The sequence below is a fragment of the Micromonospora sp. NPDC048947 genome (assembly GCF_040649495.1).
Taxonomy (GTDB): domain Bacteria; phylum Actinomycetota; class Actinomycetes; order Mycobacteriales; family Micromonosporaceae; genus Micromonospora; species Micromonospora alfalfae.
Map to the genome: position 1 here is coordinate 1 of NZ_JBEZFO010000008.1, position 57,303 is coordinate 57,303.

49 protein-coding genes and 1 tRNA gene (1 of these 50 only partly in view) are annotated in these 57,303 nt (G+C 70.4%); 20 read left to right on the forward strand and 30 right to left on the reverse strand.

All coding sequences use genetic code 11. The features are described from left to right. Positions 1-410: 410 nt before the first annotated feature. Entirely contained in the window at positions 411-1,922 is a 1,512-nt protein-coding gene (rpsA, locus tag AB0B98_RS13545) for a 30S ribosomal protein S1 (RefSeq protein WP_112582670.1), read from the reverse strand. 396 nt (positions 1,923-2,318) lie between these two features. On the opposite strand from rpsA, the gene AB0B98_RS13550 reads away from it, so the two are divergent. Genes AB0B98_RS13550 through AB0B98_RS13565 form a run of 4 tightly spaced genes read left to right on the forward strand, consistent with a single transcriptional unit; the run spans position 2,319 to position 4,374 of the window. Further along, positions 2,319-3,125, forward strand: a complete 807-nt coding sequence (locus AB0B98_RS13550) for a class I SAM-dependent methyltransferase (protein WP_238671652.1) — start codon at positions 2,319-2,321, stop codon at positions 3,123-3,125. A 57-nt stretch (positions 3,126-3,182) separates the two neighbouring features. Beyond that, a complete protein-coding gene (locus tag AB0B98_RS13555) occupies positions 3,183-3,785 on the forward strand; it encodes a Uma2 family endonuclease (RefSeq protein ID WP_357362768.1) in 603 nt (200 codons plus the stop codon). A 36-nt stretch (positions 3,786-3,821) separates the two neighbouring features. After that, positions 3,822-4,040 (forward strand): DUF2945 domain-containing protein, encoded by a 219-nt coding sequence (locus AB0B98_RS13560; RefSeq protein ID WP_357362769.1) that lies wholly within the window; start codon positions 3,822-3,824, stop codon positions 4,038-4,040. Further along, entirely contained in the window at positions 4,027-4,374 is a 348-nt protein-coding gene (locus AB0B98_RS13565; protein ID WP_308193575.1) for a DUF3140 domain-containing protein, read from the forward strand. The genes AB0B98_RS13560 and AB0B98_RS13565 overlap by 14 nt, the downstream gene beginning before the upstream one ends. Positions 4,375-4,491: 117 nt before the next feature. Here AB0B98_RS13565 and polA read toward each other — a convergent pair whose 3' ends face one another. Further along, positions 4,492-7,191: a DNA polymerase I gene (gene polA / locus AB0B98_RS13570; RefSeq protein ID WP_357362771.1), complete on the reverse strand. Its 2,700-nt coding sequence runs from the start codon at positions 7,189-7,191 to the stop codon at positions 4,492-4,494. Between the two features lie 335 nt (positions 7,192-7,526). Further along, a complete protein-coding gene (locus tag AB0B98_RS13575) occupies positions 7,527-10,400 on the reverse strand; it encodes a BTAD domain-containing putative transcriptional regulator (RefSeq protein WP_357362773.1) in 2,874 nt (957 codons plus the stop codon). A 493-nt stretch (positions 10,401-10,893) separates the two neighbouring features. Here AB0B98_RS13575 and AB0B98_RS13580 point away from each other — a divergent pair, with 493 nt between their 5' ends. The 4 genes from AB0B98_RS13580 (at position 10,894) to AB0B98_RS13595 (ending at position 14,472) form a co-directional block, all read left to right on the forward strand. After that, positions 10,894-11,436: a TlpA disulfide reductase family protein gene (locus AB0B98_RS13580; RefSeq protein WP_357362775.1), complete on the forward strand. Its 543-nt coding sequence runs from the start codon at positions 10,894-10,896 to the stop codon at positions 11,434-11,436. Positions 11,437-11,516: 80 nt separating this feature from the next. Further along, a complete protein-coding gene (locus AB0B98_RS13585) occupies positions 11,517-13,271 on the forward strand; it encodes an ABC transporter ATP-binding protein (RefSeq protein WP_357362777.1) in 1,755 nt (584 codons plus the stop codon). 12 nt (positions 13,272-13,283) lie between these two features. After that, positions 13,284-13,805 (forward strand): signal peptidase I, encoded by a 522-nt coding sequence (gene lepB / locus AB0B98_RS13590; protein ID WP_357362779.1) that lies wholly within the window; start codon positions 13,284-13,286, stop codon positions 13,803-13,805. 121 nt (positions 13,806-13,926) lie between these two features. Beyond that, positions 13,927-14,472 carry a MauE/DoxX family redox-associated membrane protein gene (locus AB0B98_RS13595; protein WP_357362781.1) on the forward strand — a complete coding sequence of 182 codons (546 nt, stop codon included), beginning with the start codon at positions 13,927-13,929 and terminating at the stop codon, positions 14,470-14,472. Between the two features lie 191 nt (positions 14,473-14,663). Here the strand turns inward: AB0B98_RS13595 and AB0B98_RS13600 are convergent, their stop codons facing one another. The 10 genes from AB0B98_RS13600 to AB0B98_RS13645 all read right to left on the reverse strand — a co-directional run bounded on the left by AB0B98_RS13600 (position 14,664) and on the right by AB0B98_RS13645 (position 24,326). Further along, positions 14,664-15,470, reverse strand: a complete 807-nt coding sequence (locus tag AB0B98_RS13600) for an amino acid ABC transporter ATP-binding protein (RefSeq protein WP_357362783.1) — start codon at positions 15,468-15,470, stop codon at positions 14,664-14,666. After that, a complete protein-coding gene (locus AB0B98_RS13605; protein WP_238671656.1) occupies positions 15,470-16,447 on the reverse strand; it encodes an amino acid ABC transporter permease in 978 nt (325 codons plus the stop codon). The genes AB0B98_RS13600 and AB0B98_RS13605 overlap by 1 nt, the downstream gene beginning before the upstream one ends. 3 nt (positions 16,448-16,450) lie before the next feature. Next, positions 16,451-17,362, reverse strand: coding sequence for an ABC transporter substrate-binding protein (locus AB0B98_RS13610; protein WP_357362786.1), 912 nt, complete (start codon positions 17,360-17,362; stop codon positions 16,451-16,453). A 37-nt stretch (positions 17,363-17,399) separates the two neighbouring features. Beyond that, positions 17,400-18,110 carry an ABC transporter ATP-binding protein gene (locus AB0B98_RS13615; protein WP_238671658.1) on the reverse strand — a complete coding sequence of 237 codons (711 nt, stop codon included), beginning with the start codon at positions 18,108-18,110 and terminating at the stop codon, positions 17,400-17,402. Next, complete coding sequence (locus AB0B98_RS13620; RefSeq protein WP_357363018.1) at positions 18,100-18,891, reverse strand: ABC transporter ATP-binding protein; 792 nt, start codon at positions 18,889-18,891, stop codon at positions 18,100-18,102. Before AB0B98_RS13620 ends, AB0B98_RS13615 begins: the two co-directional genes overlap by 11 nt. 46 nt (positions 18,892-18,937) lie before the next feature. Beyond that, on the reverse strand, positions 18,938-20,047 hold the full coding sequence (locus AB0B98_RS13625) for a branched-chain amino acid ABC transporter permease (protein WP_091407909.1): 1,110 nt from the start codon (positions 20,045-20,047) through the stop codon (positions 18,938-18,940). Next, complete coding sequence (locus AB0B98_RS13630) at positions 20,044-20,994, reverse strand: branched-chain amino acid ABC transporter permease (RefSeq protein WP_124853572.1); 951 nt, start codon at positions 20,992-20,994, stop codon at positions 20,044-20,046. The genes AB0B98_RS13625 and AB0B98_RS13630 overlap by 4 nt, the downstream gene beginning before the upstream one ends. Positions 20,995-21,103: 109 nt before the next feature. Further along, positions 21,104-22,264, reverse strand: a complete 1,161-nt coding sequence (locus tag AB0B98_RS13635; protein WP_238671659.1) for a branched-chain amino acid ABC transporter substrate-binding protein — start codon at positions 22,262-22,264, stop codon at positions 21,104-21,106. Between the two features lie 258 nt (positions 22,265-22,522). Next, positions 22,523-23,692, reverse strand: a complete 1,170-nt coding sequence (locus AB0B98_RS13640) for a hypothetical protein (protein ID WP_357362788.1) — start codon at positions 23,690-23,692, stop codon at positions 22,523-22,525. 13 nt (positions 23,693-23,705) lie between these two features. After that, a complete protein-coding gene (locus AB0B98_RS13645) occupies positions 23,706-24,326 on the reverse strand; it encodes a response regulator (RefSeq protein ID WP_091408093.1) in 621 nt (206 codons plus the stop codon). 105 nt (positions 24,327-24,431) lie between these two features. Here AB0B98_RS13645 and AB0B98_RS13650 point away from each other — a divergent pair. From AB0B98_RS13650 to AB0B98_RS13660, 3 genes are all read left to right on the forward strand, one after another. Further along, positions 24,432-24,508: transfer RNA gene (locus AB0B98_RS13650), tRNA-Leu, on the forward strand. Between the two features lie 359 nt (positions 24,509-24,867). Next, on the forward strand, positions 24,868-25,290 hold the full coding sequence (locus AB0B98_RS13655; protein WP_357362790.1) for a hypothetical protein: 423 nt from the start codon (positions 24,868-24,870) through the stop codon (positions 25,288-25,290). Positions 25,291-25,372: 82 nt separating this feature from the next. After that, a complete protein-coding gene (locus tag AB0B98_RS13660; protein WP_357362792.1) occupies positions 25,373-26,023 on the forward strand; it encodes an NAD-dependent epimerase/dehydratase family protein in 651 nt (216 codons plus the stop codon). Between the two features lie 3 nt (positions 26,024-26,026). Here the strand turns inward: AB0B98_RS13660 and AB0B98_RS13665 are convergent, their stop codons facing one another. Further along, positions 26,027-27,205 carry an aminotransferase class I/II-fold pyridoxal phosphate-dependent enzyme gene (locus AB0B98_RS13665; RefSeq protein WP_238671663.1) on the reverse strand — a complete coding sequence of 393 codons (1,179 nt, stop codon included), beginning with the start codon at positions 27,203-27,205 and terminating at the stop codon, positions 26,027-26,029. Between the two features lie 83 nt (positions 27,206-27,288). Between AB0B98_RS13665 and AB0B98_RS13670 the strand changes: the two genes are divergently transcribed. Both AB0B98_RS13670 and AB0B98_RS13675 read left to right on the forward strand, forming a co-directional pair. After that, entirely contained in the window at positions 27,289-27,768 is a 480-nt protein-coding gene (locus tag AB0B98_RS13670) for an Lrp/AsnC family transcriptional regulator (RefSeq protein WP_238671664.1), read from the forward strand. A gap of 72 nt (positions 27,769-27,840) precedes the next feature. After that, a complete protein-coding gene (locus AB0B98_RS13675) occupies positions 27,841-28,851 on the forward strand; it encodes an LLM class flavin-dependent oxidoreductase (RefSeq protein ID WP_238671665.1) in 1,011 nt (336 codons plus the stop codon). A 200-nt stretch (positions 28,852-29,051) separates the two neighbouring features. Here the strand turns inward: AB0B98_RS13675 and AB0B98_RS13680 are convergent, their stop codons facing one another. Then, positions 29,052-31,313, reverse strand: a complete 2,262-nt coding sequence (locus AB0B98_RS13680; RefSeq protein ID WP_357362794.1) for a cellulose binding domain-containing protein — start codon at positions 31,311-31,313, stop codon at positions 29,052-29,054. 247 nt (positions 31,314-31,560) lie between these two features. Between AB0B98_RS13680 and AB0B98_RS13685 the strand changes: the two genes are divergently transcribed. Then, entirely contained in the window at positions 31,561-33,000 is a 1,440-nt protein-coding gene (locus tag AB0B98_RS13685; RefSeq protein WP_357362796.1) for a pyridoxal-dependent decarboxylase, read from the forward strand. Positions 33,001-33,560: 560 nt separating this feature from the next. On the opposite strand, the gene AB0B98_RS13690 is transcribed toward AB0B98_RS13685, so the two are convergent. Together AB0B98_RS13690 and AB0B98_RS13695 are read right to left on the reverse strand one after the other, a co-directional pair. Further along, a complete protein-coding gene (locus AB0B98_RS13690; protein ID WP_357363020.1) occupies positions 33,561-34,547 on the reverse strand; it encodes a sulfite exporter TauE/SafE family protein in 987 nt (328 codons plus the stop codon). A 291-nt stretch (positions 34,548-34,838) separates the two neighbouring features. Beyond that, a complete protein-coding gene (locus AB0B98_RS13695; protein WP_091407884.1) occupies positions 34,839-35,303 on the reverse strand; it encodes an Rrf2 family transcriptional regulator in 465 nt (154 codons plus the stop codon). Between the two features lie 279 nt (positions 35,304-35,582). Here AB0B98_RS13695 and AB0B98_RS13700 point away from each other — a divergent pair, with 279 nt between their 5' ends. Then, positions 35,583-36,251: a YceI family protein gene (locus AB0B98_RS13700; RefSeq protein ID WP_357362798.1), complete on the forward strand. Its 669-nt coding sequence runs from the start codon at positions 35,583-35,585 to the stop codon at positions 36,249-36,251. Between the two features lie 69 nt (positions 36,252-36,320). On the opposite strand, the gene AB0B98_RS13705 is transcribed toward AB0B98_RS13700, so the two are convergent. From AB0B98_RS13705 to AB0B98_RS13720, 4 genes are all read right to left on the reverse strand, one after another. Further along, the gene (locus AB0B98_RS13705) at positions 36,321-37,205 is read right to left on the reverse strand and encodes an acyl-CoA thioesterase II (protein ID WP_112582692.1); all 885 of its coding nucleotides are present in this window, start codon (positions 37,203-37,205) and stop codon (positions 36,321-36,323) included. Further along, a complete protein-coding gene (gene pyk, locus AB0B98_RS13710) occupies positions 37,202-38,650 on the reverse strand; it encodes a pyruvate kinase (protein WP_112582693.1) in 1,449 nt (482 codons plus the stop codon). Before pyk ends, AB0B98_RS13705 begins: the two co-directional genes overlap by 4 nt. 269 nt (positions 38,651-38,919) lie before the next feature. Continuing rightward, positions 38,920-40,302: an FAD-binding oxidoreductase gene (locus AB0B98_RS13715; RefSeq protein ID WP_357362800.1), complete on the reverse strand. Its 1,383-nt coding sequence runs from the start codon at positions 40,300-40,302 to the stop codon at positions 38,920-38,922. A 132-nt stretch (positions 40,303-40,434) separates the two neighbouring features. Next, positions 40,435-40,797, reverse strand: a complete 363-nt coding sequence (locus AB0B98_RS13720; RefSeq protein ID WP_091407872.1) for a YciI family protein — start codon at positions 40,795-40,797, stop codon at positions 40,435-40,437. A 241-nt stretch (positions 40,798-41,038) separates the two neighbouring features. Between AB0B98_RS13720 and AB0B98_RS13725 the strand changes: the two genes are divergently transcribed. Further along, positions 41,039-41,911: an aldo/keto reductase gene (locus AB0B98_RS13725; protein WP_238667325.1), complete on the forward strand. Its 873-nt coding sequence runs from the start codon at positions 41,039-41,041 to the stop codon at positions 41,909-41,911. A 24-nt stretch (positions 41,912-41,935) separates the two neighbouring features. Here the strand turns inward: AB0B98_RS13725 and AB0B98_RS13730 are convergent, their stop codons facing one another. The 3 genes from AB0B98_RS13730 to AB0B98_RS13740 all read right to left on the reverse strand — a co-directional run bounded on the left by AB0B98_RS13730 (position 41,936) and on the right by AB0B98_RS13740 (position 45,507). Next, the gene (locus AB0B98_RS13730) at positions 41,936-42,328 is read right to left on the reverse strand and encodes a hypothetical protein (RefSeq protein ID WP_357277674.1); all 393 of its coding nucleotides are present in this window, start codon (positions 42,326-42,328) and stop codon (positions 41,936-41,938) included. Positions 42,329-42,342: 14 nt separating this feature from the next. Then, positions 42,343-44,547 carry a M48 family metalloprotease gene (locus AB0B98_RS13735; protein ID WP_357362802.1) on the reverse strand — a complete coding sequence of 735 codons (2,205 nt, stop codon included), beginning with the start codon at positions 44,545-44,547 and terminating at the stop codon, positions 42,343-42,345. A gap of 174 nt (positions 44,548-44,721) precedes the next feature. Beyond that, complete coding sequence (locus tag AB0B98_RS13740; RefSeq protein WP_357362804.1) at positions 44,722-45,507, reverse strand: alpha/beta fold hydrolase; 786 nt, start codon at positions 45,505-45,507, stop codon at positions 44,722-44,724. Between the two features lie 204 nt (positions 45,508-45,711). Here AB0B98_RS13740 and AB0B98_RS13745 point away from each other — a divergent pair, with 204 nt between their 5' ends. Next, positions 45,712-47,070, forward strand: a complete 1,359-nt coding sequence (locus AB0B98_RS13745; RefSeq protein WP_357362805.1) for a pentapeptide repeat-containing protein — start codon at positions 45,712-45,714, stop codon at positions 47,068-47,070. 41 nt (positions 47,071-47,111) lie between these two features. Here the strand turns inward: AB0B98_RS13745 and AB0B98_RS13750 are convergent, their stop codons facing one another. Next, positions 47,112-47,693 (reverse strand): helix-turn-helix domain-containing protein, encoded by a 582-nt coding sequence (locus tag AB0B98_RS13750; RefSeq protein WP_357277697.1) that lies wholly within the window; start codon positions 47,691-47,693, stop codon positions 47,112-47,114. Positions 47,694-47,913: 220 nt separating this feature from the next. Between AB0B98_RS13750 and AB0B98_RS13755 the strand changes: the two genes are divergently transcribed. From AB0B98_RS13755 to AB0B98_RS13765, 3 genes are all read left to right on the forward strand, one after another. Beyond that, positions 47,914-49,380, forward strand: coding sequence for an MFS transporter (locus tag AB0B98_RS13755; RefSeq protein WP_238667331.1), 1,467 nt, complete (start codon positions 47,914-47,916; stop codon positions 49,378-49,380). Positions 49,381-49,485: 105 nt separating this feature from the next. Continuing rightward, positions 49,486-50,472: an SEC-C metal-binding domain-containing protein gene (locus AB0B98_RS13760; RefSeq protein ID WP_357362808.1), complete on the forward strand. Its 987-nt coding sequence runs from the start codon at positions 49,486-49,488 to the stop codon at positions 50,470-50,472. 220 nt (positions 50,473-50,692) lie between these two features. Beyond that, positions 50,693-51,148, forward strand: a complete 456-nt coding sequence (locus AB0B98_RS13765; RefSeq protein ID WP_357362810.1) for a nitroreductase family deazaflavin-dependent oxidoreductase — start codon at positions 50,693-50,695, stop codon at positions 51,146-51,148. A 130-nt stretch (positions 51,149-51,278) separates the two neighbouring features. Here the strand turns inward: AB0B98_RS13765 and AB0B98_RS13770 are convergent, their stop codons facing one another. From AB0B98_RS13770 to AB0B98_RS13790, 5 genes are all read right to left on the reverse strand, one after another. Continuing rightward, complete coding sequence (locus AB0B98_RS13770; protein ID WP_357362812.1) at positions 51,279-51,542, reverse strand: DUF6244 family protein; 264 nt, start codon at positions 51,540-51,542, stop codon at positions 51,279-51,281. Positions 51,543-51,809: 267 nt separating this feature from the next. Then, positions 51,810-52,451 carry a hypothetical protein gene (locus AB0B98_RS13775; RefSeq protein ID WP_357362814.1) on the reverse strand — a complete coding sequence of 214 codons (642 nt, stop codon included), beginning with the start codon at positions 52,449-52,451 and terminating at the stop codon, positions 51,810-51,812. 255 nt (positions 52,452-52,706) lie between these two features. Beyond that, on the reverse strand, positions 52,707-53,597 hold the full coding sequence (locus AB0B98_RS13780; RefSeq protein WP_357362816.1) for a hypothetical protein: 891 nt from the start codon (positions 53,595-53,597) through the stop codon (positions 52,707-52,709). A gap of 2 nt (positions 53,598-53,599) precedes the next feature. Further along, the gene (locus AB0B98_RS13785; protein ID WP_357362818.1) at positions 53,600-56,131 is read right to left on the reverse strand and encodes an FtsK/SpoIIIE domain-containing protein; all 2,532 of its coding nucleotides are present in this window, start codon (positions 56,129-56,131) and stop codon (positions 53,600-53,602) included. Positions 56,132-56,228: 97 nt separating this feature from the next. Beyond that, positions 56,229-57,303 carry the final stretch of a hypothetical protein gene (locus tag AB0B98_RS13790; protein WP_357362820.1) on the reverse strand. Its footprint extends 1,622 nt past the window's final position, so the window shows 1,075 of its 2,697 coding nt (coding positions 1,623-2,697); its start codon lies beyond the right edge, outside the window; its stop codon occupies positions 56,229-56,231.

Here is a 57,303-nt window from a genome sequence, read left to right on the forward strand (position 1 = left end):
CGCCCCGCGCCCCGCGCCCCGCGCCCCGCGCCCCGCGCCCCGCGCCCCGCGCCCCGCGCCCCGCGCCCCGCGCCCCGCGCCCCGCGCCCCGCGCCAAGATCGTGCTCGAACCAGGATGTAGTGGTGTGCGGTGCCCGGGAGGCCCCTACATCATGGATTGAGCACGATCTTGACGGTCCGCACCAGCGGACGGGCACACGCGCCCACCACAGCGCCCCCCGGCAGCCAGCGCGCCGCGCCCGCGACTCGCCTGGGACACGCCGCCGCCCCCACCACCCGCCCCGGTGGCACGCTCGGCCTGCGGCCAGCCCGGAGGCACGGCGGGAACGGCAGGCACGGCAGGCACGGCGAAGGCCCCGCCCCCAGCGATCCGGAGATCGCGGGGACGGGGCCCGTCGTCGTTCAGCGGGTCACTTACCGCCGGCGAGCTTCTCCCGCAGTGCGGCGAGCGCCTCGTCGGTGGCCAGCGTGCCGGCCGGCTCCTCGGCCTGCCGGCTCGGGGCCGGGCTGGACGAGGAGGTGGTGCCACCGCCACCGCCGCCGCCAGCGGCCGGAACGGCCGGAGTCGGGTTGGCGGCAGCCTCGGCGTCGGCGGCCCGAGAGGTCTGCACCTGCTTGGTGTGGGCCTCCCAGCGCAGACGAGCCTCGGCGTACTGGTTCTCCCAGGTCTCGCGCTGCTTGTCGTACCCCTCGAGCCACTCGCCCGTCTCCGGGTCGAAGCCCTCGGGGTAGATGTAGTTGCCCTCGGTGTCGTACGTCGCGGCCATGCCGTAGAGGGTCGGGTCGAAGTGCTCCTCGCCCTCGACGAAGCCCTCGTTGGCCTGCTTGAGCGACAGCGAGATCCGGCGACGCTCAAGGTCGATGTCGATGACCTTGACCATGACCTCGGAGCCAACCTGGACGACCTGCTCCGGGATCTCCACGTGGCGCTCGGCCAGCTCGGAGATGTGGACCAGGCCCTCGATGCCGTCGTCCACGCGGACGAACGCACCGAACGGAACCAGCTTGGTGACCTTGCCCGGCACGATCTGCTGGATCGCGTGGGTGCGGGCGAACTGCCGCCACGGGTCTTCCTGGGTCGCCTTCAGCGACAGCGAGACCCGCTCGCGGTCCAGGTCGACGTCCAGGACCTCGACCTCGACCTCCTGGCCCACCTCGACGACCTCGGACGGGTGGTCGATGTGCTTCCAGGACAGCTCGGAGACGTGCACCAGACCGTCGACGCCGCCCAGGTCCACGAAGGCGCCGAAGTTGACGATCGAGGACACGACGCCCTTGCGGACCTGGCCCTTCTGCAGCTTGTTGAGGAACTCGGTGCGCACCTCGGACTGCGTCTGCTCCAGCCAGGCCCGGCGGGACAGGACCACGTTGTTGCGGTTCTTGTCCAGCTCGATGATCTTGGCTTCGAGCTCCCGCCCGACGTACGGCTGCAGGTCGCGCACACGACGCATCTCGACCAGGGACGCGGGCAGGAAGCCACGCAGCCCGATGTCGAGGATGAGGCCGCCCTTGACCACCTCGATGACCGAACCGCGGACGACGCCGTCCTCGTCCTTGATCTTCTCGATCGTGCCCCAGGCCCGCTCGTACTGTGCCCGCTTCTTGGAGAGGATCAGACGACCCTCCTTGTCCTCCTTCTGGAGGACCAGGGCCTCGATGTGGTCGCCAACCGTCACAACCTCGGCGGGGTCCACGTCGTGCTTGATCGACAACTCCCGAGAGGGGATGACACCCTCGGTCTTGTAGCCGATGTCGAGCAGGACCTCGTCCCGATCGACCTTGACGACGGTGCCTTCGACAATGTCGCCGTCGTTGAAGTACTTGATGGTCTCGTCGATCGCGGCGAGGAATGCCTCCTCGGAACCGAGATCGTCGTGGGTGACCCGGGTGGCGCTCGAGGGGGCCTCGATGCTGCTCGTCATGTGGGCGGTTGCTCCGGTCGGTGGGTTGTCACAGCAGGCTGGTGTGTCGCAGTGACCTGTTCGCGCCAGCGGATCCGTCGCCGGGCACACCGAACGATCGCCTAGTGAGATCATGATGTGGCTCCGTCGACCGCGCACCTGCTCCCTGCCGAGGCAACGCGATCCGCGAGCGCATCGTCTAGCCTACCGTGCGCATTACCACAGCGTGCAAGCCCTCCCGGCTTCTCTTCGTGCGATGACCTGCGAAAGCCGAACAATCGCCCGGAAAGGACCCCTGCTGTCTCCTGCGTCACAACGGCCCCTCCGGCCCCTCCGGCCGCGCCCGCCCGCGAGGAGTCGCGTGGATCGTGGACGCGCCGCCGTACCCGATGGGGTGGCAGGGCCTAGCGTGAGCGCGTGGATGACGACAGCCGGGTTACCCGGCGCCGGGTGGGTGACGCCGAGGCCCGGCGCGCCAACCGCGGCTGGTGGGACACCGACGCCGACGACTACCAGGCCGAACACGGCGCGTTCCTCGGCGACGTGGACTTCGTGTGGTGCCCCGAGGGCCTGCGCGAGGCCGACGCCCGGCTACTCGGCGACGTGTCGGGGCGGCGGGTGCTGGAGGTGGGCGCCGGCGCCGCGGCCGCCGCCCGCTGGCTCGCCACCCAGGGTGCCCGGCCGGTCGCCTTCGACCTGTCCGCCGGCATGTTGCGGCACGCCGCCGAGGCCGCCGACCGCACCGGGGTACGCGTACCGCTGGTGCAGGCCGACGCGCTCGCCCTGCCGTTCGCCGACCGGTCGTTCGACGTCGCCTGCACCGCGTTCGGCGCGATCCCGTTCGTGGACGACTCGGCGGCGCTGCTCGCCGAGGTGCACCGGGTGCTACGCCCCGGCGGCCGATGGGTGTTCTCGGTGACCCACCCGATGCGGTGGATCTTCCTCGACGACCCCGGCGAGGGCGGCCTGACGGCAGTGCACTCGTACTTCGACCGCTCCCCGTACGTCGAGCAGGACGAGAGCGGCGTGGCCACCTACGTCGAGCAGCACCGTACCCTCGGCGACCGGATCCGCGAGCTGGTCGGCGCCGGGTTCCGGCTGCTGGACCTGGTAGAGCCGGAGTGGCCGCAGGGACACGAGGGGATCTGGGGGCAGTGGAGCCCGCTTCGCGGACGACTGTTCCCCGGCACCGCCATCTTCGTCACCGAGAAGCCCGCCGGGTGAGCGCGCCGCACCCGTTGTCCGACGTGCGAGCCATCGATCGCCGGTAGGCTCGGCCCCATGAGCGCCGAGCCCATCCCGACATCACCTGGCCCCTGGTGTCCGGACCCGATGCGGCAGCAGCGTGCCGACTACACGCTGGAGGACCTGCTCGCCCTGCCGGACGACGCCCCCCGCGTCGAACTCGTCGACGGAGTTATCCAGGTGACACCCTCCCCCACCCTGGGCCACCAAGACATCTCGTTTCTGCTGCGTATGTGGCTCCACACGCACGCACCGGCTCACCTGCGAGTCTCGCAGGCCGTTGGAGTCGGGCTCAGCCCCAACACCAGCCGTCAACCAGACGTGCTGGTCTACCGCGCTGAGGTGCCGACCACCCGATCTACTCTGCGGCCAGCGGACGTCGTTCTCGCCGTGGAGATCGTTTCGCCGGGCACGCGACGGATCGACCGGTTCGCGAAGCCGGGTGAGTACGCCGCCGCCGGCATCCCGTTCTACTGGCGGATCGAGCAGGACCCGGTGCACGTGTACGCGTACCGGATCGGCGATCGGGTGGGGCCGGGCGGTGAGCGGCAGTACGAGCTGGTCGCCGACGGCGCCGACGTGATCGAGCTGACCGAGCCGTTCGACATCAAGCTGCCGGTCGCCGAGATCACGCCGTAGTCGTTTCGGCCTGGCCGCCCCGGGTAGCCGAGGGCCATGGCCGAACCGAGATTTCACAAGGGCGACCATGTCTCCTGGTCGGCCCACGGCAGCCGCGCGTACGGCGTGGTGCAAGGGACGATCACCGAGCGGACGCGGATCCGCGGGCGGGCCGTGAACGCGGCCCCCGACGACCCGCAGTACCGGGTCCGCAGTGACGGCACGGGCCGCGACGTGGCCCACCGGCCGGAGGCGCTGCGCCATGAGCAGAGGTGACGACGGCCGGGACACCTACCGGGAGTTCACCGAAGCGGTGAACATGAAGCCCGGTGAGCTGTCCACATGGCTGGAGACCGACGAGTCGAAGCAGGTCGGCTGGCACAAGGGTGGTCGTGCTGGTGGCGGCGAGTCCGTCGGACACGAATCCGGGCGGAAGATCATCAATCTGCTCCGCCGCAAACGCGGTGACCTGTCCGACGGCGACTACAAGCACATGCGCAAGGTCGTCGGCTACGTGCGCCGGCACATGGCGCAGCGCCCCGCTGGCAACGTTCGCGACACCAAGTGGCGTTGGTCGCTCATGAACTGGGGCCACGACCCCCTGAAGTAACCACACCGACCAGGACGACCCGGTCAGGGGTTCCGGGGCAGCCCGACCCACGCAGGGATCAAGCCTGACCGCCCGGAGTGGGTCGGGCTGCCCCGGAACCCCCACACCGCAACCTCATCAGTGGTCGGCGCTGTTCCAGTCCCGACCCAGACCGACGGACACCTCCAGCGGCACCGACAACGGGTACGCCCCGCCCATCTCCTGGCGGACCAGGGCCTCCAACGACTCCCGCTCGCCGGGCGCGACCTCGAAGACCAGTTCGTCGTGCACCTGCAACAGCATCCGTGAGCCGAGCCCGGCCTCGCGGAGCGCGGTGTCGACGTGCAGCATCGCCACCTTGATGATGTCGGCGGCGGAGCCCTGGATGGGGGCGTTGAGCGCCATCCGCTCCGCGATGTCACGGCGCTGCCGGTTGTCGCTGACCAGGTCGGGCAGATAGCGGCGTCGGCCGAGGATGGTGGAGGTGTAGCCGTCCTGGCGGGCCCGGGCGACCACCTGCTGGAGGTAGTCGCGCACGCCACCGAAGCCGGCGAAGTAGTTCTCCATCAGCCCGCGTGCCTCTTCGGTGCTGATGCTGAGCTGTTGGGACAGGCCGAAGGCGCTCAGGCCGTACGCCAGGCCGTAGTTCATGGCCTTGATTTTGCGGCGCTGGTCGGGGGTGACCTCGTCGAGCGGCACGCCGAAGACCGACGAGGCGGTGGCGGCGTGGAAGTCGGCGCCGGAGTTGAACGCGTCGATCAGCGCGTCGTCCGAGCTGAGGTGCGCCATGATGCGCATCTCGATCTGGCTGTAGTCGGCGGTGAGCAGACACTCGTAGCCGTCGCCCACCACGAAGGCCCGACGGATCCGACGGCCCTCCTCGGTGCGGATCGGGATGTTCTGCAGGTTGGGCTCGGTGGAGGAGAGCCGGCCGGTGGCCGCCACTGTCTGGTTGAAGGTGGTGTGGATCCGGCCGTCGTCGGAGACCGACTTCAGCAGCCCGTCGACCGTCGACTTCAGCTTGGCAACGTCCCGGTGACGCAGCAGGTGGGCAAGCACCGCGTGCGGCTGCTGCGCGTAGAGCCACTGCAGGGCGTCGGCGTCGGTGGTGTAGCCCGTCTTGATCTTCTTGGTCTTCGGCAGACCCAGCTCGGTGAAGAGGATCTCCTGCAACTGCTTGGGCGAGCCGAGGTTGAACTCCCGACCCACCGCCTCGTACGCGCCCTGCGCGGCGGCCTTCACCTCGGCGGCGAAGTGGGCCTCCAGCTCGGAGAGATAGTGGGTGTCGGCGGCGATGCCGGTGCTCTCCATGGTGGCCAGCACCCGCATCAACGGCAGTTCCACGCCGGCCATCAGCCGGGCGGACTGCTCTCCGTCGCGGGACAGCTCGGCGTCGATAGCGTCGGCCAGGTCGAGGGTGGCGCGGGCCTGGAGCATCAGGTTCTGCTCGACCACCCCCTCGTCGCCGAGGCCGTCGAGCGTGAGCTGGCCGGACTCCGGGACGTCCACCCGCAGCTCCCGGTGCAGGTAGCGCAGCGCCAGGTCGGTCAGGTCGTAGGACCGCTGATCGGGGCGGGCCAGGTACGCGGCGATCTGGGTGTCCCGGACGGTGCCGGCGAGCTGCCAGCCGTGCGCGGCGCAGGCCAGCACGGCCGGCTTGCTGTCGTGCAGCACCTTGGGGCGCTGCTCGTCGGCCAACCAGCTGGCCAGGGCGCCCTCGTCGGTCGGGTCGAGCTGCGCCGGGTCAACCCAGGCCGCCGCGCCGCCGGCGGTGGCCAGCGCGAGACCGGTGATCGAGGCGGTGTGCCGGCGGTTGGGGCCGGTGTCGAGTTTGACCGCCAACCCGACCGGGGTGCCGCTCGGAACGTGCGTGGTCAGCCAGCCGGCCAGCGCGCCCGACTCGGTGAGCACCTCACCGGTGAGGTCGAAGCCGGACTCGGCCTCCGGCTCGACCGCCTCCAGGTATTGGTAGAGGCGGTCGCGCAGGATGCGGAACTCCAGGGTGTCGAAGACCTGGTGCACCGCCTCCCGGTCCCAACCCGTCCAGCGGGTGTCCTCCGGGCGCAGCGGCAGCTCCAGGTCGGAGACGAGACAGTTGATCTCGTAGTTGCGGATCACGTCGGCGAGCCGCTCCCGCAGACTGTCGCCGGCCTTGCCCTTGATCTCGTCGGCTCGGGCGATCACGCCCTCCACCCCGCCGTACGTGGTGATCCACTTGGCCGCGGTCTTCGGGCCGACGCCCGGGATGCCGGGCAGGTTGTCACTGGTCTCGCCGACCAGCGCGGCGAGGTCCCGGTACTGCTGTGGCGGAACGCCGTACTTCGCCTCGATCGCCGCCGGGTCCATCCGGGCCAGGTCGGAGACGCCCTTACGCGGGTAGAGGACGGTGATCTGCTCGTCGACCAACTGGAAGGCGTCGCGGTCACCGCTGCTGATCAGCACCGACATGCCCTGGTCGCGGGCCTGGGTGGCGAGCGTGGCGATGACGTCGTCGGCCTCGAAGCCCTCCTTCTCGACCACCGGGATCTGCAGCGCGGCCAGGACCTCCTTGACCAGGCTGACCTGGCCCTTGAAGTCGGTCGGGGTCTCGCTGCGGCCGGCCTTGTACTCCGCGTATTTGTCGGTGCGGAAGGAGTGGCGGGAGACGTCGAAGGCCACGACGATGTGGGTGGGCTGCTCGTCGCGCAGCACGTTGATCAGCATCGAGGTGAAGCCGTACACCGCGTTGGTCGGCTGCCCCGTCGTGGTGGAGAAGTTTTCCACAGGCAGGGCGAAGAACGCCCGGTATGCCATGGAATGTCCGTCAACGAGAAGCAGGCGCGGTGTCGTAGCTGTCACGGCAGCGACTCTAGCCCGTCGCACCGACAAGCCCACGACACCACGGCCCGAAGGGGTCGAGCCACACGCGACGTCGCATCGCCCATCCCCGGCATCGGGCGCTTGCCATACCAACCGTCGCCAAGAGGCTCGGGCTTCGGGCCTTCATCGGCGGTTGCTCCATGGACGTGCAGCGTATAAGTAACTGCCCTACATGTTGTCTCACCCGTCGCTCGCCAGAAGCAAGCCGTCCGTCACTCGTGCGCAGGCGGGCGGCCCGGCGGGGCCAGACAACGTCGCGGTCGCGGCGCCTCCGAACCGGACAAGCCATCTAGCCCGCCGTTCAGCCGCCGGTGTCAGCCGGCCAACCGGGCCCGGACCTCGGTGGCCCCTGGATGGCCAAGCTCGGTCAGGATGGTCAACGCCTGCGACCAGGCCGCCCGACCGGCCGCGCGGTCGCCTGCCGCTTGGCGCGCGTCACCCAGCCGGGCCAGCGACCCGGCCTCAGCGAAGCGATCGCCCACCTCTCGGAACAGCGCGAGGGCTTCCTGGAAGCTGCGGACGGCGGGTCGATACCGTGCCAGTCCGTGGTTGGCATAGCCGATGCTGTCCCAGGAATAAGCTGCCCCGCGGTGATCGCCGAGCAGCCGCTGCAGCCGTAGCGCTCGCGCACAGTCTGCCAGTGCCCGCGCATGATCACCAAGGCGTGCGTGGCACCAGCCGACCGCGTTCAACGCGTTGGCCTGCCCCGGCTGGTAGCCAGCCCCACCGAAAAGGGCGAAGGCCCTTTCCGCGTGTGCGAGCGCCTCCCGAATACGACCCCGCCGCTCGCACAGGTCCGCAAGGCTCAATTCGGCACTCGCCCGGCCGGCGTCGTCGCCGAGCGCCTCGAATCGCCCGAGTGCCTGCCGCAACTCGTGAGCGGCATCCTCATACCGGCCCAGCCTCAGGTACGCACGGGCGAGCCCCCGGTGAGTGCGGGCCTCCAATGCCAGATCACCCAACTGCCGGGCAGCCGCCAACGCGGTCCGCTGCACCACCGCTTGGTCCTGCCAATAGGCTCGCCGGTCGAGAAAGGAGGTCAGATTCCAAGCTAGCTCGCACACCTCTTGGTGGAAGCCGCATCGGAAAGCCTGCTCAATCACCAAGAGCAGCACTTGGTATTCAGTGGCGAACCAGGCTAACGCCGTGTCGATGTCGCCGAACGGCTGATCCACCTCGCCACAATCCATCGACAGGACAACATCGAATCTTGCGGCAGGTCGCCCTGGATGGCGGTACGGCGCGATCAGCCGATCGGCAATCGCGGCCATACGGGCGTAGTGGCGGATAAGCCTTCCCAGCGCGGCTCGACGGACTACCTCGGACTCCTCCGACCCGGCCAACTCCGCCGCGTACGTGCGCAGAAGTTCATGACAGACGTAGCGGCCGGGATACCGCTCGTTCACCAGGTGCGCCCTAGCCAGGTGGGCCAACACCGGACGGATCTGTTTGGCGGGAACCCCAACCAGAGCGGCTGCGGCGGAGAGGGAGATCTCTGGTCCGGGATGCAGCCCGAGAAGCCGAAACAACTCAGCCGCCTGAGCCGGGAGAATCCGGTACGACCACGAGAAGACGGTCCTTACATCGAAGGCGCCGTCCTCGTCGGCGAAGGCGGCAAGGTCGTCGGATCCCTGGCGCAGCTGGTCGGCGAGTGCCGAGAGCGAGAGCTGTGGCTGAGTGCTGGCACGCGCCGCCAAGATAGCCAACGCCAACGGCAGCCCGGCGCACGTGGCAACGAGCTGATCGATGACCTCAGACCCACCAGTCAGTCGCTCCGCACCGATCCGGCTCGTGAACAGCTGCCGCGCCTCGGCGTCGTTCATCAAGCCCAGGACAAGCGGCCTTCCCCCGTTCATCACCAGGGCGGGTAGCTCGTTACGGCTAGTTATCAGGACCATGCAACCGGCCGAGCCGGGTATGAGTGAACCGACCTGGTCGGCCCGGCGCACGTTGTCCAGCAGGATCAGCATTCGCCGTCCGGCGAGGAGGCTCCGATAAAGACCAATCCGCGCGCTCAGGTCGACTGGAATGCGATCGGACGCGACGCCCAGTGCGGTGAGAAAACCCCGCACGACCTCGTCCGGCCCGACCAATCCGCCGCTCGCACCGAAGCCCTCGAGGTCGGCGAAGAGCTGCCCGTCGGGGAACCACTTCGAGGCCCGGTGTGCCCAATGCACCGCAAGCGTGGTCTTGCCTGCACCAGCAGTCCCGGTGATCGTGACCGTCCCGCATCGGTTTTCGAGGACCGCCACCAGTCCATCGAGCCAGCTCAACTGCTCGGCCCGCCCCGTGAAGTGGACGACATCGGGCGGCAGTTGCGCCGGCAGCAGCGGCCACCGTGGTGGATTGCCGAGAGCGGGCGAGGCTACCGTGACCGGCGACGCGGGGGCCGCCCGCAGCTGCTCGTCGGCAGGCCGCTCGGACTCGAGCAACTCGTGATAGGCATCGACGAGTCCCGCGCCGGGATGCACACCGAGCTCGCTCACCAGCAGCTTTCGCGCTTTGTCGAAAACGGCGAAGGCGTCCGCCCGACGACCTAAGGCGAAGTAGCACCGCATAAGGTGCACCTGGCTGTGTTCATCCAGAGGCCGATCGTGTGCCTGCTTCCGGACCGCGGCCAAAACCTCCTCCGCCCGGCCCTCGAGGATCGCCGCGTCAACTCGCCAGGACAGCAACAACTGAGCCTCGATGTCCAACGCGGCCACTTTCGGATTCCCGGTCAGCGCCGGCAGATCCGCCGCGGGCGGTTGCCACAGCCGCAGGGCTTTACCGGTGAGCTCCCAGACCCGCGCTTGGTCACCGTCGCTCCGGGCCGTCAGCGCGTCGCTCACCAGCCGCCGGAATTCAAGCAGATCGATGGCGGCCGAATCCACGTCCAGCCGGTACCCAGAGCCCACGAACGGTAGCCGATGGCTCGCCTCCCGTGGCGGGCGATCCGGTTCCAACATACGGCGAAGGTGCTTCACGTGAGTCTGGATGATGTTGAGGGCTCTCCTCGGCGGCCCTTCCGGCCACAACGCGTCCACTATCTCGCCCAGCCCGACCATCCGCCCTTCGGCCAGTCCAAGGAGCGCAAGCACTGACCTCCTCTGCGGTGGGCCAGCCGGCAGTTCGACGCCGGCCCTCCAGAGACGAACCGGACCTAAAAGGGCAATTTGCAAGTCTTTCGAACCGCGTTCTGACTCCATGGCGCACCCCCGTGGCCGTGTTGCCGCCCTGGCGGCGGCTGCTGACGCTCAGGTCGTCCATTCTGCGTCCAGTCGATGGCCAACCGGAAGATCCACGATGGTTGACGTACCGATCGAAGGAGGTGAACAAATGATCAAATTCATCAACTCTGTGGGCGACCGGCTGCTGGGACTCGTCGCCCCTCGGGCGAACGCCGCCGCGGATCCCTGCGCCAACGAAAGGCAAGAGAGGAAGTGCGACCACAACTTTCTCTGGCAGCGGACCTGCTGCAGCAACGGAGGCTGCAGTGCCTGGTTCATCATTCAGGACCACTGCTGACCTGACGGACAGCGTCCCGAGCAGCTGATCGCTCGTGGCTCGGTGGCCAAGCATGACTCGCCACCGAGCCACGAGCCGGTCAGGCGGCTCCTATCCAAACACGGTCGCCGTTCGGCTGTGTCCACCTTCGGGAGTGCGCCGACGGGCTCGCCTCCACGAACCAAGAGGAGCGACATGGCGCCCTACCTTGTCACCGCCGTGGTCCTGGCATGCGCCCTGGGCGCGCTGAACCTGCTGCTCACGCTGGCCGTCATTCGCCGGCTACGAGAACACACCGACGCGCTTGCGGCCCTCCGGCATGTCGAAGGCTCAGATGTCATCAGGGCCGGCCGGCTCCCAGCTGACTTCGCGGTCACCACCACCGACGGTCGACCGTTGCGCCGAAGCGATCTAACCGGTGGCACCTTGGTCGCCTTCTTCTCCACTGGTTGTTCAGCATGTACCGATGCTCTCCCCCGATTCGTCGCTCAGGCGGCAGCGTTTCCCGGCGGGCCCGACCAGGTCCTCGCGGTCGTGAGCGGGGGCGGGCCGGAGGCTTCCGGGTTGGCCGACCAAGTGACCGCAATCGCCCGCGTGGTCATAGAGGACATCGACGGTGACCTCGCCACCGCCTTTGAAGTGCGCGCCTTCCCTAGCTGGTGTCTCCTCGACCCGTCTGGCAAGGTCCATCGCAGTGGCAGCGGTTGGACCGAGCTGGCCACACCGGTATTCGCATGAACACGCCTCGGCAGCGACGGCGGGTAGATCGTCTGCTCGTCACCGACGCGGTCCGCCTAGCCTATCGGTCGGCGCCTACAGTGGCCGCTACCCAGGCACTACTTGCCGTTGCCGCTGGCGTGGTGCCGGTGAGCGTGGGCGTACTCACCAAGCTGGTCGTCGACCGCCTCACCGGCGATGGGAGCGGGCAAGTCGCCGCGGTCGTGGGGATGGCAATCGGACTAGCCGCGGTTGGGATCGCCGTGGCCACGTTGCCGCACCTGCAGCGCCACGTGGAGGCCGAGTGGCGGCGCGCTGTAGCTATGCGGTCCCAGGCAGAGCTGTACGAGGCGGTCAACCGGCTACCCGGCCTCGCTCGGTTGGAGAACCCGCCATTTCGAGATCATCTCAGCCTCGCCAACGAAGCCGGTCGGAACGCCCCGATCGCGGTCGGTAGCGGCGGCTTGGACCTCATGCGCGGTCTGGTCACAGTCGCCGGCTTCGCCATCGCGTTGGCCCTGCTAAACCCCTGGATGGCGGGGTTCCTCTCGTTAGCCGCCGTCCCCATTGCGCACGCCGAACTGCGGTTGTCGCGGCAACGGGCGGCCCTGAGGTGGAAGCTCACTCCGGCCGAACGGCGTCAGTTCTTCTATGCCGATCTGCTGACTGGTTTGACGGCTGCCAAGGAGATTCGGTTGTTGAACTTGGGCGGCCTGTTCGGTCAGCGGATGCTCACCGAGCTGCGTACGCTGAATCGTGCCAACCGCCGGATGGACCGCCGGGAAGTGCTTGTACAGACGGGGCTGGCGATCACGTCCGCCGGCGTAGCAGGCGCCGGTCTGATCTGGGCCGTCCTGGCCGCCCGGAGAGGCCAGTTGAGCGCCGGCGATGTCACCATCCTCATCGCCGCTGTCGCCGGAGTGCAGGCTGCGGTCGCGACTGGTATCAGCCGCTTCGCTGACGCCCACCAGGCACTGCTGCGCTTCACCCACTACCGAGAGGTTCTGAACGCCACGCCGGATCTGACCCTGGCTGCCAATCCAAAACCGGTGCGGGCACTGCGTCAGGGCATCGAACTGCGTGACGTCTGGTTTCGGTACGGGGAAGGGCACCCGTGGGTCTTGCGCGGCGTAGACCTGACCATCCCACAAGGCCAGACGGTGGCCCTTGTCGGGCTCAACGGGGCCGGAAAGAGCACCATCGTCAAGTTGCTGGCCCGGTTCTACGACCCGGTCCAAGGTAATCTCTGCTGGGACGGCACTGACTTCCGGGAACTGTCGGTCGACGAATTGCGCAACCGGATCGGTGCGACATTCCAGGACTTTGTGTCATACGACCTCTCGGCTGCCGAGAACATCGGCGTAGGCGACATCAACGTCCTCGACGACCGCGGCAGGATCACCGTCGCGGCCAAGCGAGCTGGCGCACATGAGGCGGTAACCGCCTTGCCACGCGGGTACGACACCCAACTGACCAGACTCTTCGCGGACCCGGCAGACGGAGACGGTGTCGAATCCGGTGTGTTGCTCTCCGGCGGCCAATGGCAACGGTTGGCGCTCGCTCGATCGTTCCTGCGCGCCGAGCGCGACCTACTGATCCTCGACGAACCCAGCGCGGGCTTGGACGCGGAGGCCGAGGCAGATCTGCACCAGCGGTTGCGCGGACTACGAGCAGGGCGGTCGACGCTGCTGATCTCGCATCGGCTGGGCACCATTCGCGACGCCGACCAGATCGTCGTGCTTCGTGACGGCGTGATCGCCGAGCAGGGCAGCCACCAGGAGTTGCTCACGAACCAGGGCGCGTACGCCCGGCTCTTCAACCTTCAGGCCGCCGGCTACCAGCCAACTCCAAGCTGAATGGGTCAGTCGATGGTGATAGTGGCGACGCTGGCCGCGACCGTTGGGCTGGCACTCGGAGGGCTTCTGACCTGGGCGCGGGCTGGATGGGTGCTGGTTACGGTGGACGGCTGGTCCATGGTGCCAACGATCGACCCAGGCGACCGTGTTCTCGTCCGTCGCGTCCCGCACAGCAAGGTGTTGGTCGGTCAGGTGGTAGTCGCCGAGAAGCCCATCGACGGCGAATGGTCGACCTCGCCGCTGACCGTCGGGTCCCCTCCGCCCGCCGGCCGACGGTGGATCGTGAAGCGGGCCGTCGCTGGTCCGGGTGATCCGATGCCGCCGGGCGTTCGCCTGAAGAGGGACGACGGGACCGGGTCGGTGCATCCGCCGGAAGCGGCAGAAGGCGACGGGGCACGCGTTCCCCCAGGGCATTTCGTGCTACTCGGGGACAACAGGCAGGACAGCCTCGACTCGCGCGTCTTCGGCGTCGTCCCGGGCGACCGGATTCTCGGACCGGTACGGCGAGCCCTGAGTTCGGGGGGATCGTTTTGATCGCACCGTTAGCGAGAGCGCAAAGAGGACGATGTGGGGGGTACGCCTCCGTGGCCAGCGGGTCATGCCGGCGCTCCGGACCAGCGCCCGCACGATTCTGAACTATGGGGAGGAGAAGGCAGTGTCCTATGTGGGCGCCTTCATTCGATGTCTCATCTTGGTGATCTTTCTTGTCGCGATCGTCAGCAAGATCCGTGACAGGCGGCGCTTTCACGAGTTCGTGGATTCCGTGGCGGCACTGCGCCTGCTGCCGGCGCGCATGGTCCGGCCTGCGGCGGTGACGGTGGTCGCAGCTGAGCTCGCTGTGTGCGCGCTGCTCGTTTCGCTGCCAGCGCCATCTCTGATGGCCGGTGGGCTCGGCCTAGCCGGGGCGTTGCTGGGTGGATTCGCAGTCACCATCGCCACAGCCCTCCGGCGGGGGGTGACAGCTTCCTGCCGCTGCTTCGGTGGCAGTGCATCGGTCCCTTTCGGCTGGCTTCACGTGATCCGTAACGCCGCGTTAGCTCTGATCAGCCTGTTAGGGGTCTACGCAGTTCTGTGGCAACCCAACACGAACCTCGGCTCGGTGGCCATCACGGCCCCGTTTGCGCTGCTGGTGGCGGCGTTGACGATCCGGCTCGATGACGTGGTTAACCTGGTCACACCGATATCCACGAGCGGTCGGTAGCACGCCTGCAACGACGTGTGGAAAGGCCAGGCAGAGAGGGTCGGGTCCGCAGCAAACGAACGGGCTCGACTCGAAGGCGACGAACCGGCCGGCAGGTTTCCTGCCGGCCGGTTCACAGGTTCGACAACTCAGGCCACTCCGACAGCACCATGCCCGGCGGGGCCGTCGGATCGGCCGCGCCGGGTACCGGCTCAGAGCACCTTGGCCAGGAACGCCTTCGTCCGGTCGTGCCGGGGGTTGGCGATCACCTCGCGCGGCGCGCCGGACTCCACCACCACACCGTCGTCCATGAAGACCAGCGAGTCGCCGACCTCCCGGGCGAAGCCGATCTCGTGGGTCACCACGATCATCGTCATGCCGTCGCGGGCCAGGTCCTTCATCACGTCGAGCACCTCGCCGACCAGCTCCGGGTCGAGCGCGCTGGTGGGCTCGTCGAAGAGCATCAGCTTCGGCTGCATCGCCAGGGCCCGCGCGATGGCCACCCGCTGCTGCTGCCCGCCGGAGAGCTGACCGGGGTAGTTGCCCAGCTTGTCGCCGAGCCCGACCCGCTGGAGCAGCGCGGCGGCCCGGTCCCGGGCGGCGGCCTTGCGCTCCCGGCCCAACAGCACCGGCGCCTCGGCGACGTTCTGCAGGGCGGTCATGTGCGGAAAGAGGTTGAACCGCTGGAACACCATGCCGATCGCGCGGCGCTGGCTGGCGATCTCCTTTTCCCGCATCTCGTGCAACTTGCCGCCCCGCTCCCGGTAACCGATCAGGTCGCCGTCCACCCGGATCCGGCCGGCGTTGATCTTCTCCAGGTGGTTGATGCAGCGCAGAAACGTCGACTTGCCCGAGCCGGAGGGCCCGAGCAGACAACAGACCTCGCCGCTGCGGACCTCCAGGTCGATGCCCTTGAGCACCTCCACCGACCCGAACGACTTGTGCACCTGCTCAGCACGGACCATCACGCCGTCGCCCGCAGTTCCCTCGGCCTCCGCCGGTGTCGTCACCTGCGTCATCACCGACCCGCCTCGCTCGTGCTACCGCCGGCCTCCGCGGTGATCCCGCGCAGTCTGATCTTCGCCTGGGCGCTCCGGCCGAACCCCTTGGAGAAGTGCCGCTCCAGGTAGTACTGCCCGACGAGCAGGACGCTGGTCAGCAGCAAGTACCACAGGCAGGCCGCCACGTACATCGGAAAGACCTGGAAGGTCCGGTTACCCACGGCCTTGAGCTGGAAGAACAGCTCGGTGGAGACCGGCACGAAGGCCACCAGCGAGGTGTCCTTGAGCATCGCGATGGTCTCGTTGCCGGTCGGCGGGATGATCACCCGCATCGCCTGCGGCAGCACGATGCGGCGCAGGATCTGGGTACGGCTCAGGCCCAGCGCCTGCGCCGCCTCGGTCTGCCCCTCATCCACCGACTGGATCCCGGCCCGAACGATCTCGGCCATGTACGCCGCCTCGGAGAGCCCGAGGGCCAGCATGCCGGCGACGAATCCGGTGAGGATCTCCAGCGCGGAGAAGCCGAACAGGCGTGCTTCGAAGTCGTCGACTCCGAAGAGCGCGCCGATCTGCCGATCAAACGGGAGCCCGAACTCGATCCGGGCCCAGAGGATGCCGAGGTTGCCGAAGAGGATCGCCAGCACCAGCCGGGGCACCGCCCGGAAGAACCAGGTGTACGCCCAGGAGACGCCCCGCAGGATCGGGTTCTCCGACAACCGCATGATCGCGACGACAACGCCGAGACTGACCCCGATCACCATCGCGAGCACTGTCAGCGCGAGGGTACCGCGCAGACCCTCCATGATCGGCGGCCGGAACATCTCGTCGACCATGAACGCCCAGTTGAACGCCTTGTTCGTCACCAGCAGGTGGACGAACATGGCCACCAGCACCCCGATCACGGCGACCGCGACCCAACGTCCGGGATGCCGGACGGGCACGGCCTGGATGGGTTCCGGCCGTGCCCGTTCGGTTGTGTCCGTTTCCGACGACATGCGTCAGCTGGCGGGGTTCAGCGCCGAGGAGGTGATGGCGCCGCCCTCGACGCCCCACTTCTTCAACGCGGTCTGGTACGAGCCGTCAGCGATGACCGCTTGGACGGCCTCCTTGAGCACCTCGGCGAAGGCGGTCTGGTCCTTCTTGACGGCGTAGCCGTACGGGGCGGACTCGTAGATCTCGCCGACCAGCTCCAGCGCGCCGTTGCTCTGCTTCACCGCGTACGCCCCGACCGGCGAGTCGGCCAGCATGGCGTCGTTCTTGCCGCTGAAGACCGCGGCCGTGGCGTCGCTCTGCGCCTGGTACTGGTCGATGGTGATCGCCGGCTTGCCGCCGGTGGTGCACTTCTTCGACCGGGCGGTGATGTCGTCGAACTGCACGGTGCCGGTCTGCACGGCGATCTTCTTGCCGCAGGCGTTCTCAATGTCGATCTTGGCCGCGTTGCCGGCCTTGGTCGCCCACTGGGTGCCGGCGGAGAAGTAGCTCACCATGTTGACGCTCTTGAGCCGCTCGGCGTTGATCGTGAACGACGAGACACCGATCTCGTACTTGCCCGAGTCGACACCGGGCAGGATCGCGTCGAAGGGCGACGACTCGTACTCGGCCTTGAGACCGAGCTTCTGCGCCACCGCGTTGAACAGCTCGACGTCGAAGCCGACCACCGTCTTGCCGTCGGCGTCGAGGAACTCCGCCGGGGCGTACGTCGAGTCGGTGCCGACCTTGATCACACCGTCGGCCTTGATCGCGTCGGGCACCTTCCCGGCCAGCGCCGAGTCGGCCGCCGCCGTGACGGTCGGACCGGCGCCGGGCGAGCCGCTGTTCTCCTTCTCCCCACACGCCGTCAGCGAGAGGGCGATCAGCGCCGCACTGGCGGCACCGAGCGCCGCCCGGCGGGCACCGTTGGTATTGAACATGTCTCTGCACTCCTTGCGTGAGGGGTGTGACGGCCGCTCAGGCCACGCCGAGGTATGCCTCTTTGACCGCCGGGTCGTGCAGCAGCTCGGCGCCGGTTCCGGTCTTGACGATCTTGCCGGTCTCTAGCACGTACGCCCGGTGCGCTCGGGCAAGCGCCTGCTGCGCGTTCTGCTCCACCAGCAGGACGGTGGTGCCCTGCTCGTTGATCTCCTTGATGATGTCGAAGATCTGTTGGATCAGCATCGGCGCCAACCCCATCGAGGGCTCGTCGAGCAGCAGCAGCTTGGGCCGGCTCATCAACGCCCTACCGACCGCCAGCATCTGCTGCTCGCCGCCGGAAAGGGTACCTCCGGCCTGCTTACGTCGCTCCGCCAGCCTGGGGAAGAGATCGAGCACCCGGGCCAGGTCCTCGGCGATGCCGGCGCGGTCGCGCCGGGTGTACGCCCCCATGTCCAGATTCTCGAGCACCGACATGCCGGGGAAGATCCCCCGGCCCTCGGGCGCCTGGCAGAGCCCCCGCCGGACCCGCAGGTCCGCCCGGAGCTTGGAGATGTCCTCACCGTCGAAACGGATGCTGCCGGTGGCGATCGGCCGAATCCCGGAGATCGCCCGCATGGTGGTCGACTTCCCGGCGCCGTTGGCGCCGATCAGCGCGACGATCTCACCCTCGGCCACGGTCAGGCTGATGCCGTGCAACGCCTGGATCCGCCCGTAGAGCAGGCTCACATCGTCGATCTCAAGCAACATCGTCCGGCACCCCCAGGTACGCCGCGACCACCTTCGGGTTGTCCCGCACCTCGGCGGGCAGCCCTTCGGCGATCTTCTTTCCGAACTCCAGCACGACGATCCGGTCAGTGACGCCCATGACCAGGCGCATGTCGTGCTCGATCAGCAGCACTGTCACGCCGGTGTCCCGGACCTGCCGGATGAGCTGGAGCAGTTCCTCCTTCTCCGCCGGGTTGAAGCCAGCGGCCGGCTCGTCCAGGCAGAGCAGCACCGGATCGGTGGCCAGCGCCCGGGCGATCTCCAACCGCCGCTGCTCCCCGTAGGAGAGGTTGCGGGCGAACTCGTGCAGCCGGTGCCGGATGCCGACGAACTCCAGCAGCCGCTCGGCCTTCTCCCGACCCTCGCGCTCCTCGCGCCGGTGCCGGGGCAACCGGAACAGAGCGGAAAGCACACTGGTCTTGTGGTGCGCGTCCGCGCCGACCTGGACGTTCTCCAGGGCGGTCATCTCCGGGAACAGGCGGATGTTCTGGAACGTCCGGGCCATACCCAGTTGGGTGATCTGGTGGCGCTTCTTCCCGCTGATCTTGCCCCCACGGAACCGGATCTCACCCTTGGTGGGCTGGTAGATGCCGGTCATCGCGTTGAAGCAGGTGGTCTTGCCAGCGCCGTTCGGGCCGATCAGCCCGAGGATCTCCCCCTTGTAGAGGGTGAAGTTGACGTTGTCGAGCGCGACCACGCCGCCGAAGCGCAGCGTGACGTCGTCGACCTCCAGCAGCGGCTCCCGGCTGGGGACCGCTTCCATCGCGGGCGCGCCGGCCTGCGCCGGAACAGCCGGCGTCTGATCGGTGTCACTCACCGACGATCACCTCCTTGCGACGGTCTTTGAACTCCGCCGCCCGTCGTCGGTTCGGAATCAGGCCTTCCGGCCGGAAGATCATCATCACCACGAGGACCAGACCGAAGATCAGGAACCGGTACTCGTACAGCTCCACGCCGAACAGCTCGATGCCGCGGAACCGCTCGATCATGTACGCCACCAGGCCACCACCGACGATCGCGCCGACGATGTTCCCCGAACCACCGAAGATCACCGCCGCCAGGATGATGATCGAGTTGAGCAGCTCGAAGTTCTGCGAGTTGACGAAGTTCTGCTTACCGGCGAAGAGCGCGCCGGCCAGACCGGCGATCGCGGCACCCGAGGCGAACGCCCAGAGCTTGAACTTGAACGTCGGCACACCCATCAGCTGCGCGGCGTCCTCGTCCTCCCGGATCGAGATCCAGGCCCGACCGACGCGACTGTGCGTCAGGTTCCGCACACCGATCACCACCAGGATGATCAGCGTGAGCACCAGCCAGTAGTACGGCCGGGCGTCCAGCACGCCGAAGAACGGCTTGCCGTCGGCGTACTTGCCGGGCGGGTGCGGGATCTGGTTGAAACCCCGCTGGCCCTTGAGGAACTCCGAGCTGACCGCGGCGATCCGGATCATCTCGGCGAAGCCGAGCGTCACGATCGCCAGGTAGTCACCGCGCAGACGCAGCGTCGGCGTACCGAGCATCACACCCGAGAGCATTGTCAGCCCGATCGCCAGCGGCACCACGAGCAGCCACGGCCAGAGCGTCTTGAGGTTGCTGCTCGGCGAGGTCAGCACCGCGACGGTGTACGCGCCGACGGCGAAGAAGCCGAAGTAGCCCAGGTCGAGCAGGCCGGCGAAACCGACCACGATGTTCAACCCGACGGCCAGCAGCACGTAGATCGAGACGGTGAACAGCACCTGTGTGAAGTTCGCACCAGGGGTCGGGATCGGCCCGAGATACTGGTAGAACTCCCTGTTCGGCAGCGCGTAGAAGAACGCGATCACCGCGACCAGCAACGCCCAACGCACCCAGCGCGGCGCCCCGCGCCACCGTTCTCCGGCCGCCTCGCGGCCGGAGCGCACCCTCTCCAGGACGGTCGTCATGCCCGTGCCCTCCCCAGCGATTCGCCCAGCAGACCGGTAGGCCGGAACATCAGCAGCACCACCAACACCGCGAAGGCAGCGAAGTCCTTCCACTGACTGCCGAACAGACCGGCGGCGTAGTTCTCCACCACGCCCAGCAGCAGGCCACCGATCAGCGCGCCGCGCAGGTTGCCGATACCACCCAGCACCGCGGCGGTGAAGGCCTTGAGCCCCAGCAGGAAGCCGACGCTGTAGGTCAGGGTCTGGATCCGCACGTCGTAGAGCAGACCGGCCACGCCGGCCATGGAACCACCGGTGATGAAGACCATCAGGATGATCCGGTCCTTGTTCACGCCCATCAGCGCGGCGGTGTTGGCGTCCTGGGCCACGGCCCGGATGCCCCGGCCGGTACGGCTGCGGTTGATGAAGAGGTCCAGCAGGACCATCATCAGCAGCGCCGCGCCAATCGTCAGCAGCTGCACCGAGTCGATCGGCACACCGAAGAGGTGGAACAGCGGCTTGCTGCTCACCAGACTGGGCGCGCCCTCGGGCAGTCGGCGGGTCCAGATGCCGAAGGCCTCGGAGATCGCGATAGAGGCGCCGATCGCGGTGATCAGGAAGGCCAGCGGCGGGGCGTTGCGCTTACGCAACGGCCGGTACGCCACCCGCTCGATCACCGTCGCCGTGCCCGCCGAGGCGATGGCGGCGACGATCATCGCCACCAGCAGGTAGAACAGGATCGATCCAACCCCGCTGACCTGTGAGTTCTGGTCGAGTCCAAAGCCGTTCCAGGTCCAGATCGCCGCGAACGCGCCGGCGATGAAGACCTCGGAGTGAGCGAAGTTGATGAGTCTCAGCACGCCGTAGACCAGCGTGTAGCCGAGCGCGACCAGGGCGTAGATCGCGCCCTGCGTCAGGCCGGTCGTGGTGAGTTCCCCGAAGTTGGAGAACAGTCCATTGAAGTCCAAGGGAGGGACGCTCCATCACGTCTGGAGAGAAAATTGGGGTGCGGCCGGGAGCGAGCAGCTCCCGGCCGCACCCGCGATCACAACTCAATCGCCGAAGCAGCGACCAACATCAGGACTTCGGGATCTCCTGGTCCGGGACAACCTTGCCGCCGGTGACCTTGAAGGCCCAGACCTTGACCTGAGCCGGGTCCAGCTCGCCGGTCTCGGTGAACTTGTAGCTCGCCGCGACACCCTCGCCGCTGTAGCCCTTCACGAACTCCAGCAGGCCCTCACGGGTGGTCTTGCCAGCCTTGATACCGGCCAGCAGGATGTTCGCCGCGTCGTAGGCGGTGTCGCTGTAGGTGCCCGGGTCGGTGCCGTTGAGCGCCTTGAACTCCTGCACGAAGGTGCCCCGGGCCTCAGCGGCCGGCTGGCACGGGCAGGTGAGGATGGTGCCCTCGGCCGCCGCCTGACCAGCGGAGGTGATGTACGCGCCGTCGTTGACGCCGTCGCCAGCGACCAGCGGCGCGGTGACCCCGGCAGCGGTGAGCTGCTTACGGATCAGGCCAGCCTCCTGGTAGTAACCGCCGTAGAAGATCGCCTTCACGTTGGCGGCCTTGACCTTGGTGACCACGCCGGAGAACTCGGTCTGCTTGCCCTCGCCCTGGACCTTGTCCGAGCCGACAACCGCCGAGCCGAGCAGCTTCTTGACCTCGTCGGCCAGGCCGGCACCGTACGCGGACTGGTCGTCGATGACGTAGACCTTGTCGGCCTTCATCACGTTCTTCATGTAGTTGCCGGCCGCCGGGCCCTGGCTGAAGTCGTTGCCGACCGCGCGGAAGAAGGTCTTCCACTTCTGCTCGGCCAGGCTCGGCCGGGTGGCGGACGGGGTGATGGTCACCAGGCCGGCCTCGTTGAACAGCGGGCCGGCGGCCTCGGACTCACCCGAGTAGGCCGGGCCGACGACGCCAAGGATCTTGGTGTCGTCGATCGCCTTCTGCGCCAGACCAGGTGCCTGGTCCGGGCTGCCCTGCGAGTCCAGGGAGGCCAGCTCGACCTTGCAGTCGGCGTTTTCCTTGTTGTACTTGTCGACGGCGAGCTTGACACCGTTGTTCTCGTTGATGCCGAGCGCGGCCGAGCTGCCGGTCAGCGCGCCGAAGAATGCGATCTTGCTGCCGCAGGCGTCACCGCCCCCGCCTGCCGCATCGTCGCCACTGGAGCATGCGGTTCCGCCGGCGACGAGCGCCACCATGGCGACCCCACCGATAACGCGCGCGAGCTTTTGCCTCAAGGCCCGAACCCTCCTCGTCCCATGGTCCGAACCACCCGCTGGCTATTGGCCCTTGCGGGGGGCGGACGAACCAGACCGTCGTCGCCGGTCTGGGGCCGGACGTTATCCCACCGTGGAGCTGTGACGTAAGACCCAAGCGAGCGGGTTGACCGAACCGTTACACGCCGTGGCGGATTGGAAACGATCCCTGTAAGAACCTTCGGTCGTGAAGCTTTTTCACCTTCGTTTCTTCGGGGCCGGCGAGTGGGCCTCCGTCAGCTACCGATCGAGGTCTGAAACCCCCGTCCACCAGGCACGCGACGTTTTTCCATCGTCCGCCACCAACAGCAGTCGATCTCCCGTCGAGGTCACCGCGACCGCAGTGTCTCCGCTGTCCGGGACCGGCTGCGGCATGGTCATCGCCCGCCACGACTCGCCCGCATCGACCGAGAGCCACAGTGCGTGACGGTCCCCGTCCCTCGTCACCGCCACCAACCTGTGCCCGACGGCCACCAGCCCCGCCGCCGACGCCACACCCGGTCCCGCCGCCCCGAACCCGCCCGCCGGCCGCCAGCCCTGCGCGGTCAGCCGCCAACTGCCGAATCCAGCCCGCACCGGCCCGACCGCCACCGACACGTCGCCAAGCACCGCCACCCGCTGCGCCTGCCCCCGCCCGTCCACCACCGGCAGGGCGGACCGCCGCCAGCTCCGGCCGTCCGCCGAGGACCAGGCCAGCGGCACCAGCGCGGAACCCCCGGGCGGCAGCAGCGCACCCACCATCAGCCAGCCCGACGGCACGGCGACCGCGTCGTACGCCGCCGTCCGCCCCCGCTCGTCACCGGCCAGCTCTGGTGCGCCCTCCACCAGCGCGAACCCGGCCGCATCCGCCGAGATCCAGACCGCAGCACCGTCGATCCGACTACCGGCGATCAACCAGCCCCGCGGCCCCGCCGCCAGCCCGGCCACGTTGACCGCGCGCGGCCCGGCGTACCGCTCGAAGGGCGCGTCCACCTCGTGCAGCGTGCCGTCCGACGCCTGCCTCCAGGTGCCGGTGCGGGGATTGCCGTGCACGCCCCCGCTCTTCGCCCCGACCGCCGCCAGCCGTCCCTCCCGGCAGGCCGCCGCGGAGAGCACGTGCTGCTGGCCGTAGAACGTCACTGGCTCCGTCGGCAGCGGCACCCAGGAATTGGCGTCCGTGCTGCTCCAGGCGGCCGGGCGGGTCCCCCCGGCCGGATCGACCACGCCGCCGACCACGTACCACCGGTCGGCACAGGCGGTGGCGTCGCGCAGCACCGGTCGACCCGGCACACCCGGCGTGTCCGGCAGGACCACCGACTGCCAGGCCGGCCGGACCGGTAGCGGCTCCGCACAGTCGGGACAGGCCGAGGCCTCACAGGCGGCCACCAGCACGGCGAGAACGCCGAGCACTGCCCCCACCCGCCGCCGCATGGATCGATGCCGGTCAGGGTGCCGGCAGGGTCACCTCGCCACCGGCGGTCTCCGCGAGGATCCGCTCGGCAACCTCTTTCATGGTCATCCGGTGGTCCATCGCCGTGCGTTGGATCCACTTGAACGCCTGCGGCTCGGTCATGCCGTACGTGGTCATCAGCGCGCCCTTGGCGCGCTCCACCGACTTACGGATCTCCAGCCGGTCGGTCAGGCTCGCGACCTCCGCCTCCAGGGCCGCGACCTCCGAGTAACGCGACAGCGCGATCTCCACCGCCGGGACCAGGTCGCTCTTCTGGAAGGGCTTCACGAGGTACGCCATCGCGCCAGCCGCCCGCGCCCGCTCCACCAGATCACGCTGACTGAACGCGGTCAGAATGATCACCGGGGCGATCCGGGCACCGGCGATGCGCTCGGCGGCGGCCAGCCCGTCCATGATCGGCATCTTGATGTCGAGGATGACGAGGTCGGGCTTCAGCTCCTCGGCGAGGCGTACGGCTGTCTCGCCGTCACCGGCCTCCCCCACCACCTCGTAACCCTCTTCGACGAGCATCTCGGCGAGGTCCAGCCGGATCAGCGCCTCGTCCTCGGCGATCAGTACGCGCCTACGCTCGGCATCCGTCGGCGTCTCAGCCACCAGCCCTACCCCCACCAGTCATAAGCCGACACCAACCCGACCGGGTGTCGCCGCCCTCAGCGTAGTAGGTAACCTATGGGAGGCCACCAGAGCATTCGGCCAAGCGTCCCCGTATTCCAACCGGCAGAGAAGCGGAGCTCAAACCTCCGACAGTGTGGGTTCGAATCCCACCGGGGGCACCAAAAGTGTCGTACGGCTGTTCCAAAATCGTCGTGTGCATCCACCTGAGCTACGCATTCGTGCGCGGCAGCAGCACCTCGCCGGCAGCACGGTCGCCGAGGTTGCCAGACGTCTGAGACTTCCCTACCCAACCGTCCGAGGCTGGTGCAGGGGGCAGGCTGAGCCACAACAGCAGGGCACCGAGTCCCGCTGCTTCCGCTGCCGGCCCAACGTCAACATTCAGACAGAGCCGTCTTCATACCTATACCTGCTTGGCCTCTACCTGGGCGACGGTCATCTCGTCACGTCCACCCGGGTCCCGGTGCTTCGCATCGCTTGCAGCGACAGCTGGCCAGGCCTGATCGAGGCCTGTGACGCTGCTATGCGAGCGGTGCTCGCCGCGAGGGTGCAGCGCGTCCAGCAGGTCGGCTGCGTCAGCGTGCAAAGTTCCGGCAAGCACTGGCCCTGCCTGTTGCCTCAGCACGGCCCAGGCAAGAAGCACGAGCGACCGATCATCCTGGCCGACTGGCAGCGCGAACTCGTTGCCGCGCACCCGGGCGACTTCCTGCGCGGGCTGTTCCACTCCGACGGCTGTCGGTTCGCCAACCGGGTGACGGTGCGCGGCAAGGCTTACGTCTACCCGCGCTACATGTTCGTCAACGAGTCGGCCGACATCATGGGGCTCTGCCAGTGGACCCTCGACCTGCTCGGCGTCGCCTGGCGGATGAACCGACGCAACTCGCTGTCGGTGGCGCGACGCGACGCCGTCGCCACGCTGGATCGGCACGTCGGCCCCAAGTCCTGACCGTCACCCCCGGATCACGCCGACCGTGGGAGCCTGGCTGACGATCAGGGCGAAACGCTGGCGGCGACAGGGGTGGGATCTGATGCGGGTGGTTGTCTTCGGTGCGACCGGGATGGTCGGTCAGGGCGTGTTGCGCGAGTGCCTGCTCGCCGATGACGTGCGGGAGGTGCTGACTGTCGGTCGGCGGCCAACCGGTGCGCGGGATCCGAAGCTGCGGGAGCTGACCGTCGCGGACGTGGGCGAGTTGGAAGCGGTGCGGGCCGAGTTGACCGGTGTCGACGCGTGTTTCTACTGCCTGGGGGTGTCCTCACTGGGTCTGGACGAGGCCGCGTACACCCGGGTCAGCTACGACTACCCCCTCGCCGCGGCGCGGTTGTTCGCGCAGGTGAGCCCGCAGGTCACCTTCGTCTACGTCTCGGGTCAGGGGACCGACTCGTCGGGTCGGGGTCGGGTGATGTGGGCGCGGGTCAAGGGTCGCGCCGAGAACGCGATCATGGATCTGCTGCCCAACGGTTACGCGGCGCGGCCGGGTTTCATCCAGCCGACGTACGGGGCGGTGTCGAAGACGCGGTGGTACCGGTTCGGCTACGCGGTCACCAGTCCGCTGTTTCCGGTGCTGCGTCGGTTGCTGCCGAATCAGGTCACCACTACCGACGGGATCGGTCGGGCCATGCTGCGGGTGGCCCGGCAGGGTTCGCCGGTGCGGGTGCTGGGCAACCGCGAGCTGCGCTGAGGCTCAGGCGATCACGTCGAGGGCGTGGGCCAGGTCGGCGCGCAGGTCTTCGGGGTCTTCGAGGCCGACCGAGAGACGCAGCAGTGCGGCTGCGGGTTTGGCGTCGCCCTCGACCGGCCGGTGGGTGAGTGAGGCGGGGTGCTGGATGAGGGTGTCCACGCCACCGAGGGACACCGCGTGGGTGATGAGGCGGCAGGCGCCGGCGACGGCCGCCGCGGCTGGCGCGCCGCCGCGTACCTCGAAGGCGAGCAGGCTGCCGGGTCCGGACATCTGCCGCCCGACCAGCGCCGCCGGGTCGTGCACCGAGGGGTGGTGCACCCGCTGTACGGCGGGGTGGTCGGCGAGCCAACCGGCGAGTTTCTCGGCGCTGGCCTGTTGGGCGCGGACCCGCAGCGGCAGGGTTTGCAGGCCGCGGTGCAGCAGGTAGCCGCCGAGGGGGTGCAGGATCGCGCCGGTGACCGCGCGGACCTGGCGTAGGCGTACGGCCCAGGTGTCGTCGCAGGCGACGACGCCGGCGAGGACGTCGCCGTGACCGCCGATGCTCTTGGTGGCGCTGTGCAGGACGAGGGTGGCGCCGTGCCGGGCGGGTTGTTGCAGTACGGGGGTGGCGACGGTGTTGTCGACAAGCAGTGGGATGTCGCCGGCAGCGGCGGCGAGGGCGGCGATGTCGACCAGGTCGACTGTGGGGTTGGCGGGTGTCTCGACGATGACCAGCGCGGTGTCGGGGCGGATGGCGGCGGCGACCTCGTCGGGGCGCGTCCAGGTGACTGTGGTGCCGAGCAGGCCGGTGGCGAGGACGTGGTCGGTGCCGCCGTAGAGGGGTCGGACAGCGACGACGTGTCGGCGGTCGGCGCGGGCAGCGGCGAGCAGGGTGGCGGTGAGGGCGGCCATTCCGCTGGCGAAGGCGACGGCCTGGGCGGTGCCTTCCAACTCGGCGAGGGCGGTTTCGAAGCGGGCGACGGTGGGGTTCCAGAGCCGTTGGTAGACGGCGCTGCCGTCGGCGGGCAGGGTTCCGCCGGTGGCGAGCTGCTCGTACGCGGCACCGCCGTCGTCGACTGAGGGCAGCGGGTTGGTGGTCGACAGGTCGATGGGTGGTACGTGCACGCCGAGGGTGCGGAGGTCGTCGCGACCGGCGTGTACGGCCCGGGTGTCCATCGTTGTCATGGCGGTAGGGTCGAACATCTCGCGGCCGGCGGGCAACGGTTCGGCAGATGATTCTGCAAAACCAGTTGGTTTCCGTGTTGAGTTCGGGCGAGGATGGCGCAATGCCCCCTGAGCCGAATGATCTGCGGCCGTACCAGGCCCTGGATGAGGTGGACCGCGCGATCCTGACCGAGCTGGCGGCGGACGGCCGGTTGCCCAACAATGCGCTCGCCGAGCGGGTGGGTGTGGCGCCGTCGACGTGTCTGACGCGTACCCGGGCGCTGCGCGAGCGCGGCGCGATCCGTGGTTTTCACGCCGAGGTGGATCCGGCGGCGCTCGGCCTGCCGTTGCAGGCGTTGGTGTCGGTGCGGTTGACAGCGCACGAGCGGGCGGCGGTGGACGCGTTCCGGGCCCGGTCGGTGCGGCTGCCGGGGGTGGTGTCGGTGTTCCACGTGGCCGGCGCCGAGGACTATGTGCTGCATGTGCGGGCGGCGTCCGGCGACTCGTTGCGGGACTTCGTGCTGGACCACCTGGCGGTGGACCCGGTGGTGCAGCACACGCAGACCAGTCTGATCTTCGAGCAGGCGCGTGGGATGGGCTGAGCGGCGGGTGAGGTGGCCGACGAAAACCCGCATGCTGGAACAAAGCCGGTCGGTGACGGGTTGGCTGACCGTGTGATCACCGTACCGTTGTCTGTTCTTGATCTTGCCCCGGTCGCCAAGGGCACCACCGCTGGCGCGGCGTTGCAGGCCACCACCGAGTTGGCACGCCGCACCGAGGAGTTGGGCTACCACCGGTTCTGGGTGGCCGAGCACCACAACATGCCAGCGATCGCCAGCTCCGCCCCCGCGGTGCTCCTGGCGCACCTGGCGGCGAACACCTCGACGATCCGGCTGGGGTCGGGCGGGGTGATGCTGCCCAACCACGCGCCGCTGGTGGTGGCCGAGCAGTTCGGCACCCTGGAGGCGCTGCACCCCGGTCGGATCGACCTGGGCATCGGGCGGGCGCCGGGCACCGACCAGGTGACCGCGCTGGCGTTGCGGCGCACCATGGAGGGCTTGTCGGCGGAGGGTTTCCCGCGCGAGCTGACAGACCTGATGAACTACTTCAGCGGGGAGAAGCCGGGGCAGATCATCGCCACGCCGGGCCGCGGTGAGCAGCCGGCCGTGTGGCTGTTGGGCTCCAGCGGTTTCAGCGCCCAGCTCGCCGGCCTGCTCGGTCTGCCGTTCTCCTTCGCGCACCACTTCAGCTCGCAGAACACCCTGCCGGCGTTGGCCCTGTACCGGCAGAACTTCCGCCCGTCGCAGTGGCTGGACAAGCCGTACGCGATGGTGGCGGTCAACGCGGTGTGCGCGGAGACCGACGAGCGGGCCGAGTGGCTGGCCGGGCCGAGCGCGTTGTCGTTCCTGAAGTTGCGTTCCGGGCGGCCGGAGCCGCTGTCCACGCCCGACGAGGCGGCGGCCTACCCGTACTCGGAGATCGAGCGGGAGTTCGTCGTGGCGCGCCGCGACGGTCAGGCGATGGGCTCGCCGGAGACGGTGCGTCGGCAGCTGACCGAGCTGGTGGAGCGCACCGGCGCGGACGAGCTGATGCTGACCACGCTGGTGTACGACGTGCAGGACCGGGTGCGGTCGTACGAATTGATCGCCGAGCAGGTGGCGGGCGGTCTGCGCCGGAGCGCGTGAAACACGATCTTCACGTCAGCGTCACCCCGCCGACCCGGACGGTGCCTAATGTTGGTGCCGGTGGTGGTACGGCATTCCCGGTCGGGACGGGTTGGGAATGCCGCGGTGTGGCGCACCGGGCCGGAGCTGAGCGGATTCCGCGGCTGCGGCCCGGTGCCTGCCACCCTAGGCGACCCCGCTCGGGACCGCCAGGGGTTGCATCAACGTAGGTAGATGTCCGGCGTCGGTGGGGTGCCCATTCCGTTGCCGATGAAGAACCCCGGGTGCGGCGGCTGGTTGTAGGCGGTGTTCTGCCACGCGATCGCCACCCGATACTGCGGGTCGTGCATCAGGGTGTAGATCCGGGTGCTGGTCGGCGTGGGTGTGCTGTAGATGCGCAGCGCCCGGCTGTCGGTGGTCCGCCAGATCACCTCCTCGCGCCAGTCGCCCAGGATGTCGCCGGAGAGCGCCGGCGTCGACTTGGTGCCGTTGTTGGACGCCACACCGCTGCCGTCGAGCAGCCGGGTCTCACCACCGGTGCCGTACTTGTCGACCTTCGTGCCGTCGAGCAGTTCCCGCACCGGGTCGCCGTCCCACCAGGCCAGGAAGTTGGCCGAGGACGGCTTGCGCCCGACGTTCTGCCCCCTGGTGTTCGCCAGTCCGGCGACCGCTGACGACCACGACTCCGCGCCAGGGCTGCCCGCCCAGATGTCCGCGGAGACGCCTCGGCCGTTGTCGCCGGACGCCGGCGTGGACCAGAGGACCTGACCGGTCCGGGCGTCGGCGAAATAGGAGCTGGGCTTGCTGCCGTCCTCGTCGACCTTGAACACCTCCAGGCCGGCGCGGCCCGGGTCCAGGTCCCCCACGTGCATGGCGTCGCCGTGGCCGTTGCCGGTCGAGTGCAGCAGCCGGCCGTTGTCGTCGATGGTGGCGGCCCCGTACACGATCTCCTGGCGGCCGTCGGCGTCGACGTCGGCGACGGAGAGCTGATGGTTGCCCTGACCAGCGGCGGCGCCGTTTCCGGAGGAGTTCGAGTCGAACGTCCAGCGCTTGGTCAGCGTGCCGTTGCGGAAGTCCCAGGCCGCGATCACCGCGCGGGTGTAGTAACCCCGGGCCATGATCAGCGAGGGGCGTTGTCCGTCCAGGTACGCGGTGCCGGCGAGGAACCGGTCCACCCGGTTGCCGTACGAGTCACCCCAGGACGACACGGTGCCGCGCGGCGGGTCGTAGTTGACTGTGGAGGCGATCGCACCGGTCTGCCCGTTGAACATGGTCAGGTACTCCGGACCGGACAGCACGTAGCCGCTGGAGTTGCGGTAGTCCGCCGACGACGAGCCGATCAGCTGACCGGTGCCGGAGCGGGTGCCGTCGGCGGTCTTCATGGCCACCTCGGCGCGGCCGTCGCCGTCGTAGTCGTACACCTGGAACTGGGTGTAGTGGGCGCCGGCCCGGATGTTGCGGCCCAGGTCGATCCGCCACAACCGGGTGCCGGTGAGTGTGTAGGCGTCGACGTAGACGTTGCCGGTGTAGCCGGACTGGGAGTTGTCCTTGGCGTTCGACGGTTCCCACTTGAGCACGATCTCGTAGCTGCCGTCGCCGTTGAGGTCACCGACCGAGGCGTCGCTCGCGCTGTACGAGTAGCTCTCCCCGCTCGGGGTGCTACCCCCGGCCGGGACCTGCAATGGCACGTCCAGGTAACCCGCGCCGAACTGCAACGCCGGTGGTGACGCCGCCTGCTCGGCGCCGCCCACCACGGCCCGCACGGTGTACGCCGAGCCGGCCGCCGCGCCGCTGTCGAGGTAGTTGGTGGCACCGGTGATCGGACTGGCGTTGACCTTGGTGGAACCCCGGTACAGGTTGAACGACACCCCTGAGGTCTCAGTGCCGAGCAGCCGCCAGGAGACCAGGTTGCCACTGCCGGAGCGGACGCTGACCAGCCCCCGGTCCAGCTTCTCCATCTGCAACACCCCGGCCGAGGGCGGAGGCGTGGTCGGGGGTGGGGTGGTCGGCGGTGGGGTGGTCGGCGGTGGGGTGGTCGGCGGTGGGGTGGTCGGCTCGTCGGTGGGTGGGGCGCCGGTGCAGGTGGTGCCGTTGAGCGCGAAGCTGGCCGGCACCGGGTTGCTGCCGGTCCACGAACCGTTGAAGCCGAACGAGGCGCTGCCGTTCGTGGCGATGGCGGTGTTGTGGTCGACGTTGCGCGCTGTCACCTGGGCGCCGGACTGGGTGACGGTGGCGTTCCACGCCTGGGTGACCTGCTGACCCGCGGCGTACGACCAGGTGACCGCCCACCCGTTGACCGGGTCGCCGAGGTTGGTGACTGTGACGTTGGCGCCGAAGCCGCCCTGCCACTGGTTGGTGATCTGATAGTCGATCCGGCAGCCGACGGCGGCGGCCGAGGCGACGACCGTGCCGAGGGTGCCGGCCACGACTGTGGCCGCCGTCGTGGCGGCGAGCAGGATCAGCCGATGTCTGGACGGGTGCATGCACTGCCTCCGGGATCCGGTGATGATCGCTACGACCCACCGGCCCTGCCCGGGAAGCACAGTGGACCATCCCCACCGCGACGGCGGTGGACGGCGATCTGATCGGGGTGAAACGCCCTGGAACTCACGGATCCGACTCACCGCGCATCGTAAGGCAAGCGCTTTCCGGTCCGCAACATCGACCACCATCGCTTGACTACGGGTACCACCCTTGCCTCGGTGATCGATGCCTGATCAACTCGTTCAGATGAGCGCTCACCACATGGACCCCGCCGAATTCCGTCGCGCCGGCCACGCCGTCGTCGACTGGATCGCCGACTACTGGGCGACAGTGGAGCAACGCCCGGTCGCCCCGGCCGACCCCCCGGGCACGGTGGCCGCCGCCCTCCCCAGCGAACCCCCCACCACCGGCGGCGAACCAGTCGAGGCGATCCTCGCCGACCTGGACTCGATCGTCGTACCGGGGCTGACCCACTGGCAGCACCCGGGCTTCTTCGGCTACTTCCCCGGCAACACCTCCGGCCCGAGCGTGCTCGGCGACCTGGTCAGCTCCGGGCTCGGCGTCCAGGGCATGCTCTGGGCCTCCAGCCCCGCCTGCACCGAGCTGGAGACGGTGATGATGGACTGGCTGGCCCACCTGCTGGACCTGCCACAGCGGTTCCGCTCGACCAGCACCGGCGGTGGGGTCATCCAGGACTCGGCCTCCTCGGCGACGCTCGTGGCCACCCTGACCGCACTGCAACGGGCCAGCGGCGGCCGCTGGCGGCACACCGGCATCGACCGGCGTTACCGCGCCTACACCTCCGTGCACGGGCACTCGTCCATCGAGAAGGCGGTACGGATCGCCGGACTGGGCAGCGACGGAATCCGGTCGATCGCTGTGGACCCGGACACCCAGGCGATGCTGCCGGACGCCCTGCGGGCCGCCATCGAGGCCGACCTGGCCGCCGGTGACGTGCCGGCCATCGTGGTGGCAACCATCGGCACCACCTCCACCACCGCCGTCGACCCGCTGCCGGAGATCGGGGCCATCTGCGCCGAGTACGGGATCTGGCTACACGTGGACGCCGCGTACGCGGGCTCCGCCGCCGTCTGCCCCGAACTGCGGTGGACGCACGCCGGCCTGGAGTACGCCGACTCCTACTGCTTCGACCCGCACAAGTGGCTGCTCACCGGCTTCGACTGCGACGCGTTCTGGGTGGCCGACCGGGCCGAACTGATCGAGGCGCTGACCGTACTGCCGGAGTTCCTGCGCAACGCGGCCTCCGAATCCGGTGCGGTGATCGACTACCGGGACTGGCAGGTCCCGCTGGGCCGGCGGTTCCGGTCCCTCAAGCTGTGGTTCGTGCTGCGCTGGTACGGCGCCGAAGGGCTACAGGCGCACATCCGCTCCGGGGTGGCGCTGGCCTCGCGGTTCGCCGAGCGGGTCCGCGCCGACGACCGGTTCGAGTTGGCCGCGGCGCACCCGTTCTCACTGGTCTGCTTCCGACTGGGCGCCGACGACGACACCAACGCGGCGTTGCTGGCCTCGGTGAACGCCACGGGGCGGGTGCACCTCACGCACACCCGGGTCGACGGCCGCTACACGCTGCGGCTGGCGGTCGGATCACCCCAGACCACCGAAGCGCACATCGACGAAGCCTGGACCCTGCTCTCCGATGCGGCCACCACACTGCTCACCCCCTGACCCGCCGCCGCCCCGCCGGTCCACGCCCCGTTCCCCCGTTTCTCCGCGCTCCCGGTCCCTCGCGCCCCGGGGCCCCCGGTCCCTCGCGCCCTCGCGCCCTCGCGCCCTCGCGCCCTCGCGCCCTCGCGCCCTCGCGCCCTCGCGCCCTCGCGCCCTCGCGCCAGGATCTGCGCAACTTTCCGGACGTTGCCACCTCCGACGCGCGGGAGCAGCACCATCCCCGATGTTGCGCGAATCCTGACGACGAACACCGTGTCCAACCGACCGGGGGTGGGGTTCAGGGTGCCACCGCCGCCAAGGTCACGCTCGATCCTGGATGTAGTGGCTTCGACGAGCCTGGATACCACTACATCCAGGATGTAGCGCGATCTTGGTGACTCCCCCTGGGCGATGGCGACGTTTGACCGGGGCGCGGCGGGCGCGTGGATGGGTGAGCCAACCCCGGGGGGCGGCGGGGGGTGGGCGCAACGGGGGCCAGCGGGGGTGGGCGCAACCGGGGGGGGTCAGCGGGGGGGTGGGCGTAACCCGGGGGTCAGCGGGGGGTGGGCGTAACCCGGGGGTCAGCGGGGGGTGGGCGTACCCGTTGCGGCCAGATCGGCCGGGACCTCGCTGACGGACGCCCCGTCGGAGGTCTCGGCGGGCACACCGGCAGCGGCGGCGGGAGCGGTGGCGGCGGCCTCGGCGCGGGCGCGACGGGTACGGCGTAGGGCACGGACGGCGAACACCAGTGCGGCCAGCCAGCCGGCGGCGAGCAGGGCGTACAGGGCGGGGCGGGCCGGGCCGTCCAGTTCGGCGGAGCGGATCAGGGTGCGGGCGTTGGTCAGCACGATCACGCCGCCGACTGCCGCGCCGAGCAGTTGGGCGGGCACGATTCGCACCAGCCAGGCGGCCAGTGGGGCGGCGATGAGGCCGCCGATGAGCAGCGCGGCGACGGTGGGGAGCAGGAATCCCTCCGAGCCCAACCCGATCAGGAAGCCGATGCTGGCCGCGCCGGCCACGACGAACTCGGCGGTGTCCACGGAGCCGATCACCTTGCGGGGTTCCATGCGTCCGGAGACCAGCAGCGCGGGGGTGGCCACCGGACCCCATCCGCCGCCGCCGGTCGCGTCGACGAAGCCGGCGACCAGGCCCAGGGGGCCGAGGAAACGACCGCGGAGCCGTCCGCCGACCCGGTCGGTGCGCAGTGGGCGGGCGAAGCGGATCAGGAGGTACGCGCCGAGTGTGAAGAGGATGCCGGCCATCCACGGTGCGGCGGCCTCGGTGGAGATCGAGCTGAGCAGAGTGGCGCCGGCGAAGGCGCCGACAGCGCCGGGTAGGGCGATGCGGGTCACCACCCGCCAGTCGACGTTGCCGAACCGCCAGTGCGCGACCCCGGCGGCGAGCGTGGTGCCGATCTCGGCCAGGTGCACCGAGGCCGAGGCTGCGGCCGGGGCGACCCCGGCGACCAGCAGCAGAGTGGACGAGGTCAAGCCGTATGCCATGCCGAGCGAACCATCGATCAGTTGCGCGACGAGCCCGACCAGAGCGAGGACCAACAGCTTGCGCACGAGCGCCCCCAGACTTTTCGGCATCTCCTATCGACTTGGTCGACAATGCGGGATGGGGCAGCCGGGGTCAAGCCCCCGATCGGTGGATGGGACGCGAACGGGCGGTACGCCGGGTCAGCGGCCAGGTGGCGCAGGCCGGCAAACGAGCGGCGGCAATCCAGGCACGCAGGGCCAGGGGCCAGGCACGCAGGGCAGGGCCAGGCGACGCCAGGCCGGAAACCTGATCGGCGTGCGGACCCGGGCGAAGAAGGCAGCGACCAGGTGGCGTGAAGCCGGGAGCGGAACCGGCGCTCAGATCCAGGCGCGCGGGTCGGCGGCCAGCTCGGTGACCCGTGCGGGCAGGGTACCGGCGGCGACGTCGGCGACGCTGACCAGTTCCAGGATCTCCCGCTCGCTGGCCCGTAGCGCGATCCAGACTTCCTGGAGGGCATGTGCCGGACCGTGGTAGCCGAGCTGCTCGGGGCGTTGCCCGCGTACGTGGGCGAGGGGCCCGTCGATCACCCGGATGACCTCGGCGAGGGAGATCTCCTCGGCGGGGCGGGCCAGCCAGTAGCCGCCCTCCGGGCCGCGCTGGGCGTGCACGATGCCGCCTCGGCGCAGTTGGAGAAGGATGCTCTCCAGAAACTTCGGCGGGATCTCCTGGGCGCGGGCGATCTGGTCGGCCGTCACCGGCCGACCGCGCCCGGGGCCGCTGGCCGTCGCGGCAAGCTCGGCGGCCGCACGGAGGGCGTAGTCGACCCGAGCGGAGAGGCGCATGTCGGCAAGGTTAGTCGCTGGTCAACCGGGCGGGCGGGCGACCCTCGGCCGATCGGCCACGCATCGATGGAAAGTAGCGCCGCCGGCACCCGACCGGGACCGGTGAACGGCCGCCGGTAGGGACCGGTGAAGTACGTCATGATCCACCGAACGGTGGCGGCCGAAATGCCGGTCCGGAGCGTCCCTATGCTGGGCGTGAGTACGAATGTCTGGCCGTTTACCCGGCCGCCAGCACCATATTGATAAACACCCGGGTGTGCTCGGGGGGAAGGCAACACGATGACCGATATCGCCACACGCACCTGGGACGGCATGACCATCCCGGTGGCCGGCTCCTATCTTCTCGATCAGGCGCACAAGCGGATCGGTTTCCTGTCCCGGCACATGATGGTGAGCCCGGTGCGCGGCGAGTTCGCCGAGGCCACGGCGGAGATCTTCGTGGCGGAGGACCCGCTGCTCTCCTCGGTGACGGCCACCATCATGTCGGCCAGCATCACCACCGGAAGCGTCGACCGGGACACGCATCTGAAGAGTGGCGACTTCCTCGACGTGGAGCGTTTTCCCACACTCGAATATCGAAGCACCGGCATTAAGTGGCAGGGCAACGAGGACCCCATATTCCAGTGGGCGCGTCTGCGCAACCACCGGTTGGGCGGACGAGGCAGAAGTCACATTGTTCCGCCGCAGTCCGACGGTATTCCTGGACGATTCGTCCTCACCGGTGAGTTGACGGTGAAGGGGATCACCCGGGCCGTCGACCTGGAGGTGAATTTTGGTGGTGCTCGTCAGGATCCGTACGGGCAGAACATCTTCGGGTTCAGCGCGACGGCCGAGATGAACCGTGAGGACTACGGCCTGCTCTGGAATGTCGTCCTGGAGAGCGGCGGGGTGCTGGTCGGCAAGACCGTGCAGATCGAGATCGCCGGCGAAGCCATCTACCAGGCCTGAACCGCGTCATCCCCGCCAGTTGCCTGGCGGGGACGAGTGACGATCAAGCGGCGGAGATGAGCCAGGGCGTCAGGCGCCGACGCGGCGCAGCAGACCCTCCTGGACGGCGCTGGCGATCTGCTGACCGTCGGTGGTGAACATCCGGCCGGTGGCCAGCCCGCGCGCGCCGGACGCCGATGGGCTCAGGCAGTCGTAGAGGAACCACTCGTCGGCCCGGAACGGCCGGTGGAACCACAGCGCGTGGTCCAGGCTCGCGCCGACCAACCCGCCCGGCCCCCACACCTCGCCGTGCGCGGAGAGCACCGAGTCCAGCAGGGTGAGGTCCGAGGCGTAGGTGAGCGCGCAGGCGTGCAGCAGGGGGTCGTCGGGCAGTTTGCCGTCGATGCGCATCCAGACGCGCTGGTGCGGGTCGGCGGGCCGGTCGCCGGGGCGGACCCAGCCGGGCTCGCCCACGTAGCGCACGTCGATCGGTCGTGGGATCTGACCCCAGATGCCCAGCCGCTCCGGGTAACGGGAGAGCCGGTCGGTCATCGTCGGCACGTCCTGCGGCGGGGGTACGTCCAGCGGGGCCGGGGCCTGGTGGTCCAGGCCCTCCTCGGCCCGCTGGAACGACGCCGACATGAAGAAGATCGGCTTGCCGTGTTGGAGGGCCACCGCGCGGCGGACCGAGAAGGACCGGCCGTCGCGGATGTTCTCCACCTCGTACGCGATCGGTTCGACAGGGTCGCCGGGGCGGACGAAGTAGCCGTGCAGCGAGTGCACGAACCGCTCCGGGTCGACGGTACGGCCGGCGGCGACCAGGGCCTGACCGGCGACCTGACCGCCGTACACCCGTTGTGGGCCGACCGGGGGGCTCATCCCCCGGAAGGTCATTTCGCCGGTCGGGTCGAGGTCCAGCACTTCCAGCAGCTGGTCCACCGCCGCCTGGCCGACCGCGACCCGACCGTCGCTCACTGCAGGGCCCGCGCCGACGCGGCGTCGACAAGCGAGCCGAGCTGGTGTACGCGCAGCGTGTTGGTCGAGCCGGGGGTGCCGGGCGGGCTACCCGCCACGATCACCACGTAGTCACCGGGGTTGGCCCGGTCGAGGCCGAGCAGCGCCTGGTCGACCTGGCGGAACATGTCGTCGGTGTGCTGCACGAACGGCATCAGGAAGGTCTCCACGCCCCAGGTGAGGGCGAGCTGGTCGCGCACCTCGGGGACCGGCGTGAAGGCCAGCAGCGGCAGGTCGCAGTGCAGGCGGGACAGCCGTCGCACGGTGTCACCGGTCTGCGAGAACGCGACGAGCGCCTTGGCGTTGATGGCCCGGGCGATCGACGAGGCGGCCACGGTGAGGGCGCCACCGTGGGTACGCGGGTCGTGCTGCAGGCGCGGCACCCCGATGGAACCGGCCTCGGTGGTCGTCACGATCTTGGCCATGGTGCTGACGGTGAGCACCGGATACTTGCCGACGCTGGTCTCGCCGGAGAGCATCACCGCGTCCGCGCCGTCGAGCACCGCGTTGGCGACGTCGGAGGCCTCCGCCCGGGTCGGGCGGGAGTTCTCGATCATGGAGTCGAGCATCTGGGTGGCCACGATGACGGGCTTCGCGTTCTCCCGGCACAGCTGCACGGCGCGCTTCTGCACCAGCGGGACCTCGTCCAGCGGCATCTCGACACCGAGGTCACCGCGGGCGACCATGACACCGTCGAAGGCCAGCACGATGGCCTCCAGGTGCTCCACCGCCTCCGGCTTCTCGACCTTGGCGAGCACCGGCCGGAACACGCCCTCCTCGGCCATGATCCCGTGCACGAGCTTGATGTCCTCGGCCGAGCGGACGAAGGAGAGCGCCACCAGGTCGACACCGAGACCCAGGGAGAAGCGCAGGTCCTCGGCGTCCTTGTCCGACATGGCGGGCACACTGACCGCCACGTTGGGCAGCGACACGCCCTTGTTGTTGGAGACCGGGCCGCCCTCGGTGACGAGGCAGCGGATGTCGTTGCCGGTGACGTCGGTGACCTCGACGGCGACCCGCCCGTCGTCGATCAGCAGCCGGTCACCGGGCTTCACCTCTTGCGGCAGCTTGCGGTAGGTGCAGGAGACCCGCTCCTTGGTGCCGATGACGTCGTCGCCGGTGATGACGACGGAGTCACCGGTGCGCCACTCGTGCGGGCCGTCGGCGAACCGACCGAGCCGGATCTTGGGGCCTTGCAGGTCGGCGAGGACGGCGACCGGCTTACCTGTTGCCTCCGACGCCTCCCGGACCAGTCGGTAGACCGCCTCGTGGTCGGCGTGGCTGCCGTGGCTGAAGTTGAGCCTCGCCACGTTCATGCCGGCCTCGACGAGACCCCGGATGCGCTCCGGGGACGAGGTGGCGGGACCAAGAGTGCAGACGATCTTCGCGCGGCGTGTCACGCCCATCAGGCTAGTCTCTCCTTCAGGTCGGACTCGGGGCCGACCCCTTGCAGGCAGTGGAACAGGTGTCCAACGACGCGCGGTGCGCGTCGGGCCGGCGGGCGGAACCGCACCGGGAACGTTGTGGCGACGGGCATCAGCGACCGCGCGCCGGGAATCGTACGCCTCCGTCGGCGTGCGCTGTCGGGGTGCTCCCGGCGGCGGCTCACTCCGGGTGCCCCGAGTACGGCAGGTGACGGCTCATTCCGGGTGCTCCGGGGGCCGCTGGCGACGCCTCATTCCGGGTGCCCCGAGGGTGGCAGGGTGGGCACCGCGTGCAGCAGGTCGCGGGGGTCGTAGCGGCGCTTGGCCCGGCGTAGCCGCTCCCAGTTCGCGCCGTAGGCGAGCCGGACCCGGTCGGTCTCCTCGGGGGCGAGCAGGTTGGGGTAACCACCGGGCAGGGCACGTGGGGCGAGCGCCGCCGAGGTCCGCTCGGCCCACTCGCGGTGCGGACCGGCCTGGTCGCCGGGCGCCCACACCGCGATGATCTCGGCCATCAGGTGATCGGTGCGCAGCCCGAACGCCGTGTCGGCCTGTCGGACCCGGCTGGCCGCGCCGTGGAAGTGGTGCACTGCCAGCGCGGAGAACGGCGAGGTGACCTGCCGGGCCGCGTCGACGAGCGTGTCCACCGTGCCGTCGGTGAGCGCTGGCAACCACCGGGTCCGCAGCAGGTAGTGGTTGCCGTCGACCATCCCGCCGTCGAACATCCGCAGCGCGTCCGCGTACGGCATCGGGCCGATCTGGTCGACCAGCGGGGTGCCCAGCGCGCGCAGTCGGTCCATCCACGGCCCCCCGGCGTCCAGGTCGGGGCCGCTGTAGAACGGGCAGACGAAGATCACCGGCTCGTCGGCCGGGCCGGGCAGGAAGCCGGTCATCACCGTCAGCTCGTCCGGGGCCTCGGCGACCAGCGCGCCGTAGCCGCTCAGCACGGCCGGTGCCTCGGAGAGCGCGAACATGATCATGCCGGCCAGCACGCCGGGCAGCCGGTGCGCCCGGAAGCGCAGCTCGGTGACGATGCCGAGGTTGCCACCGCCGCCGCGCAGCGCCCAGTACAGCTCGGCGTCGTGCCGGGGGTCGGCGGTGACCCGGCGGCCGTCGGCGAGAACCACCTCCGCGCCGAGCAGGCTGTCCACCGCCAGACCGAACCGGCCGCACAGCGGGCCGTACCCGCCGGCGAGGGTGAGCCCGGCCATCCCCACGCCGCCAACCGTGCCAGTGGGCACCACCAGCTCGTAGGGGCGGGCCGCGGCGAGCAGCTCAGCCGCCGTGACGCCGCCGCCGATGGTCACAGTGGCCGCGTCGGGGTCGACCTCGACGGCGCGCAGCCCGGTCAGGTCGAGCGCCAGAGCGCCGTCGCGCAGCGCCCGGCCGGCCCAGTCGTGCCCGCCGGAGCGGACCGAGAGGGGCAGGTGGCACCGGGCGGCGACGCGGACCGCCTCGGCCACCTCGTCGGAGTCCCGGCACTGGGCGACCAGCGCGGGCGTGCGCGCCACCGCGCCGTTCCAGAGCCGGGTGGTGGCGGCGTAACCGGGATCGCCCGGCTCGTGCAGCCGGTCGCCGAGCAGGGCCCGCAGTCGGGCGGCGGCTGACGCGACATCACCGGTGGCGGCGGAGATCATGGCGACTCCTCGACCGGGGCCGACCCACGACACCGGGTACGCCCCGGCGGCGGCCCGCGCTGGGCGCGACCGTAGCACCGGCGGGCGGGTGAGCGCCGTCGCCATCACGACAGCCACCGATGGACCGGCGACTCAGCTACCCGCCTTGACCAGCGGAAACTCCAGGGAGCCGGCCGGGCAGAGGAAGGTCAGCACCTCCACCCGGTAGAGCCCGGCCTGCACCGCCGGGTCGGCCTCCAGCACGCTGCGGACATCGTCGACGCTGCCGGTGCGGGCCAGCCCGAAACCGATCGGCGGGTCCGGCTCGCGCGCCGGCCCGTCCACCGAGCCGGCGACCAGGACGATGCCGCGGCGCTGCAACGCCTGCATGTGTTCGGCGTGCTCGGCCTGCAACCGCTGCACGGTCTCCGCGGGCAGGGCCCGCCCGGCCGCGCCGGGATAGATCACGATGCACTCGTACGTGTCGAGCGCGAAGTTGACCTGCGGCACTCCCATGGGTGCTCCCCTCGCCGTCGCGCCGGAACGCACCGGCTCCGGCCAGCGTCGCACGGCCACCCCGGTCGTACCGGGCGCTCCCGCCAACTCGGGTCGGCGCGCTGACGGCGTGTCCGCGCACACAGTCGGCCGACCGGCGGCATGGCTGCGGGGTTCCGGGGGATGATCCATCGGTGGCGGGTGGGCATTTCACGCCCGCGCTGTCCACGCCCGCCACGACGAGACGATTGGGGATCGGGCAATGGCGACAAATATCAGTGAGCAGCCCGCGAAGGCGTCCGGCACGTACCGGATCGGTGGCGATGTCACAGTCAACCGGCTCGGCTACGGGGCCATGCAGATCACCGGCCCGGGTGTCTGGGGTGACCCGAAGGACCCGGCCGAGGCGGTTCGCGTGCTGCGCCGTGCGGTCGAGCTGGGCGTGACGTTCATCGACACCGCAGACTCGTACGGGCCGTTCGTGTCGGAGTTGCTGATCCGGGAGGCGCTGCACCCGTACGCCGATGACCTGGTCATCGCGACGAAGGGCGGGTTCACCCGATCCGGGCCGGGCGACTGGCGGGTGGTGGGCCGCCCGGAGTACCTGCGTCAGCAGTGCGAGCTGAGCCTGCGCCACCTCCGTCTGGACAGCATCCCGCTGTACCAGCTGCACCGGATCGACCCGAAGGTGCCGCTCGCCGATCAGCTCGGTGAGCTGGCCCTGCTGCGGGAGGAAGGCAAGATCCAGCACATCGGGCTGTCCGAGGTGAGCGTCGCGCAGATCGAGGAGTCCCGGGCGATCACCACCATCGCGTCCGTGCAGAACCTGTACAACCTGGCCAACCGCAGCGCCGAGGACGTGCTGGAGTTTTGCGAGCGCAACGACCTCGCGTTCATCCCGTGGTTCCCGATCGCGACCGGTGAGCTGGCCCGACCGGGCGGCCCGCTGGACGCCATCTCCACTGCGCACGGCGCGTCGCCCGCGCAGCTCGCGTTGGCCTGGCTGCTGCGTCGCTCGCCGGTGATGCTGCCGATCCCCGGCACGTCCTCGGTGGCGCACCTGGAGGAGAACGTGGGCGCTGCCGACGTGCGACTCACCGACGACGAGTTCGAGGCGCTCGCCAAGGCGAGCTGACCCACCGCTCCGGACGCCGTCGGGTCACCCGGCGGCGTCCGGGCCTGGCTCGCGGGCGGCGCGCAGCGCCTCGGTCGCCTGGGCCAGCAGGCGAGCGGAGTCGGTCCGTCCGCTCACCTGCAACTCCACTTCGGTGTCTCCGGCCTGGATCCGGATGCTGGCCTCGGTGCGCTGCTGGTCCACCCAGGACTGCAGCAGGTTGAACAGCCCGGGAAGCAGCCCCTGGGCGAGCACCGCGATGATCACCGCGTCACTGAATCCCGGCCGGCCCCCGCCGCCGCCGGCCGGGCGGACTCCCGCCCGGTACTCGGGGCGGCGGTGGATCCAGGTCAGCAGGTCGACCGACGGAGGCTGGCGCTGCCGGGGGCTGATGGTCAGCCGGACGGGCAGTCGGGCTGCGGTGTCGCTGTCGGTCACGGTCTGTCTCCCGGTCAGTCGGCGGCGGGTCGGAAGGTCACGTTGTCCCCGTCGGCGGTGGCGACGCCCGTGACCGTGAACGCGGTGTCGTCAGTGAACGGTGAGCTGCCGCCGAAGTAGGTGGTGGTGCCACTTGCCTCCACCCTGCCCTGGGTCTCGGTCGGGGTGGAGACCTGGGCGCTGGCGGGGCCGGCGAGTTCCACGGCGAGCTTCGGATACTCCAGGATCTTCCAGGTGATCTTCTGGGTGGAGCCACCGTAGTAACGGAACGGACAGCCCGGCGGGGCGGCGACCTTCTGCTTGGCGCACTCGTCCAACCAGGCGCGTACCTGCGCCTCGACGGCCTCGGTCGCCGCCGGCTTGAGCACCGGCGCCAGTTGCAGGACGGCGGCGGTCTCCCCCGGGCCGACCAGCATCGTCGTGCTCGGCGTCTCGCTGAGCGCACTGGACGGGCCGGTCGCTGTGTAGCCGCCGGGCAACAGCACCAGCGGGGCACCCTCGGTGGCGACAGGCAGCTCCACCCCGTTGAGCCGTACCCCGGGGTCGGCGATCGCGGCGTTGAGCGGGGTCGGCCCGCCGCTCAACCGCCAGCCATGGAACAGCCCGGCGGTGGTCTCGTCCTCACGGCGCAGGGTGAGGGCGGCGGTCTCCCGCGCGTCACCCAGCCGGTACGCCACTGTGGCTCTGGCGCTGTCGCCGTCGCGCTCCAACGAGCTGATCTCGACGTCGGTCGGTGGTTGGTAGCCCTTGCCCCGCAGCAGTTGAGCGAGCAGCTTGGTGTCGGTGTCGCTGCCCTGGTCGGTCAGGTAGCCGAGCGCGGCCTCGCTGTCCCGATCGGCGAGCGCGGAGAAGTAGCCGTCGATCGCCGCCTGGGGCCGGAAGAACGCCCACTGCACCACGCCGAGTCCGCTGGTGCCGAGGCAGGCGGCCAGTGTGAGGGCGCCGACCAGCAGCCAGGTGCGGCGGGTGCCGACCGGACCGGAGCTGTTGAACAGCCCGTCGACGGTGACGGGCTGACCCGCCCCGGCGGGCGCACCCGCCAGCGGCGCCCGCTCCAACGCGTCGAGCCGCAGCTCGTGCGGCGGGTGGGTGGCGCAGACCGCCTCGTCCCAGCCGCTGCGGCCGGTCTCGAAGGACAGCCGTCGTTCCAGGATGCGCCGCAGGCCGTCGACGTGCCCGGTGAGCACCGCGCCGAGGTCGGCCCGGTACTCGGCCGCCCGCACGTCACGGGCGTGCAGTGGCAGCACCACGTACCGCATGGTGAGCAGCACCGGCCAGAAGAACACGAAGACCACGAAGTTGGTACCCGGGTGTGGGAACGTCCGCATCAGCCAGGTCGGCAGGGCGTGCGCGAGGGTCAGTGGCAGGCCGACACCGCGGACGAAGGCGCTGGTGATCTCGTCTCCGGTGCGCCAGTGCACCAGCTCGTGGCTGAGCAGCGCGGCCACCTCGTCGTCCGGTTCGTTCAGCACGGCGGTGGTGACCACCACGTGCCGGGCGTACGTGCGCGCGTTGCTCAGGACCGTGTCGTCCTCCATGAGCAGCCTGGGCACGCTGGGCAGGCCGAGCCGTCGGGCGCAGTCGTCGAGCACGGGGCGCAGCCGCGCGTACTCGCGGCGGCTGGGCTGGCGCGCACCCGAGACGACAAGCAGGCGGGGTTCGAGCAGCACCCGGTAGAGCGTGTAGAGGACCCCGATCAGCGCCGCCGCGACGACAGTGCCGATCAGGCCGGTGAGCAGCGCGAAGGGCTCGTCGGCGACGCCCATCCAGGGCAGGGCCAGCACGGCGAGGAAGCCGACCAGGAAGCCGATGGCGAAACCGGCGATGCCGCCGAGCAACCCGCCGGAGCGGGTCAGGAACGCCTCGGTCAGCGAGCCGATGAGCGGGGCGTCGCGCAGCACCTGGGGCAGCTGGTCGTCGGCGCCGGTCCCGACGGCGAAGAGCCCGACGATGCCGAACGTGAGGCCGCCCCAGAACGCCAGGAGCAGCGCGACCGGCAGGTAGAACCAGGTCGCGAGGAACGCGCCGAGCACGCCGCGCCAGTCCCGCAGGATCCCGGCGCGCAGCCAGACCAGCGCGCTGGGATAGCCCGGTGGGCGGTCGGCGAACCCGCCGGTGGGTGGCGGGGTGTCGGCCGACGGCGGTTGGGCGGCCCGGACGTCGAGCTGCGGCACTGTCGGCGGGGTGTTCTCCGGCGGCACTGTGGGCGGCTCGGTCATGAGCGCTGCTCCCTCTCGGAGGATGGCGTCCACTGTCGGGAATGGACAGCCGGAGCAGGCTATCGAGGGCATCTGATGTCTGCCACACCGTTCGGGGGAATCGTCGCGCACCCGACACTCACCGTCGCGGGCCCGGTGCGGCGGTCCCCTCCGGGACCGCCGCAGCGCAGCGGGTCAGAGCGCGAGGCAGTTGGGTCGCACCGGGCCGTCGACCAGGGCGCCACGCACGATGGTGTACGCCGTGCCGTCGAGCACAAGACCGAGGTGCCCCACCACCCGCAGTGGGCAGTACGCCTGGATCAGCACGTTCGTCGCACCGTCGTTGACGGCGGCGTTCCCGGTCGGCCGGACCAACTCGTCCTGCACTGTGCGGATGGTGGTGTAGCGCACCGCGCCCGGCGTGTCGTCGCCGTCGTTGAGGTCGGCGAGGAACGCCGAGCCGATGCTCATCTGTTGGCAGGCCACCACGCCGGCGCAGCTGCCCAGACCCAGGAACGCCACGATGTTGGCGACGTACGTGCCGTACTGCGGTGTGCCCAGGCTGACGTAGCGGCCGATGGTGGCGGTGCCGCCGAGCCGCTTGAGGTAGTACCGGCTCACCAGACCCCCTTCGGAGTGGGCGACGACGTCCACGCTCGCCGCGCCGGTGCTGGCGCGGACCTGGTTGACGTAGCTGGCGAACGCGCGGGCCGAGGTGGGGATGTCGCCGAGGCCCAGCCCGGGCAGTTGGTAGATGAAGGCGCGGTAGCCGTCGGCGCGCAGGCGGGCGGCGATCGGCTCGTACGCGACGGCGACGCCACTGAGCCCGCCGACCACGATGACGGGGTTGGCCGCGGCGGCGGCGAAGGGTGTCGTGGGGGCGGCGGTGGCCGGGGCGGGGGCGGCGTTCGCCGTGGCGGTGGACGCGAGCAGCGCGGCGGTGGCGAGGGCCAGGACGAGGGCGGTCTTTCGGAGCAGCATCGCTGCACCTCCGGGGGGAGGCGCCCGGCGAACCGGGCAGGTGGGTGGGGGTGTCCGGTCGACCGTGCGACGATCATCCCCGCAACAATTCAGAAACGTCAATGACTTGTTACGCGCCGGTAACCCGTTGTTCCGACGGAGGCGTAAACGGTCATACCGCCACGCTCCATATCGGACACCGACGCTGCCTGGCATGCTGTGGCCGTGGCTGTCGACGAACCCACCGAGCGCGAGCTGCGGGTGATGCCGTGGTGGCTGGTCCTGGTCGGCCTGCTGGTCGCCGTCGCCCTGGGCTGGCTGGTGCTGGACCTGCTGCTCACCGAGGCCGACCGGGCCAGCCAACCGGACACCCGCGCCACGCTGCGCATCGACGCGATCCGCACCGGCCTGACCGTCGTCGCCGGCACCGGCGGAGGGCTCGCGCTGCTGCTGGCCGCCCGCCGCCAGTGGATCGCCGAACGCGCGCAGCGGCACCAGGAGAACGTCGCCACACGGGACCAGGTGCACCGGGACCGGGTACAGGCACACGCCGAGGCGGTGGCCGAGGCCGCGCAGCGCCACCAGGAGCGGCAGTCCGGGGCCGCCGAGCACGACGCGGCGGAGCGTCGACTGACCGAGCTCTACACCCGGGCGGTCGAGCTGCTCGGCAACGACAGCGCTGCGGTACGCCTCGGCGGTCTGCACGCGCTGGAGCGCCTCGGCCAGGACAACCCGGGGCAGCGCCCGACGATCGCTGCGGTGCTCTGCGCGTACCTGCGGATGCCGGCGCCCGACGGCGAGCCGCGCGAGACGGAGGTCCGGCGCAGCGCGCAGCGCGTGCTCACCCGGCACCTGCACGCTGACGACGCGGCCCACTGGCCGGAGCTGACGCTCGACCTGGCCGGCGCCACGCTCATCGACTTCGACGCCGCCGACTGCACGCTCGTCGACGCGAACTTCACCGCGGCGGTGTTCACCGGTTCGACCACCTTCGCGGGCGCGACGTCGCGGGGGCGGCTGCTGTTCGGTGCGGCGGCCTTCGGTGACGTGGTCTTCGACGGGCTCGTGGCCGACGGCGAGGTCATCCTCGACGGCGTCCGCGTCGGCGGCGCGGCCAACGTCGACGGCGCCGCCTTTCCCGGCGGTCTGTCCTGTCGGCGAGCCAGCTTCACCGGCCCGACCTCGTTTCGCCGGGTGACCTTCGGCCAGCCGACCAGCTTCGACGCCACCCGCTTCGAGGACGTCACCTCGTTCCGCGAGGCCGTCTTCGACGGCGCCCTGTCGATGGAGCACACCGAGTTCGGCCGGTCGGCCAGCTTCCACGCCGTCCGCTTCACGAACATGGCGCTGTTCCGCTGGACGGTGTTCGGCGCGGAGGCGCTGTTCGACAGGGCCCGTTTTCTCGACGCGGCGAACTTCGGCCGGGCCCGGTTCCACAGCATGGCCAGCTTCCGCGACACGCAGTTCAGCCGGCCGCCGCAGGTCGAGCAGGCCCGGGCGGTGGCCGATCCCGGCCACCGCTGGCCGGCGGACACGACAGTGGAACGCCTCGACGACGAGTGGCTGCTGCTGGTCGACCGCTGACCGGTCGGACGGTCGTCAGCGCGGCGCGGCCGGCTGGGCCGTCAGCGCGGCGCGGCTGGTGGGCGCAGGCCGTCCAGTGCCACGCCGAGCACCCGGTCACGCTGCTCGGGTGACGGGAACTGGGCCATGGTGAGACCACTGATCAGCCGCACCACGTCGTCGAAGCCGATGTCGCCACGGACCACACCGGCGTCCTGTGCGCGACGCATCAGCGGCTCACCGGCGGAGAAGATCTCCGCCCGGCAGCTGGTGAAGATCTCGGAGTCGTGCAGCAGTTGCTCGGCGAGCGCCCGCTTGGTGGCGACGTACGCGACGAAGCGGTGCAGCCAGGCGACGAGCGCGTCCCAGGGCGGCAGCTCGGCCAGGCCCTCGGCGGAGTGGCACAGCGCCCGGACCTCCTCGACGTAGACGGCCTCGAACAGGTGCCGACGGGTCGGGAAGTTGCGGTAGAGCGTGCCGATGCCCACGCCGGCCCGGCGGGCCACGTCCTCCAGGGAGGCGGCGGCGCCGTTCTCGGCGAACGCCTCGCGTGCCGCCGCGATCAGGGCGTCGTAGTTACGCCGCGCGTCGGCCCGCTTGGGCCGCTGGGCGAAGACCTCGGGCGCCTGCCCCGCGCTGGTCATGACGTGCGTCACCTCACTCTATTTGCATCCGGAGGATGCCCTCCGCTAGCTTAGCGGAGGCACCCCTCCGGAATCCCGGAGGCCTGCCTCCGGTTACTCTACCTCGGGACCCGCCCGATCGCCGCCTGGCCACCCCGATCGCCCGGACCCCGACAGACCACCCCGTCCGACGACGGACGACATGCCTTCATTCCCGTACGTAATCAGGGAGTTTCCTCTCGTGGCAGTGACCTCCCGACGCAGCTCGCGTCGGCTCACCTTCACCGTGCTCGCGGCCGGCGCCGGGTTCTTCGCGATGCTCCAGTCGCTGATCACCCCCGTGCTGCCGACCATCCAGCAGGACCTGCACACCTCCCAGAACACAGTGACCTGGGTCCTGACCGCCTACCTGCTCAGCGCGTCGATCTTCACGCCGATCCTCGGACGCGTGGGCGACATGATCGGCAAGGAGCGGATGCTCGTCGTCTCGCTCGCCGCCCTCGCCCTAGGCTGCCTGCTCGCCGCCATCGCGCCGAACATCGGCATCCTCATCCTCGCCCGGGTCGTACAGGGCATCGGCGGAGCGGTCTTCCCGCTGTCGTTCGGCATCATCCGCGACGAGTTCCCGGCCGCGCGGGTCTCCACCGCGGTGGCCGCCATCTCGGCCATCGTCGCCGTCGGCGGCGGCCTGGGCATCGTGCTGGCCGGCCCGATCGTCAGCACGCTGGACTACCGCTGGCTGTTCTGGATCCCGATGATCGTGGTCGGGCTGACCGCGGTGGCCGCGCACCTGTTCGTGCCCGAGTCGCCGGTCCGCACCCCCGGTCGCATCGACTGGCGCGCCACAGTGCTGCTCTCCGGCTGGCTGGTCGCGTTGCTGCTGCCGATCAGCCAGGGCGCCACCTGGGGCTGGACCTCCACCCGGGTGCTCGGTCTACTGGCGCTGGCCGTGGTCCTGCTGGTCGGCTGGCTGGTCACCGAGCTGCGCTCCAGCAACCCGCTGATCGACATGCGGATGATGCGCCTGCCCGGCGTGTGGACCACCAACCTGGTCGCCCTGCTCTACGGCGCGTCGATGTTCTCCATGTACGCGTTCCTCCCGCAGTTCCTGCAGACCCCGACCGCCGCCGGTTACGGCTTCGGGGCGAGCATCAGCCAGGCTGGTCTGCTCATGCTCCCGATGGTCAGTGCGATGTTCGTCGCCGGCGTCATCGCCGGGCGACTACAGGCCGTCTTCAGCGCCAAGGCGCAACTCGCCACCGGTGCCACCTTCAACGTGGCCGCCTCCGCGATGCTCGCCACCGCACACGACACCCGCTGGGAGGTCGCCATCGCCGGTGGCCTGGTCGGCCTCGGCATCGGCCTGGCCTTCGCCTCGATGGCCAACCTGATCGTCGCCAGCGTGCCCGCCAGCCAGACCGGCGTGGCGACCGGCATGAACGCCAACATCCGCACCATCGGCGGCGCGATCGGCGCCGCAGTGGTCAGCGGCGTGATCACCGCCAACCCGCAGGCCAACGGCCTGCCCAGGGAGGCCGGCTTCACGATGGGGTTTCTCGTCCTCACGGCGATCGCCCTGGCAGCCGCGCTCGCGGCCCTCGCCGTCCCGTCCGCCCGGCGGCCGTCGGCCGGTCGCCGGCCGTCCGCCGCGACGATCGTCGAGTCGGAGCTAGCCGGCGAGTTCGCCACCATGCCGGCGACCCGCTGAGGAAACGTGTCGCAGCCCGGGCGGTTCGCCGCCCGGGCTGCTCCACGTCCAGGAGTACGCTGGCCGCTCCCCCACCCACCGACAGTCGTCTTTCAGGATGCGCCCATGTCCGAGTTGCTCACCGCCGACCGCATCGAAGAGATCGGCGCCCTCGGCTTCGAGAGCCCCGACCCGGCCGCGCTCGTCGCCGAACTGGTAGGTGCCGTCGACGAGGGTCGGGTAGCGGACCCCGACGACACCGGGTACGCCCTGCTGGTCGCCGCGGACATCCTGGAACAGGCCGGTGACCTGGCCGACGCGCTCGCCCTGGCCACCCGCGCCATCGCCGAACAGCCGGACGACAACGCGTACGCCCGAGCGGTGCGCGGCGGTCTGCTGCTGCGCCTCGACCGCTCGGACGAGGGCATGGCCGAGCTGACCGCCCTGCGTCCGCTGCTGGAGACCGATCCCGCGGCCACGTACCTGATCGACGAGCTGGCCGAGTCCGGCCACGGCGACACGGCGTTGGAATGGCTCACCGGGGCACTGGACGCCATCCTGGAACGGACCCGCACTCAACAGCACGAATCCGAGGACGCCCAGGACGAGGCCGCCGCCATGATCTACGGCCTGGCCCAGCGACGCCACGACCTGCGCGAAGAACAGGGTCTACCCCACGACGAGTACGACAACCTCGCCGACCGGCTGCGCGCCGCGAGCACCCACGCGCTCGACGCCCTCGACGACGGCCCGGCGACGCTGCTGTTCTGGCCGCAGGCGGAGTTCACCGCGCTGCTGCTGCGCTGGCCCACCCTGGTCGACAGCTACCCCGCCACCTGGGACGAGCACCGCGCCCAGATCGAACGCGCCCTCGTCGACGCCTCCGGGATGGGCGGCGCGGACCTGGGCGTGGTCGTCGGCACGGTCGCCGACCTGGGGGCCTTCGCCGAACGCACCGACAGCGACCCCACCAGCGAGGAAACCCTCGACGAGTACGCCGACAGCCTGGACGAGGCCGGCGTGACCGCCTGGCCGCCCGGCCGCAACGACACCTGCTGGTGCGGCTCCGGCGCCAAGTACAAGAAGTGCTGCCTCCCGCGCTCGCGCGGCTGAGTCTCCCCCGCCGGCTCGGTCCCTGCGGCCCCGGGAGAGCCTGCGGCCCCGGGAGGCCATGTCCCTGGAGAGCCTGATGCCTGTGAGTCATCACGATGACTCACAGGCATCACGTTCGACCACAACCGCCGGCACCCTCTTGAGCGCCGGCCACCGCATGAGCCCCGCGTATGATCGACACCCCGTTCGACCGTCCGGGCTCGACGATGGAGGCGATGGCGTGACCACACACGAGCAGCACGAGACGGTCGAGGACAGCCCGGTCGGCTGGGTCGCCAGCCACATCCGGCGCTACGTGAAGACCGACGGCGCGGACGGGGGCACCTTCCACGGCGTACCCTCGCTGCTGCTCACCACCCGCGGACGCCGATCGGGCACGCTGCGCCGCACGGCCCTGATGTACGGGCGCGACGGCGACAACTATCTGCTGGTGGCGTCCAACGGCGGCGCGGCCAGGCACCCCGCCTGGTACCTGAACCTGAGCGCCGACCCGGCGGTGGAGATCCAGGTCGGCGCGGAGCGGATCGTCGGTCGGGCCCGGACCGCGACCGGCGACGAGCGCGTCCGGCTGTGGCCGGTGATGACGAAGGTCTTCCCGACGTACGCCCGCTACGCGAAGGAGACCGACCGCGAGATCCCGGTCGTCGTCATCGAACGCGAAACCACCATGGATTAAACACCTCTGTCCGGCACGGGGGTGTAGCGCCGATCAGCGGCGGATTCGAGCCGTGCGACCAGGACGTCTGTGACGAGCGGAATCGCACGTCGCACCGGTGGTTGGTGGGTTGCTCTGTCACCACCCGTGGTCAGTTGCCGAGCGCTCGGACCTTGGCGATCGTCTCCTGTACGTGCTGCTTCGCGGGGTCACCACCCTGGGACGCCTGCGCGAGCGCCTGACGGTAGGAGTCGATCATGCTGATCAGCGGACCGGCGGCCACGCCTTCCAGCGCACCGGCGACGAGTGCCCGCGCCTCGGCCGCGTCCTGTGCTGCCGCTGCGGTCTTGGCCTTCGCCTCGTCCAGCTTCTGCGACGCCGCCGCCAACCTCGCGATGATCTGTGCTGCGCTCACGCGCACCTCCCCGTGATCGACCATCGCCTCCACCACCGCGCCGGCGGAGACCACATGGGAGCGTACGAGATCCGCGCACCCAGCGCGACCGGCCGCCCGCTCCCGCGTCGCCTCGTGGGCAGTGGTCTCTCCACGCGCGCAACTCTGCCCCGACCGAGTCCGTGTGGCGCCCGAGAGGTCGGGGTATCCCGATGGCACGGATACCCCGACTTCTGTGAAACCGAGTGGATCATGCCCTCCGGCGGGCCCGGACGGCCAGGCAGCGCGCTACGCCGACGGCGGGCCGCTCTGCGCCCGGCTGATCAGGTCGTGCAGCGGCTTGGTGCCGCTGCCGACCATCACACCCGTCACCACGGCGTCGACCCAGACTGCCACTCCGTTCCAGTCGGCACCGGCGACCGCGTGCAGAACGTAGAACCCGCCGGCGCTGGACGCCACTGTGGCCAGGCCGCTGGCGAGGCCCCACGCGACGATGGTGCGGTTCGCCCTCGCCCGCGCGACCTTGGCGGTGGCCACGGCGATCGCCTCGCGGTCGGCCTCGGTGGGGCCGTCGGCCCGGCTGGTCACGTCGGCCACCGTCCGGGAGAGCGCGGCCTCGGCGGCTCGTCCGGGCAGCCACCGCGAGAACGGTTCCAGGATCCGCTCGACCGCTGCGGCGAAGACCAACAGGGTGAGGAAGACACCTGTGGTGTCCTCGGGCTGGATCTTCGCCGCGGAGGCGCCGCTGCGCCAGATCAGCCAACCCCCTACCGCGCCGACGGCGATCAGCCCGAAGCCGGCGACCACCGCGCCCGGGCCGGCCTGCTGTGATGCCGTGACGACCGACGGGCCTGACTCCTGTTCGGAGCGAGGCGTCGCCGCTTCGGCGTTGACCGGCGGCGAAACGGCGATCCCGACCCCCGCCGGCATCGGCTCAACCTGGGTGGACGTGTGTCCCTGCAATTCCCTGACCAACCTTTCGACCTACCGCTCAGGAGACGCCGAGGTGTGACCATCCGGAGCCCCGGCAAGCGGATTGCGCACCGATAGCGCTCGGGGCGCGAGACTACGGCACCGAGGCGGACACAATGGATGGCGGCATCCTGTGCCCAGGTGGCCTGCCCGGCGCGAACACACTGACGACCGGCTGCGCGGCGAAGCGCAGACCGGATGCCAGATCAGTCATCAGCGCAGGCCACGGACCATCAGCAGGTACGCGCAGTAGGCCATCGGCACCACCAGGAAACAGATCAGGAAACCGAGCGGCAGATATCGCGGCGGGGTGCCGGCGACCATCGCGGGCCGCCCCCACCGGCCCAGCACCAGGTAGCCGCCGAAGAACGCCACCGCCGGCAACCCCGCGCAGATCCACGCGCCGAGGGTGAACCCGTCCACCAGACCGACCCCGGAGGCGAGCACCAGGATCAGCACGAGCACCCCGGCCGCCGCGCCGCACCCGGCGTAGACGGCGACCGCCCGCGCCAGCGGCGACCACGTCGGCAGCAGCGCCGGCCGCTGGGCCAACAACTCCGTCTGCTGCCCGTGCTGGTCGGCCTCGTCGGCCATCCGCCGGGCCAGCTCCAACTCCACCGCCGGGTCGGCCGCCGCCGCGCGCTGCGCGGGCACCCCACCGCCCGCCGGGCTCCCCGCCGTCGGCAGCGCCAGCCGCGCCTCCTCCGCCGCCAACTGGGGGTACGCCCCGACCCCCGCCCGCCCCGGCGCGCCGGCTGCGCCGGCGACTTCCCCGTCCCCGGTTCCGGGTGCGGTGGGAGCGCCGGCAGCGAAGGGCGGGCCGGAGCTGGGAGCGGTGGGCACTCCGGCGCCGGATGGCGGGCTGGGCCAGGCGGCGGTCTCACCCTGCGCCCCCGGGGCAGGGGCAGGGGGTGGTTGGTCGATGCCGATGGCGCGGCCGAGCTGGTCGAGGCGCTGGCCCTGGGCGGTCAGCCGCTGCTGAAGGTAGTCGACGGCGGCGTGCAGGTCGCGGCGGCGCGCGGATTCGGCGGCGGCGTGCTGTTCCCCGGCGCGGTGCTGGGCGGAGAGTTGTCGGGCCAGCGCCGCGTACTCCTCGAAGGACACTGTCACCGCTCCCCGTCCGGGTCGTGCCCGTCGCCGACGAACGGAACGATCAGCCGGGTGCGCTGGTCGTGCCGGTCGATCAGCAGCGCCCGGTCGGGGCGGGGCGTGTAGGCCAGGTCGTGCGCTCCGAGGTGCAGGGCCAGCTCGGCGCCGGGCACGTTGAGCGCGACCAGGCAGGCGACGTCGTCGCGGTTCTGGGTGCCGCCGAGGTCGTCGGCGAGCCGGCGCAGCCCCCGCCACCAGCCGAGCAGGTGCACCCCCTGGCCGGGGCCCTGACGCAGGACGGTACGCAGGTCGTCAAGGCCGGAGCGGAACGTGGCGGGGTCGGTGGCCCCGAGGACTGGCGCGGCGGCGTCCATGCCGAACACCACAAGGTATTCGCGGCCGGTGGGCTCGGCGGCCAGCGCGGCGATCCGGTCGCGCAGCCCGGCGGCGTCGAGGCGCTGCACCGGGTGGCCGGCGGCCCGCAGCAGCGTTTCGGTGTCGTCGGCGACCGGGGCGGTGGCGGTGACCAGGCAGGCCAACTGGAAGCGGGCGTCGCCGGGGGTGTGCTGGCGGGCCAGGCTGAGCGTCGCGGCACGCAGCACGTCCGCGCCGGTCGGTGCGGTGCCCACCACGGCGAGGTGCCGGCCGGGGGTGGTGTCCATCAGGAACAGTGCCGTGGTGCCGTGCACGTCGACGGTTCGGCCGACCAGGGCCATCGGGCGTCGACCACCGGGGCGCAACCCGGCGAACGTGGTGTCGTCCTCGATCCGTGCGGCTTCGTACCCCTTGAAGACCGCTGGGGGCCGCGAGCCCGGCGGGCGGGCCTGCCACAGGTCGTGGCGTAACGCGGCGAGGTCCGCCGTGGCGGCGTGCGCGTCGGGGAAGCGCAGCACCGTGTCGGCGCCGACCGCGCCGGCGGCGGTGTTGACCACCGCGGAGCCGACCGGTAGGGCCGCGGCGGCGTCGTTGAGCTGGTCGAGCACTCCACCACCGCCGGGCAGCGCCACCCGCAACGCGAACTGCCCGAAGATCGCCTCGGCCCGCCCGTAGAGGGCTTCGATGCCGGTCATGCTCTGGCTGGCGAGCACCAGGTGGATGCCGTACGAGCGGCCCTTGCGGGCCAACTCCTCCAGCAGGTCGACCGACTCGCGGGCCAGCGGGTCGTTGCCGGCGAGCAGCACGTGGAACTCGTCGATGACCGTCACGATGCGCGGCAGCGAATTGCCAGGGGGCAGGTCGGCGAGTTTGGTGACGCCGTGCCGTTTGAGTGCTGTGGCCCGGCGCTGCGCCTCCCGGCGCAGCTCACGCAGCACGGCGAGACCGTACTCGCGGTCGGATTCGATGCCGACGGCACGGGCGTGCGGCAGCCAGGACGGGTCCCGACCGGTGGGCACGAACTCGGTGAAGCTCACGCCCTCCTTGAAGTCGAGAAGGTAGAGCTGCAACTCGGCCGGCGAGTACCGGGCGGCCAACCCGTAGAGGACGTCGAGCAGGAAGACCGTCTTGCCGGCGCCGGTGCGCCCACCGACCAGCCAGTGTGGGGTGGCGTCGTCGAAGGCGAGCGTCAGCGCGGTGCCGCCGGCCCGGCCGATCACCGTGCGCAGGCCGTTGCCGGCGGACTCGGCCCAACGCCCTTCGGGCAGCAGGTCGGTGAAGGGCAACGCGTCGGCGCGACGGGTGGCGGTGCCGAGGTGCTCGGCGAGCGCGCGTACCGAGGCGGGCGGCGGGTCGCCGTCGAGCAGAACGGGTACGGCGAGCCCGCTGCCGTCCGCGCTGAACGGGGTGCCGGGCGGGTCGCCGACGTGCGCGTACCCCTGGTTGAGCCGAACTGCTGTGGTGCCGCCCAGCGGCGGCGCGGTCTCGCCGGGCAGCCGGGACGGATGGCCGGCGAGCAGCACGCACACGGCGGCGGCCGGGCCGGCGTGGGTGAGCGCGGCGAGCCGGGCCAGCTCGCGCGGCGGCGGCGCGGCGGTGGCGACCACCACCAGCAGGCGACGGGCGGCGGGCTGACAGTGCTGCGCGGCGCGGGCGTGCTGCTCGGCGGCGTCCAGCAGCGCGGCAACCTCGGCCTCGCCGGTGGCCGGCGGGTCGAGCACCCCGGCGTCGAGCAGGGGTCGCAGTGGGCCGAAGGTGGCGCCGAGCGCGGCGGTGTCGATGCCGGCGACGCGGACCTGACCGGCCGGTGCGGTGGCGACGAGCCGCAGCACCAGCGCCCGCAGCAACCCGGCGACCTGCGGGTCGCGGGCGTCGGTGTCCACTGCGAGGTGGTGGCCGCCGCCGAGCGGGACCAGCACCGGAAAGGTGCCGTCCGCTGTGGACGCCTCGCCGATCCGCACCGCGGCCGGCTCGTCGGTCAGCGAGGTGACGCCCGGGGCGGGGGTTGCCAGTGCACCGCCGAGGCGGGCGAGGCGGGTCACCAGGTCGTCAGCGCCGACCGGCGCGACGGCGGTCGGCGCCGCCCCCAGGACGCTGCGCGCAGTGTCCAGATGTGCCCGGGCCGCCCGGTGGGAGTTGACCGCCTGCCCGTACGCCGACGCGAGCCTGCCCACCCTCTGCCCCCAACGCCACGGCCGCCTGGTCCCAGGAACCCTAACGGACACCGGCGGCACGCGGACAGTCCTGCGAGGACGTGTCACGCCGGACCGGTCAGGCCGGGCCGCACGCCGCCGGGCCGGACGCGTCGCCCGCCCCGCAGCGGAACACCTCCACCGGTGCCGTCGCCACGTCGGGCACCTGCTCCACCCGCATCAACGCCAGTCGCTTGTCGACCGGCTCCCCCGAGTCGGGAGTGAACCGGATCAGCCCGGCCACCCCCGGGTAGCCCTGACCGGCGTTCTGCCGGAGCACCTCCGCGTGCACGCCCACCGGGTTCACCGACTCCGGCTCCCAGCGTTGCCGGGGGTCGGCGTGGTGCAGTCGGGCGGCGAGGCTCTCCACCGCCCGGACCAGCATCATCGACGCGTCGTAGGCCAGGCTGACGCGCTCGCCGACCTGTTCCTCGGAGCCCGGCCGGCAGCGCGGCGGGTCGAGCAGGTCGTCGGCCTGGATCCAGGACAGGAAGCTGGCCCGCGCGTCGTCGTCGCGCCGGTCCTGGGCGGCCCGCAGCGCCGCGCAGGTGGCCAGGGCCGCCTTGGAGACGTACGTGACGGGCAGGTTCCCGGGCGCGGCGGCGCGCAGACCCGGGTTGGCCATGTACCTGTTGGCCGAGTCGTCGGCGACGAGGTGTCGGGGCGGGTTGCCGCCGCACTCGCGCAACGCCCGCAGGAAACCGTCGAACTCCGTCCATCGACCCGCGTAGAAGAGCATCCCGGTGTAGCCGCACTCGTCGGTCAGCCGCTGCCCGGTGCGCCACTCGTCCAGGCGGGTGATCCGGGTGCCGAACTGTTGTCGGAGCCCGTCGACGAGGGTGCCCACGTAGAGGTCCTCGGTGAGCGAACTGCCCTCCAGGGTGGTGTAGAAGACGTGCGCGTCGTTGACCTTCAGCACCTGCTTGGCGTACGCGTCGACAAGCTTCACCTGGTCCTTGTTCGGTGCGGAGATCTGGAGGTAGAGGCGGGAGTTGGCGTCCATCCTGTCGGCGGAGAGGGTGGGCGCCAGCACCGGCAGCCCGACCTGGTTCAGCTCGCGCAGCGCGCGGGCGGTGCTGGTGCGGCTCTCCACCAGCCCGACCACCCCGAGCACAGTGGGGTCGTCCCGGGCCAGCTCGGCCAGCATCGCCACG

What these genes read in the sequence shown, in the direction of transcription:
- rpsA (WP_112582670.1), bottom strand. Translation starts at nt 1,922, where the DNA reads ATGACGAGCAGCATCGAGGCCCCCTCGAGCGCCACCCGGGTCACCCAC.
- AB0B98_RS13555 (WP_357362768.1), top strand. Translation starts at nt 3,183, where the DNA reads ATGAGCGCCGAGCCCATCCCGACATCACCTGGCCCCTGGTGTCCGGAC.
- AB0B98_RS13560 (WP_357362769.1), top strand. Translation starts at nt 3,822, where the DNA reads ATGGCCGAACCGAGATTTCACAAGGGCGACCATGTCTCCTGGTCGGCC.
- AB0B98_RS13565 (WP_308193575.1), top strand. Translation starts at nt 4,027, where the DNA reads ATGAGCAGAGGTGACGACGGCCGGGACACCTACCGGGAGTTCACCGAA.
- AB0B98_RS13575 (WP_357362773.1), bottom strand. Translation starts at nt 10,400, where the DNA reads ATGGAGTCAGAACGCGGTTCGAAAGACTTGCAAATTGCCCTTTTAGGT.
- AB0B98_RS13580 (WP_357362775.1), top strand. Translation starts at nt 10,894, where the DNA reads ATGGCGCCCTACCTTGTCACCGCCGTGGTCCTGGCATGCGCCCTGGGC.
- lepB (WP_357362779.1), top strand. Translation starts at nt 13,284, where the DNA reads ATGGTGATAGTGGCGACGCTGGCCGCGACCGTTGGGCTGGCACTCGGA.
- AB0B98_RS13600 (WP_357362783.1), bottom strand. Translation starts at nt 15,470, where the DNA reads ATGACGCAGGTGACGACACCGGCGGAGGCCGAGGGAACTGCGGGCGAC.
- AB0B98_RS13605 (WP_238671656.1), bottom strand. Translation starts at nt 16,447, where the DNA reads ATGTCGTCGGAAACGGACACAACCGAACGGGCACGGCCGGAACCCATC.
- AB0B98_RS13610 (WP_357362786.1), bottom strand. Translation starts at nt 17,362, where the DNA reads ATGTTCAATACCAACGGTGCCCGCCGGGCGGCGCTCGGTGCCGCCAGT.
- AB0B98_RS13615 (WP_238671658.1), bottom strand. Translation starts at nt 18,110, where the DNA reads ATGTTGCTTGAGATCGACGATGTGAGCCTGCTCTACGGGCGGATCCAG.
- AB0B98_RS13620 (WP_357363018.1), bottom strand. Translation starts at nt 18,891, where the DNA reads ATGGAAGCGGTCCCCAGCCGGGAGCCGCTGCTGGAGGTCGACGACGTC.
- AB0B98_RS13625 (WP_091407909.1), bottom strand. Translation starts at nt 20,047, where the DNA reads ATGACGACCGTCCTGGAGAGGGTGCGCTCCGGCCGCGAGGCGGCCGGA.
- AB0B98_RS13640 (WP_357362788.1), bottom strand. Translation starts at nt 23,692, where the DNA reads ATGCGGCGGCGGGTGGGGGCAGTGCTCGGCGTTCTCGCCGTGCTGGTG.
- AB0B98_RS13655 (WP_357362790.1), top strand. Translation starts at nt 24,868, where the DNA reads ATGCGAGCGGTGCTCGCCGCGAGGGTGCAGCGCGTCCAGCAGGTCGGC.
- AB0B98_RS13660 (WP_357362792.1), top strand. Translation starts at nt 25,373, where the DNA reads ATGCGGGTGGTTGTCTTCGGTGCGACCGGGATGGTCGGTCAGGGCGTG.
- AB0B98_RS13665 (WP_238671663.1), bottom strand. Translation starts at nt 27,205, where the DNA reads ATGTTCGACCCTACCGCCATGACAACGATGGACACCCGGGCCGTACAC.
- AB0B98_RS13670 (WP_238671664.1), top strand. Translation starts at nt 27,289, where the DNA reads ATGCCCCCTGAGCCGAATGATCTGCGGCCGTACCAGGCCCTGGATGAG.
- AB0B98_RS13680 (WP_357362794.1), bottom strand. Translation starts at nt 31,313, where the DNA reads ATGCACCCGTCCAGACATCGGCTGATCCTGCTCGCCGCCACGACGGCG.
- AB0B98_RS13685 (WP_357362796.1), top strand. Translation starts at nt 31,561, where the DNA reads ATGAGCGCTCACCACATGGACCCCGCCGAATTCCGTCGCGCCGGCCAC.
- AB0B98_RS13695 (WP_091407884.1), bottom strand. Translation starts at nt 35,303, where the DNA reads ATGCGCCTCTCCGCTCGGGTCGACTACGCCCTCCGTGCGGCCGCCGAG.
- AB0B98_RS13700 (WP_357362798.1), top strand. Translation starts at nt 35,583, where the DNA reads ATGACCGATATCGCCACACGCACCTGGGACGGCATGACCATCCCGGTG.
- pyk (WP_112582693.1), bottom strand. Translation starts at nt 38,650, where the DNA reads ATGGGCGTGACACGCCGCGCGAAGATCGTCTGCACTCTTGGTCCCGCC.
- AB0B98_RS13715 (WP_357362800.1), bottom strand. Translation starts at nt 40,302, where the DNA reads ATGATCTCCGCCGCCACCGGTGATGTCGCGTCAGCCGCCGCCCGACTG.
- AB0B98_RS13720 (WP_091407872.1), bottom strand. Translation starts at nt 40,797, where the DNA reads ATGGGAGTGCCGCAGGTCAACTTCGCGCTCGACACGTACGAGTGCATC.
- AB0B98_RS13725 (WP_238667325.1), top strand. Translation starts at nt 41,039, where the DNA reads ATGGCGACAAATATCAGTGAGCAGCCCGCGAAGGCGTCCGGCACGTAC.
- AB0B98_RS13735 (WP_357362802.1), bottom strand. Translation starts at nt 44,547, where the DNA reads ATGACCGAGCCGCCCACAGTGCCGCCGGAGAACACCCCGCCGACAGTG.
- AB0B98_RS13740 (WP_357362804.1), bottom strand. Translation starts at nt 45,507, where the DNA reads ATGCTGCTCCGAAAGACCGCCCTCGTCCTGGCCCTCGCCACCGCCGCG.
- AB0B98_RS13750 (WP_357277697.1), bottom strand. Translation starts at nt 47,693, where the DNA reads ATGACCAGCGCGGGGCAGGCGCCCGAGGTCTTCGCCCAGCGGCCCAAG.
- AB0B98_RS13760 (WP_357362808.1), top strand. Translation starts at nt 49,486, where the DNA reads ATGTCCGAGTTGCTCACCGCCGACCGCATCGAAGAGATCGGCGCCCTC.
- AB0B98_RS13775 (WP_357362814.1), bottom strand. Translation starts at nt 52,451, where the DNA reads ATGCCGGCGGGGGTCGGGATCGCCGTTTCGCCGCCGGTCAACGCCGAA.